This window comes from Marinomonas profundi (genome assembly GCF_020694005.1).
GTDB classification, from domain to species: domain Bacteria; phylum Pseudomonadota; class Gammaproteobacteria; order Pseudomonadales; family Marinomonadaceae; genus Marinomonas; species Marinomonas profundi.
Window position 1 is genome coordinate 2,018,501 of sequence record NZ_CP073013.1, and the last position, 55,823, is coordinate 2,074,323.

Below are 55,823 nucleotides of genomic sequence, written 5' to 3' on the forward strand. Positions count from 1 at the left end.
CACGGGATACTGCGAGGATGGGCAATTGCACATCAGCAATGTCTTGGCTGAGAACGCCATCCGCCCCTTCGCAATTGGACGTAAGAATTGGTTATTCGCCGACACCTCACAAGGGGCCAAAGCCAGCGCGGCTTGGTACAGTCTTGTCGAAACCGCCAAAGCCAACGGCCTAGAGCCTCATGCGTATATTTTGCATATCCTGCAGCACATCGCTAGCGCCGACACCGTTGAAAAATTAGAAGCCTTATTGCCTTGGCGTGTTAAAGCGGCGCTGTAAAGGCACACGCCCATCAAGCAAACGGACACAACAGCAAAAAGCACGGGATAAAAAAGAAACGGGTAGGCGTAAAATAAAAAAGTAAAATAAAAAAATAGAAATCGTAAAAGCAAAGAAGAGAAATCAAAGAAAGGCTTTACCGCCGCATCCCTGCAGCCACTGAATCTTCCTGAAAAGAGACAGAGCCTCCCTCCTGGAGGCGTAGGCAAATCCGTTCGCCCTCTGTCTATATTTACCCTAGCCTTTTTTGACACCTGATGCAACCTCACGTATCAATTTACATTATCGATGGATGATCACTACAAGGTCATTTACAACAACACAAAACAAATTAAACGACAAGAATGCTGATTTAAGGGCGCTTACGCTGAATGCGGCGTTAGCTTTCTTTGGAAATTACGTGCCTAATTTAAAAATGACACTTTTAGAAAACTCCATAAGTTTTTTCTTGGAGTCTGTGAGCAAGGCTATTCAGGCTGAATCAGACGAAGATAAATGGAAATTTGCGATATTACTTTTAGTGCAAGCAATCGAGACCAGCCTAAAAGAGCGTCTGAGAAGAACTAATGAAATATTTGTTTATTCGAATATAGACAAGCCAAGGCACACAGTTGATCTAGGCTTGGCGATTGAAAGGCTTGAGAAAATATCGAAAGTTAATTTGAATCAACCTGATGTTAAGTGCATTAGGACTGCATCTGAGCTTCGAAATCAAATTGTTCATTTTGAGTTTGATCTTTCGATCGAGCAGATTAAGTCCAACTTTGTAAGCCTTGTTGGTTTTTATACATCATTTTGCAGAGATCATTTGGATTCAGACATTGTTTCTCAGCTCCCTCCAAAACTGCACTCAGAGCTACTAAATCTCGATAGCTATATTGAGGAGCTAGAGAAGAGAGCCTCAGAGCGAATGGTCGCCGAAGAAATTCCAGATGATGAAGTATGGGAATGTCCAGCCTGTAAAAAAGATACATTTGTGATCTACGATGGCATAGATACTTGTTACCTATGTGGACATTCAGAGCCAGTTGTTGAATGTGAGGAATGTCAGGCTCTTGAATTTGAGGAAGATCTTGAGCAAGTAGATTTTGGCAATATGAAAGGCTGGGAAAACTATAAGGCTTTATGTAAGGATTGCTTTTACAAGCTAGAAAATGAAAACCCTTACGAAGAGTATTATTGAGCAAAAGCTAACAAACGCGTCAATTGGGACTGGTTTTCCGCTGGCGCTCCAAACCAGCCCATTACGCGGGCGTTAGCAGTACGCAACAAAACAAAATCTTGCCAATAGTGTAAAAAAGGTATATTTTTCACACATGAATAAATTTGAGTACGACCCAGAAAAAAGCAAATCGAACCTTGAAAAGCATGGCATTGATTTTGAGCAGGCTCAGGAACTTTGGCAAGATTCTGAGCTAATCGAGGTTTCGGTTAAAACTACTGATGAGCCTCGAGCTTTAGTAGTTGGTAAATTAAACAAAAAGCATTGGTCTGCAATCATTACTTATAGAAACTCAAATATTCGTATAATTTCAGTTAGACGGTCCAGAAAAACGGAGGTTGTACTTTATGAAAGCTAGAGATTTTGATCAAAAATTTGATGCAAACGATGACGATATTATCAACGACATTGATCTTACTTCAGTCAAACGTGTTAATCAGCAACAAAAAAGGGTTAATGTAGATTTCCCAGTTTGGATGATTGACTCATTAGACAAAGAAGCATCAAGACTTGGCGTAACTCGCCAATCAATTATTAAAGTTTGGCTTGCTGAGCGTCTTGAGCACCAAATAAACCATTAAAAACTGCTAACAAGGCGCTCTACCGGATTCCATAATTTGTCGCGGTTTTTGCAAAAAAACGCAAAAAGCCCCGCCAAATTATTCCACTGGTGAGCTTGGCGTTATGCATAGGGATAAACAATGAGCCTAGGGATAATGGAACAGCTCACTCATAGTACAGTGAGAAATGAGAGGCGATATAACCCGCACGCTCGGTTTTTTAATTTATTGGGCTGTGGGAAATAAGAAAATACCATAAAATCAGTGTGTTATAGAAACTCATATGGAAATTAAAAACAGTGTAGATGCGCATGCGCACTATTAAAATGTCAGCTCAGAAGGTATTTTTCACATCACGATAAAAATTTTCATGAGAACCTAGAGCCATAAGTTCGAGAGTAACGGTACCATCTTCGTAGCTATAACCAAGTAATGTGAGTTGTTTTACCATCTTAAATTTGTATACGCGAAGGAAGTATAAAACGCCTTTTTTCTGTTGCCCTAGAAGCGGATCTTCAATCAATTCTCTGATTGCCTTATCTAGATCCGTCTTTTGGTTTTTATGTAGCTTTTTGACTGCTTTTTGAAATGTAGGAGTTTGAAGAACCTGAGTAATTTTAGCCAAAATTATATGCCTCAAGCTTTCCGGCTTCTTTTTCTGCTTTGGCAATGATAGCTTGTTTAACGAACTCGTAAGGTAAATCAGGGTTATCTTCCATGATTTCACCAATTTTAGCCCAGTGTTCAATTTGTTTCGGCGTTGTACGGTTTAGAGCTTTAGCCATAATAGCGGCTTTATCAACTAAATCTTGGTCGAGACGAATACTTGCAGTAGACATAATAAAATCTCCTTAATGTAGTATAAAAAATTGTAGCGTATTGCCACATTTGTAGCAATGTGAATCATAGTAAAGCGCTGCAAGAGACCTCTCAATGTCACGCATTTTACAGAGAAAAATAACGGCCAGTGCTCTAGTCGGCTCCTAATTAGTCGACATCGTTGCTCAATGGGGCTTTTGGCTTTTGAGCCAGTTCTCAATTAAATGCCGTACCGCCGCAAATTATCTATTACAGCCATGTGAAGCGTGGTAAAAAAAGAGCATCGCTTCAGCCTTAGATAATTGTCATTGGGAGATAAAATGAGCATCCAAATTCGTCCCGCTGAGATTGATGACCTACCTGCGTTAACCGATCTTTATAATCACTACATAGTGAACACGGCCACGACCTTTGATATAGAGCCTTACACACTAGAAGGCCGAGCGGTTTGGTTTTCGCAATTTGCGACAACAGGTCGACATCGTTTATTGGTGGTGGAACAAGACGGCGAGATCCTTGGCTATGCTTGCAGCGGTCAATTTAAGCCCAAACGCGCCTACGAAACCTCAGTCGAAGTCAGTATTTACCTAAAACCCGAGACAAAAGGCCGAGGCTTGGGAACCGCTTTATACATCGAGTTGTTCGAGCAATTGGCAACAGAAGACGTGCATCGCGCTTATGCAGGCATCACCTTACCCAACGAAGCCTCCCGCATTATCCACGAAAAATTCGGCTTTGAATCCGTGGGTATCTATCTAGAAGTAGGCCGCAAATTTGGCCAATACTGGGACGTGGAATGGTTTGAGAAAGAAGTGGGGAGTGATTAGAAAATAATAATGACTTATTAACCTAGGTTAATTCCTTCTCGTCTGTGCTGCTGTAATCTTAACGGTATTCCGTATTGATTATTTAAGGGCGTCGGTTATGCCACTATCATCCAGCCTACAAAATTATCTATCTGACCTAGGTTTGGCTGTACCTGAGCCTTGGCGTTATGCTACTTGACAGGACCTGTTAACTGGTGCTATTAATAGCACCAAATCGTTGACTAGGTAATCACTATGCAAGTGAAATTTTCCGAGGATGTCATTCCTCTATCAGACCTGAAGATCAATCCCGGAAAGGTGGTTGGTCGAGCGCAAGATACGCATCGCCCAATCCTGCTCACCAGCCGTGGCCGCGGCATAGCTGTTGTTCAGGGACTGGAGGATTATGAGAGAGCCGCGGAGGAATTGCGGTTCGTAAAGGCGGTGGCGCAGGGGCTTATGGATGTTCGCGAGGGCAACACCATATCGTTGGAGGACGCCAGAAAAACGTTGGGCATCGAGTAAATGGAATTACGTATCGCACAGTCCGCGCTTGAGGACTTACAGGCTATTCAGGAGTATTACAAAGAGCAGGATGTGCCACATATCGGTGATGCTTTCGTGGCTGCTATCCTGGGGCATTGTGGAGTGCTTCAAATCCACCCTGATGCTGGCCGAGTTGTTCCTGAATTCAACATGGATCATATTCGCGAATTGATTCACGCGCCGTTTCGAGTTGTCTATCTCAGGCAGGCTAAAGAGGTTATGCTCATACGAGTCTGGCGGAGTGAGAGGCAGCTCGAATTACCAGCAAACGAAACATAACCAAGCCATGCACAAAAGACTAACAAGACACCCGCACAAACTTATACTGGGACGTGGAATGGTTTGAGAAAGAAGTGGGGAGTGCTTAGAAAATAACAATGACGAATTAACCTAGGTTAATTCCTTCTCACCTGTGCTGCTGTAATCTTAACGGTATTCCGTATTGATTATTTAAGGGAGTCGGTTATGTCTCTATCATCCAGTTTGCAGAACTATCTATCTGACCTAGGTTTGGCTGTACCTGAGCCATTGAATATTGAGTTTGTGCGTCAGTTGCAGTCGGCGCATGTGGCGCGTTATAGCTTTAATAGTTTGGCGGTGGTGTTGGGCGAAGAGATTTCGTTGGAGCTTGAGGCTATCAGTGAAAAAATAGTGACGCGAGGTTTGGGCGGTTATTGTTTCGAGCATAACAAGCTGACGTTTGAGCTATTAAAAGCCTTGGGTTATGACGTACAGCTTAAGTTGGCGAGAGTGCTGAATAATAATCTCGAACGAGAGGCGGGCCGAACGCATCGGGTGACCTTGTTAACGTTCGAAGGGGTGAGTTATTTGGTGGATACCGGCTTTGGTGGCAATGGGCCGATTGCGCCATTGAGGTTAGATATCAACACGCAACAAGTGGCTGGTTTAGATCGTTATCGTTTATTGGCTAAAAGCAATGGCGAGTACGATCTTCAAGTAATGAAGGGCGATGACTATTTCACCCTTTATCGTTTTGATAATGCGACTTATACGGATGCAGATTGTGAACTAGGGCATTTTTATTCTCATAAAAACTCCAATGCGGTGTTTCTAAAGAACCTGATGGTGACCTTGAAAAAGCAAGATCAGACAGTCGCTTTGGTGAATGCTGAATTGACGGTACGAGATCAACATAAAGAGCAAAAGTATGTGATTGAAACCCCAGAAACACTGGGGAATGTTTTAAAATCTGAGTTTGATATTACCCTTGAACCTGTTGTGGTCGAACACCTATTTGATCGTTTTGTGGCGCCAATCATAACCGACCATAAAGCAAGGGCGAGATCATGAGTGCGTTATTGACCTTACTTCTGTGGGCTTGGTTGATGGCATCGTCTTTTATCGTATCGGCTCATATGGTCAACTACGCCAGTCCGATTGCCACGTCTACGTTTCGATTTTTATTGGCGATGTTGATTATGTTACCTGCGTTATTGTTCAGTTGGCAGCGGGCTAAGTTGAATAAAACCGCGCAGTTTAAGGCGCTGTTTACTTCGCGTCAGCGGCTTTTTCATTATGTGGTGATAAGCGGTGCGCTGGTGGGATTTTTTATTGGGTTATTTGTGGCGTTGCAGTCGACCACGCCGTTGCATACATCGGTTTTGTATACGCTGGTTCCCTTAATTGGTGTGGTGATAGCGAGGGTGTGGCTCAAGGAAGTCGCGCCTTTATGGCGAGTAATGGGCTTTGTGCTGGGGTCTATCGGTGCGATGACGGTGTTGTTTGCCACACAAGGTTTTTCTACCCAAGGCTTTTCTGTACAAGATAACGACGGATTTCAGTGGCATTCGGGCGATTATATTTTTGTGGGTGCGTGTTTCTTATTGGCCTTGCATGTGGTGTCGGTACAAAAGTGGGGGCGTTCGTTAGGTGCCTTGTCTGGTGCTTTTATGATTATGCTGTTCGGCACGTTTTGGTTGTTGCCTATCGCTTTGATTTGGGGCGAGCTTGACCAGGTGCAATGGTCGATGTCGGGATTTTGGGTAAATGTTTTGTATTTAACGGTCTTTACCACCTTGTTTACCTTTGTGTTGCAGCAGCGTTTGGTGATGACGGTGGGGGCAAGTCGGCTGCTTGCCATCTCCTATACGATACCCGTTTGGGTGGCGTTATTTACGGCGCTGTCGCAATCTCGTTTAGCCAGTCTGGCGGATTGGCCTTTCATGACGGGTATTGTATGTTTAGGTCTCGCCCTTTTTCTTATTGATGGCAATGTAAGCAAGGTAAAGATCGCCGATGGATCGCATTCAACTGCAAACTAGTTTTGAATCTTATTTTAATGCATTAGGTTATGAGATTGATTGGCAACGGCTGACGGTGCCAATGGATGTTCATCTGGTCCGAAAAGGCGATTATCTGTTTCAGCAGGGGGATTTTGCGAATCGTTTGTACTTTTTGCATTCTGGCTTGGTACGTTACGTGAGTGTGTCCGACGAGGGGAAAGAGTTCACCCAAACCTTTGCTAAAAGCCCGAGAATCATTGGTTCGACTAAGGCGATGGTGATGGAAACGCGTGCTTTGTTTGGCATACAGGCCTTAGACGATTGCATGATCACGTCTTTTCCTTGGAACGCTTTTTATGCGCAAATGCGCCATGATACGGGCTTTTTAGAATGCTACGCTAAATTCCTAGAGCGTATTTTCATTACTAAAGAAGAGCGCGAAAATGCCTTTGTAAAACACTCCGCAGAGCGTCGTTATCTAGAGTTTTGTGCGACGTATCCAGAATTGAAAAACACCATCCCACAACAACAGATTGCCTCTTATATTGGTATTACCCCTGTGGCACTGAGTCGTATTCGGCAAAAACTCAAGTTGAATCGCGGAGGAGCTTTTCCTTAATGGTTAATGTCAGTTCTTCAATGAAGGTTTGAATTAGGGTGGATTGTCGTTCTCTATGTAAGGTGATGCCCAGTGTGCATTCTGGGTTGGGTAAGCGAATGGGAATTTGTTTCAAGCGCGGGTTGAGTTGTTTGATGTTCCAGTCGTCGTAGAAGAGTAGGGCGATGGCGTCGCTGTGAATAACCAGTTCTTCTGACGAGGCAAAGGTGAGCATTTCCAAAGCTTGAATGGGCGGTTTGTTGTCGATGCTATGGAATAAGCTTTCGAAGTAGTCTCGAATCGGGGTGCCATGGCGCGCGACAATCCAGCGTTCATTGGTTAAATCATTAAGCGTTTTCGCGTAGTCATGAACTGGGTGATCGGCTCGTGCGATCAAGGCATATTGCACGTCTAATAAGGGCAGTTCTATTAATTCTGGATGAATCGGGCCTTTTCGCATCAGTCCTAAAAAGCAATCTATTTCCCCTTGGCGTAGGGCGTTTGCCAGCATGTGATAGGGGCCTTGCATGGCTTGCAGGCGAATTCTTGGGTGTTGTTTGAATAAAGAGGCAAAGGCCACTGGCACTATGTCTTGGCAAGAAAAGGACAACATGCCGACCGATAATCGTCCCGTTAGCTCGTTGGGCAAGGATTGCAGGGTGTGTTGGAGGGATTGCGCCACGGGGGAAACTCTAAGGTACAAGGAAGCAAGTTGTTTGGCGGCTGTTTGTGGGATCAAGCCATGGCGAGCGCGTGCGAAGAGTGGCTGTTGCACCATGTTTTCGATTTCTTTCAAGGTTTTACTGACCGCGGGTTGGGTCATGCCAAGCGTCTGCGCGGCCACTGAGGCGCTGCCGACTCTTACCACGGCGTCAATCACCATTAGGTGTCGCCATTCCACATAGGCGTTTAATTTTAGTAAGGCGCTGACGTCATGTTGTAAATGACGCTCTGTGTCAGCAATGGCTTGTAAAACAGCGTTGCAGGAAGAAATCACCACTTCGCCTTCTGCGGTTGGTTCTGCGCCACTCCAGCCACGGGTAAAAAGACTAATTTGCAGGGCTTGTTCCGCCTGTGATAAGGCGCGCGAAATACTGGGTTGGCTCAAATTTAATGACAGGCTGGCGTCTTTTTCGGTGCCTTTTTTCATGATCTCGGTAATCACACGGCACTGTTTAAGCGTCAGTGGAAAGTTTGAATTAAGCTTGTTCATTCGGCGTTCCCCGTTTCCCTATAAAAGAGTGTGTCGCAAAACGACTTCCGTCGATCTTGTCACGATTTACCCTGAAAAATAGCATGCCGACAAAAAAACTCGCTACAAAATACGTCTCGTCGGGCTAAAGCCGCGACCTACAAAAACCAATATAAATCAAATAATTGTAGGCTAAATAGCCTCTCACGCCTGATCACGGTCGTACCTTCCTCATCAGGCCTACAAAACTTATCCAGCCTTCGCTGATTACTTTCTGCAATGCGCTGACAATTTAAGATATAACCAAATTTTAATCTATATTTTTAAATATGCATATGCCGAATTGATTTTTTCCATATACCTTTGAATGAACAAGATGCGCGCGGTTGTCCCGTTATCTTCTCGATTTTAAGGTAGGACATGAATGAAAAATAACAATAAGCCTTACAGCAATATTCCTGGCACGACCGTGTTTGACGGGGATATGGCGAGAATAGGTTTCCATCTCAATCAATTCTGTATGTCACTCATGCAGGCATCCAACCGCGATGCGTTTAAGCAGGATGAGCGCGCCTATTTAGACAAATGGCCAATGACAGAAGCGCAAAAAAAAGCCGTGTTGGCGCGGGATTTTACTCAGCTGATTGCCCTTGGCGGCAATATTTATTATCTCGTTAAAATCAGTTCAAACGATGGGCTTAGCGTCGCCGCGGCCGTTTCAACCATGACTAATTTATCCGTTGAAGACTATATGGAGATGATGCGCTGTGGCGGTCGTTCGTCAGAAGGTAATCGCTATGTGATGGATAACCACCCCGAGGAGAAGCAATAATGGCCAATATTACCTGTGGATTAGGCACCTCTCACATTCCGTTACTGGGACACATTATTGATAAGGGCGAGAGCGCTGACGAAAAATGGGCGCCGATATTTGACGGTTTCCAGTTCACCAAGCAATGGATCAAAGAGAAAAAACCAGACGTGGTGATCTTGGTGTACAACGACCATGCGACGGCGTTTGATATGAAGATCATTCCGACCTTTGCGATTGGCTGTGGCGAGGAATATCGCCCGGCTGATGAAGGGTATGGCGCTCGTCCTGTGCCTATTGTAAAAGGCGCGCCGAAACTGGCGTGGCATATTACCGAGTCGCTGATCAAGCAAGGTTTTGACATGACCATTGTGAATGAAATGGACGTGGATCATGGCCTCACTGTGCCCTTGTCTATGGTGTTTGGAGAAGTGGAGGAATGGCCTTGCCAAGTGATCCCTTTGGCGGTGAATACCGTGGTGTATCCCGCGCCAACCGGTGAGCGCTGCTTGGCGTTGGGCAAAGCCATTCGCACCGCCGTTGAGCAATTTCCTGAAGATGTCAATGTACAAGTGTGGGGAACCGGTGGCATGAGTCATCAATTGCTGGGCGAACGCGCTGGCTTGATCAACCGAGAATGGGATCTTGCTTTTATGGACGACTTGCAAAGCGACTACGACAAGTTGGCGGCGATATCCCAAGTCGAATACATCCGCGAGTCAGGTACGGAAGGCTGTGAAATGGTGATGTGGTTGATCATGCGCGGCGCACTGAATCATCAAGTGAACGAAATTCACCGTCACTATCATGTGCCGGTATCCAACACGGCGTTGGGGCATCTTATCTACGAAAATGCTGACATCGCTGTTGACCTTAAAGCAGCAGAGGATGTGGCGTAATGGCGGGTTTTACAGCGAAACCAAAACTGGTTTGCTTGGCGGGTTTGCTGTGTGATGACCGTATGTGGCAGGGTGTCGCCGCGCAATTAGAGCAGGATGCAGACGTCGAGATAATGAGCTTTGCCGGCTTTGATGACCTGACGGCTATGGCGCAGCATGTTTTATCAAGCGTAGAGGGCGATTTTGCCTTGGCGGGTCACTCAATGGGAGGACGCGTGGCGTTGGAGATTTATCGTCTTGCGCCACAACGTATTACCCATTTAGCGCTATTAAATACGGGTGTTCATCCTAAATCAGACCAAGAAATCCCCGGGCGTATGCGCTTAATTGACGCCGCAAAAAGCAAGGGTATGCCAGCGTTAGCAAGGCAATGGCTGGTTCCCATGATGTCGCCGAAAGGGCTACAAGATGCCGAGTTGATGGCGAACCTCACGCAAATGGTGGAATCTTATTCCGTTGACGACTTTGAAAAGCAAATTCATGCGCTGATCCAGCGTCCCAATGCTGAAGCGCAGCTTGCACAGATTTCGGTGCCGACTTTGTTGCTTTCTGGCACCCAAGACACCTGGAGCCCGGTTGAGCAGCATCGGCTGATTCAACACAAAATCGTCGGCAGTGAGTTGGTGGTTATTGAAGACGCTGGGCACATGGCGCCAGTGGAAGCGCCCATACCAGTCGCCAATGCCTTGAAAAGCTGGCTACAAAAAAGCCGCAAGAGGTTGAGTGAGCAAACGCTGGAATCTATGCTGATTGAGTGGCAATGTCAGAAACTGGTAACGCGCTCTATTAATCTGCTAGACCAAGGACGCTGGCAAGAGTTGGCGAGTTGTTATGCTGAAGACGGTGTGTTGTATCGCCCTAGTGCGCCGACGGTAAAAATTGCAGGACGTGATGCGATTCTAGACTCGTTTACGGCTCGGCCTGCGAAAGAAACGTGCCACGCATTGACGAATTTAGACGCCGATATTATTAATGAAACACATGTTGTTGTAACGTCGAGAGTGGTGTTGTTTGCAGGCGCTAAAAAAACCGACCCTATTGAAAAAATGGTCCAAGCCAATGCGGATGTTTATATCGGTCGTTTTGTGGATGAAATCAAAAAAATCGAGGGTGAATGGTTAATCATCAAGCGGCAAGGGTCGATAGAGCTAAATTACAAAGGTGTTGGTTAAAAGTGGCTTACAGTAGCGAAAAGTGAAGGAAAGTCGTAATGGCATTTTCTCTGCGTTAAAAAGACGCTATATCAAAATACAATACCCTTTTGGTTAAATTGAACTAGCCAAATTGATGGTGGAAAAACAATACTCTAATCAAGGATTGTGATGGAATGGCGGTGTTGGCGAATACCGCGATAAGCAAAAAGCACAGGTCGCTAAAGACCCTGCTTAAATCGTTAAATCAAGACAAAGTTTCCAAAAAAATAAGGACGCACCGATAATCCGGCCTGTCCCGCAATAAAAATAAAAAGCCTTCAAGAAAGGCACCACAGCAACATTGGGAGAACCTCCATGACATTGAATAAATTAATCGTCTCTACGTCAGTCGCTATCGCGTTATCGGGTCAAGTATTTGCCGAGGAGTTGAAATTCGCTAGCTTTACGCCACCCTTTCATACCATCAACGCATCGGTGATTGAAAAACTGAATGCCGATTTATCGGCGGCCACTAATGGTGATCTCACCGTACGCGGCTACCATGGCGGTGAACTAGGCGCGGGTCCTGCAGAGCAATACATTCGAGTTCTACAGGGGGCAGCGGATATGTCTTGGGGCTTGCCGGGTTATACCTCGTCGCAGTTTGGCAAGACGATGATTTCCGAGCTGCCCGGTGCGATTCCAGAAGACATGCCGGGTTATGAAGCGCTGTGGCGCGCCTACGACAAACATTTAAGCCAAGAGTTTCCGGGCACCAAACCACTGGCGCTGTGGACCTCTGAACCGAATATTTTCATCATGCGTAACAAGGTGATTCGTACGCCCGCCGATCTTGCTGGGCTTAAAATTCGTGTCGCTGGCACCACCGCGGCTGAGGTCGCAAAGGCGTTGGGCGCAACCCCAGTGCAAATGCCTGCTAGTCAGATTTACAACGCTATGCAAACTGGTCTGATTGATGGCGTTATCACGGGCGCGTCGACGCTGACCGATTTCAAGCTAGATGAAGTGGCCGATGCCTTAACGTTGGGTGCGCCATTAGGGCGTTTGGCTTTTTATACCGTACTCAATCGCGGCACTTATGACGGACTCAGCAAGGATCAAAAAGCGGCTCTTGATGCGGCCAGTGGGGCTGGGCTATCAAAAAGTGCCGAAGACGCTTGGCTAGAAACCGCCACAGCGGCATTGAAAATCGCTCGGGCTGACAGCGCAAACAAGGTAATAGAACTAACCGATGCCGAAAAAGCGTCGTTCGCGGAAGCGGTGTCAGGGGTGGTTGAAGCCTACGTTGACAGTGTTGATGGTGCAGCCACGCAAGCCGCGATGCAGGGTAAATAAGCCATGCTGAGCGTAATACGTAAACTGGCGGATGGGCTGATTGCCCTATCCGCCGCAATCGGTGCTTTGGGGCTGATTGTCGAAGTGATCATTCTTCTGGCGGATGTGATTGGCCGTGCGTTTGGCGCGCCAATCTATGGCTCGCAAGATATGATCACGATGACCATGGTGATTGTGGTGTTTGGGGCAATGGCGTTATGTGACCGCGAAGGTGGGCACATTTCCGTTGATCTTTTTGAGCGCAGTTATCCTGCGCTATTGAATCGCTTGATAGACATTTTTTCCGCTGTACTGGGTGCGGTGATCTTTGTCGGCATTGCTTATGCGGTTAATGAAAGCGCTAAACTGTCCGTCATGTTGAATTTGTCGACCAATCTTTTGCGTTTGCCTAAAGCGTGGTTTCAAAATGGCCTGTCTATTTTTGCCTTACTGACGGCAGCGGGTATGGCGTTGCGCGCGATTGAACTGACGTTGTCAGGCCGCGACATTCGTAAAGGAGACACGGCTAAAGGAGACACAGCATGAGCGCTTCAATGATAGGTTTTATTGGCATCTTGGTGATGTTTGCTCTATTGATACTGCGGGTGCCAGTGGCGTTGACCATGTTTTCGGTGGGTTTTGTGGGCATTACCATACTCGATAGCAGCCGTTCGGCGATGAGTTTGCTGGCATCGGAAACCTTTACCCTCGCGTCGTCTCCCGAGTTGGTGGTTATTCCGCTCTTCATACTAATGGGGAATGTCGCTTCCGCGACGGGGATGAGCCGCAAGCTCTATGACGCGGCTTATGCTGTCATTGGGCAACTTCGTGGCGGATTGGCGTCGGCGACGGTGATTGGTTGTGGTGGTTTTGCGGCACTGTCCGGTTCCTCGGTGGCGTCGGCATTGACCATGGGGAAGGTCGCGTTGGGGCAGATGGATCGCTTTAAATACAACACAAAGCTTTCTACTGGTGTGGTGGCCGCGGGTGGCACCTTGGGCATCTTGATCCCACCGTCAACGGGTTTTGTTATTTTTGCGATTCTGACTGAGCAAAGCATTGGGCGTTTGTTTTTGGCGGGTGTGTTGCCTGGCATTATGTTGTTGCTATTGTTCATTTTAGTTATCACGGTGATTTGTTGGTTTCGTCCTGAGTTTGGCCCGGCTGGCCCGGCAACAAGCTGGCGCAATAAAGGCAAGGCATTGCTCGGCGCAGGCCCTATTGTCTCGGTGATATTATTGACCATCGGGGGGATTTACAGCGGGCTGTTTTCACCGGTTGAGGCTTCCGCCGTCGGGGCTGGGGTGGTGATATTAGTGGGGTTCTTCACTCGTACTTTGTCGGTGAAGGCACTTTGGCTCGCGGCACGAGATTCTGTGGTGACAACCGCGACGGTCATGTTGATCTTGATCGCGGCGCATATGATCAACCCGTTTATGGCGTTGAGTCATATTCCTACCGCGGTGGGAGAGTTGTTGTCTGGTATGGGATTGGGCGTCACTGGAACCTTGATTCTTATCTTAGCCATCTATCTTGTGTTGGGGTGTTTCTTGGAAGGCTTCGCCATGCTGGTGCTGACCTTGCCAATATTCTTTCCCATCATTATGGCGTTGGGTATCGATCCGATTTGGTTTGGTGTGCTGACCGTATTGACGCTTGAAATGGGGTTAATTTCTCCGCCTGTTGGCATCAATGTGTTCATCGTTAAATCGGTTGCACCGAACGTCCCGCTGGGCGATATCTTCCGTGGCGTGTTGCCTTTCTGGTTGATGATGGTACTGGCGGTGGCGCTGTTGATGTTCTTCCCACAGATAGTACTTTTCCTACCGAATACGATGCTTGGTTAGTGGTATTGTTGTGATCCGCTCTCATTCATAAACCTTTGACCGGCCTAGGCTGGTCAAAGGCTTATGGCATTCTCCTATCTCAATTTTATGTTATTTTGAGACAAATTTAGTTCAGTTTGCTATTCTCATCTCAATATTTTCTATTTTTGAGATAGTCATGATTGTTCATCCGCCTAAAGAATTGATAACGAATCCAATAGAGTTTCTTTTTAAGCAATCAAATTACTCTTTTGGGGAATATAGGAGCTATCAGGTTGCTGTGGATCCTAAAGGGCGCTATTTCCATTTTGATGAAATCAAACATCGCTTGCCTAAGAAATTGGATGCATTGTTAGTTTGGTCATTGATAAAAGACGCTAGAAAGAGTCAGAGGCAAACCGCATTCTTTGATGGAAGCGTGGTTGTTCCTAGTTTATATCTCACACCAACTATCCACAAAGCCATCAGTGAAACAGATCGCAATACCACTACCGCCGCATTGGAGTGGATGTGTGACAAGATCGGCGAGCAGAAACATTTAGACTATTTATTAAATGATCTTATTGAAGATGAAGCCATTAGTAGCAGTCAGTTGGAAGGTGCCGCGACCACTACCAAAGTCGCAAAAGATATGCTGAAAAGGGCCAGAAAGCCCAGAAGTCTTGATGAAAAAATGATCCTTGGTAATTTCAATATGATGAAATTTGCGTGGGAGCATAGGAGCAAAAATCTCTCAGTTGAATTTATAGAAGAACTTCACCAGATCGGCGTTGAAGGCATAGAAGATGATAAATACAGACCGGGCGTGATTCGAACGTCTGATGATGTGGTGGTTGAAAGCAACGATGGTGAAGTCGTCCATACGCCACCGAAAGCCGAATTCTTAAGTAGTCGACTTGATATGTTGGTGAGATGGGTCAATCAGTCACACCATGATGCGGAAAGTTCGGGTTATATCCATCCTCTGGTAAAGGCCATTACGCTGCATTTTCGGATTGGTTACGAACATCCTTTCCATGATGGTAACGGTCGGGTCGCTAGGGCGCTGTTTTATTGGTACATGTTTAAAAACGAGTTTGCGGCGTTTCGTTATATTGCCATTAGTCTGTTATTGAAAGAAGCGCCTGTGCAATACGGTAAAAGCTATCTCTACACCGATACGGATGAGATGGATTTGACCTATTTTGTGGACTACCAATGCCGCATCATCATTAGAGCAATTAATAGGTTTAAAGCGTCTTATGCTGAGACGGTGCAGGCGTTAGACATGTTTGACAAATGGCTGTTGGACTCAGGTTTATATCGTCAGTTATCCGATAAGCAGAAAACCGTTTTTCAGGTAGCAAAAAATAGAAAGGCGGTTACGTTTACGATTAATCATGTGAAAGAGAATTTGGGATGTTCCTACAATACGGCGGCGACGGTGTTGAATGGACTTGTTGAGTTGACGTTATTTGAAAAAGTGAAAGATGGACGTGAATGGGTCTATAAAATGATCGACCAACAAGAGCTTATTAACTCCTGACAGCCAAGCAAAAAAAAAGACCGGCCTAGGCCGGTCAAAGGTTCAGAGTGCTGTGGACAATAACGAAAAGGCTTTTATTCCCAAGAACGAAGCAGGTCGTCGTAAGAGACCGTCACGCCTTGTGGTTTTTCGTTAGAGATTTTCGGTTTTGGTGATCCAGGTTGTGCTAACCAGTAAGCTTCGTCACGTGGTTCGTTCAGTTTTGGCCCACATAGAGGTTGCACGTTAGCGCGCTCTAAACGTGCCATGACTTTATCCTGCGCTTCCGCTAGGCCGTTTAAGGCTTCTTGTGGCGTTGCTTCACCGCTGGCCGCTTGAGAAATGTACTGCCACCAAAGCTGAGCTAGCTTAGGATAATCGGGAACGTTGATCCCTGTTGGCGACCATTCTTTACGCGCTGGCCCTTTGTAGAATTCCACCAAACCACCCAATTTAGGCGCTGCTGCGGCCATTTCTGGGGAGTTGATATCAGACTCACGAATGGGCGTTAAGCCGACCAATGTTTTCTGCAAAGAAACCGTTTTTGCGGTGGTGAACTGAGCGTACAACCAAGCCGCTAGACGACGGTCTTCTGGTGTTGAGGTCATGAAGGTCCAAGCGCCTACGTCTTGATAGCCTTTTTTCATGCCTTCTTCCCAGTATGGCCCAACCGGAGACGGTGCCATGCGCCATTTTGGTGTGCCATCTTCGTTAACCACGGCTAAACCGTCTTTGATCATATCGGCGGTAAAAGTGGTGTACCAGAAGATTTGCTGAGCCACGGCGCCTTGTGCTGGCACTGGGCCAGATTCAGAGAAGGTCATGCCTTGTGCTTCTGGTGGCGCATACTTACGCAACCATTCGACGTATTTGGTCGTTGCATATACGGCCGCTGGGCCGTTTGTTGCACCACCACGAGACACGCTAGAACCGACGGGGGAACAGGCGTCTTTGATACGAATGCCCCATTCATCTACGGGTAAACCGTTTGGTGTGCCTTTGTCGCCAGCACCCGCCATAGAGAACCAAGCATCGGTGAAACGCCAGCCTAATGAAGGGTCTTTTTTACCGTAATCCATATGACCATAAATGCGCTTGCCGTCGATGTTTTTCACTTTATCGGTAAAAAACTCGGCAATGTCTTCATAGGCAGACCAGTTAACCGGCACCCCTAGCTCGTAGCCGTAAATGGATTTGAATTTTTCTTTCAAGTCAGGGCGCGCAAACCAGTCAGCGCGGAACCAATAAAGGTTGGCGAACTGCTGAGTTGGTAATTGGTAAAGCTTACCATCTGGGCCTGTGGTGAAATCCAAACCGATAAAGTCGGCAAGATCGAGCGTCGGTGAAGTGAAGTCTTTACCGTCTCCCATCATCATGTCGGAAATTGGTACCACTTTACCGTAACGGAAATGGGTACCGATCAAGTCGGAGTCGTTGACATAGGCATCGTAAATATTACGGCCAGATTGCATTTGCGTTTGCAGTTTTTCAACCACGTCGCCTTCTTGGATCAAGTCATGGTTGACCTTGATGCCCGTGATCTCTTCGAAGGCTTTGGCCAAGACTTGCGATTCGTATTTGTGCGTTGTTAGGGTTTCAGACGCTACATTGATTTCCATGCCACGAAATTTTTTCGCGGCATCGGTGTACCATTGCAATTCATCTAACTGTTGCTGCTTGTTTAGCGTCGAAGCGGTGAACTCTGTGTCTACCCATTTTTTCGCTGCGTCAGAATACGCGTCGGCCCATAAGTTAGCCGAGTGCATCATGACAGCAAAGGGTAAGGCGGCGAGTGCAATTTTTTTCTTATTGTAGTGCATAATTTACCTCAACAAAGTTTAGTGTTTCTGTTTGGTTTTTTTATGTATGGCGTCCGTGCCAGATAATCCATCGTTCCTATCGATTAGGGTCGCTGGCTAGCCCCAGCGCATTAGGATAATCATCCAGAATGCGCATAGGACGGTTGCCACCGTAAGGTTCACATCCGTTAATGCAACGAATGCGAGGTGGATAAAAGCGCTGCTGAGCAGGCCGATGAATAAGCGATCACCGCGTGTCGTGGCGAGTGGCAAAAAGCCACGACGCTCGACAGAAGGTGAGACAATTTGCCAGGTGGTCATACCGACCAAGATCACCGCAATGCCGATAAAAAACAGGGCGGTAGGTAATGTCCAAGACATCCAAGCCATAATAATTCTCCTTACACTCGACCAAGGGCAAAGCCCTTCGCCACATGGTTACGAACGAAATAAATGACCAACATACCCGGTATAATCGTGAGTACACCGGCCGCCGCGAGCAGCCCCCAGTCCATCCCCGACGCCGAGACGGTTCGCGTCATAATGGCGCCGATAGGCTTGGCATCGACCGAGGTTAGGGTGCGTGCCAACAGTAGTTCTACCCAAGAGAACATGAAGCAGAAGAAAGCCGTTACACCAATCCCAGAGCGAATCAAAGGAATGAAGATGCGCACGAAAAATTTCGGAAACGAATAGCCGTCGATATACGCGGTTTCGTCTATTTCACGAGGCACACCGCTCATGAAGCCTTCCAAAATCCACACCGCTAATGGCACGTTGAACAAACAGTGCGCCAAGGCCACGGCAATATGCGTATCGAATAGACCGACTGACGAATACAGCTGGAAGAAAGGCAACAGAAATACCGCTGGTGGTGCCATCCGGTTGGACAACAGCCAGAAAAACATGTGCTTATCGCCAATGAACTTATAGCGACTAAAGGCATAAGCGGCAGGTAAGGCCACCAGTAAGCTGATCACCATGTTCATGGAGACGTAAAATATGGAATTGACGTAGCCCATGTACCAAGTGGCGTCGCTAAAGATCTTGGCGTAGTTCGCTAGCGTGAAGTTCTCGGGGAAGAAGGACAACCCACTCAGAATTTCGGTATTGGTTTTGAACGACATATTGACGAGCCAATAAATAGGCAATAACAGCAAGACAATATACAGGGCTAAACCCAGCCGTCCGCGCAAGTTGGCGTTGCGGATTTTGCGTTCTGCTCGGCTATACACAGGCGCTTGTTCTGTCGTCGCTTTATAAGCGTGTGCTATCGGTTTCGTTGATGATTGAGTCATGATCCGCTCCTACTTGTCTTTTTGCATGTTCATGATGGTGGTGTAGAACACCCAACACACGAGCAAGATGATTAAGAAGTACACCAGAGAGAACGCCGCGGCAGGACCAAGGTCAAACTGTCCAATTGACTGGGTTACTAGCGATTGGCTTAAAAAAGTCGTTGAGCTACCTGGGCCGCCACCGGTGAGTACAAAGGGCTCGGTGTAAATCATAAAAGAATCCATAAAGCGCAATAGCACACCAATAATCAGTACGTTGCTTAATTTAGGCAGTTGGATGTAGCGGAACACGGCCCAGCGAGAAGCTTGATCGATGCGCGCCGCTTGGTAATAGACTTCCGGAATGGCGCGTAAACCTGAATAACACAATAGGGCGATTAAAGGCGTCCAGTGCCAGACGTCCATCAAGACGACGGTTAACCAGGCGTCGGTCGGGTCTGAAGCGTAGTTGTAATCGACACCGATATAACTCATAAAGGCCCCAAACAAACCAATATCAGCACGACCAAAGATTTGCCAAATGGTGCCCACCACGTTCCATGGAATCAGTAGCGGAATGGCGACTAAAATCAAGGCCAACGACGCGCCTCGGCCTTTGGTTGGCATCATCAAGGCGACGCAAATGCCTAAGGGCACTTCAATCGCTAGAATCGTGAAGGAATAGAGAAATTGACGCAGCAAGGCTTCGTGCAAGCGGCTGTCTAGCATGACTTGTTTGAACCATTCTGTGCCAACAAAGTAACGCGTATACGGGTCAAAAATATCCTGCACCGAATAGTTCACTACCGTCATCAAAGGAATGATGGCAGAGAAGGCGACGATGATGAACACCGGTAAAACAAGGAACCACGCCTTGTTGTTTTCGACTTTAGTTTGCATGGTCAATCTCCTTAGCTGTGTCGCCCTCAACAGTGTGATCGGTTAGGTCAACGAGATATTCGTCTACATAAACCTTGGTCCACTGTTCCGGAAAACTCACATAGATTTGCCCAGAGGGGACTTTTTGATCTTCGCTTAGGCGGGCCTTCATCAGTTGGCCGTTAAATATGAAAGATAAAATTTTATAAGTCCCTAAATCTTCGACGTAATCTACGGCGACTGAGAAGGCGTCGTTGTTTTTACCTTCCCAAACATGAACAAATTCAGGGCGAATACCTAGGGTAATCTTCTTTGCGTCCATGGCTTTTAAGCGCGCCAACATGGCGTCGCTGACGGAAATCTCATGCTCACCAAACATCAGCGCGTCTTTTTCGCCTTTCGCTGTTAGTTTGGCGTCAAAAAAGTTCATCCCCGGGCTACCGATAAAGTAACCAACGAAGGTGTGCGCTGGGTTTTCGAATAATTCCCGTGGCGTGCCAAACTGGACGATTTGTCCGTTGTACATGACGGCGATTTTGTCGGCAAAAGTCGAGGCTTCGAGCTGGTCGTGGGTCACATACACCATGGTGATGTTGAATTGCTCATGAATTTGCTTGAGCTTACGACGCAGTTTCCACTTTAATTGTGGGTCGATTACGGTGAGCGGCTCATCAAACAAGATGGCGGACACATTGTCACGGACTAGACCGCGCCCCATGGAGACTTTTTGTTTCTGATCCGCGGATAAGCCTTTGGCTTTGCGTTTCAATTGGTCAGACAGTTCTAGAATTTCGGCGACTTCATAGACTTTCGACTTTACCTTGTATTCTGGTACGCCAATATTGCGCAGTGGAAAAGCCAAATTATCAAACACCGTCATGGTGTCGTAGACCACAGGGAACTGAAAAACCTGCGCGATGTTGCGCTCTTCTGGTTTCAGCTCGTTGACGCGTTTGCCATCGAACAAAACCTCGCCATTGGAGGGTTTTAGTAACCCTGAAATGATATTAAGTAGGGTGGATTTACCACAACCAGATGGGCCCAGTAGAGCAAAGGCGCCGCCTTGTTCCCAAACGTGGGTCATTTCACGAATGGCGTAGTCTTCAGGCTTGGTTGGGTTGTCTGTGTAAGTATGCGCTAAGGCATTTAACGTAATAGCGGCCATGATTATTGATCCCTCATTCGAGCTGGGGAATGCACCATCTTGCCTTGTGCGTCAAAGGCGTAAAGCTTGTGCGTTGGGAAGTAGACCTTAATTTCTTGATCGACTTGGTAGGCGTGAACCCCAGATAAATGCAGCACCAAATCAAAATGCGGATTGTGAACATGCAAGAAGGTTTCAGAGCCACTGATTTCGGCTAGGTCAACGCGTACGGGCAACTCTAAATCATCGTCCGAATGGGGGACTAAGCCGATGTGTGAGGCGCGCACGCCAAACTGATAGTCACCCGGCGCTAGGCTTCGTAAGTCGCTGTTTAAACGAAAATGCACCGTGTCGTCGAAGGTGACTTCTTCTTCACTGACTTTACCGGGCACCACATTAATCGGCGGCTCAGAAAACATTTCAGCGGTGATAATGTCTTTTGGCTGATGGTACACCTCAGCGGTGGGGCCCATTTGCAACAAACGACCTTCGTTTAGCACGGCGGTATTGCCGCCTAGGGCGAGGGCTTCGTTGGGTTCTGTGGTGGCGTAAACCGCGATGCAGTTACGGGCTTTGAACAAGGCGCGTAATTCTTGGCGAAGTTCTTCGCGTAATTTGTAATCGAGGTTAACCAGCGGCTCATCAAACAAAATAATTTGTGAGTCTTTTACCAGCGCTCGCGCCATCGCGGTACGTTGTTGTTGTCCGCCGGACAACTGTAAGGGCAAGCGATCAAGAAAAGGATCGATACGCAGCATTTCGGCGGTTTCGCGGACACGGCGATCGACTTCCTTTGCATCCATCTTTGCTAAACGCAAAGGCGAGGCAATGTTTTCGTAAACAGTAAGGTTGGGGTAATTGATGAACTGTTGGTATACCATGGAAATGTTGCGTTCGCGCACTGGCACACCAGTGACGTCCACCCCATTCATGAGGATTTTTCCTTTGGTTGGACGGTCAAGACCGGCCATGAGGCGCATCAGCGTGGTTTTACCGGACAGCGTGCGCCCAAGTAAAACGTTGAAAGAGCCGGGTTCGAGGGACAAATTGACCTCATCGATCCAGGTTTCACCTTCAACAACGCGCGATACATTCTGCAGCGTTAGAGACATTGTGAGTACCTTTTTTGTTATTGTTTTTTTTTGGTGTCATCGCCTTGATCGATCTTAAAGCTCAAAAACGAACACACCTTGATGATTAAATACAATACAAAAGCTATGCCAGAAATATTTTATAGGCGATTTTTTAATTTAAGGTATTGATAAATATTGTGTTTTTTAAGTTTCGAGTAACGTCGTGGCAATTTTCGTTTTTGAAAAGAGACTGTTCACGAGTGTTCAAAGTGTTTACAGTTATCTAAAACAATGAACATTTCATACACAGTATTGACGTTTGTCATGCCGTGTTGGAGTTGAAAATGCAAGATGAAGAACAACAACAAAAACCAGAAGCGCTTACTGGAACAGAAGCACTCACCGGGTCAGAAGCACTGGCCGGACAGACACACAAAGAGCGAATCCAAGCGTCTTGGTATCGTTGCGAGCAATTTGGCTTAGAGCACGGCAGTCGCCCCGACTTTGCAACTTTGCCCAAGGGGACGTTGGGCGATCTGATCGATCAGCATCGTAGCTTGTTGGAAACCACAGAGAACGAAGTACTGCCGTACTACCAAAATATTCTGAGTAATTCGGCCTGTATGATTGTACTGGCTGACCGCCAAGGTCATGTCTTGAATACGTGGGGGCAGCCGCGCTTTGGCAGTGCGGCGGAGCATGGTTTGATTGGTGGTAATCAATGGAGCGAGATGGGCGCGGGCACCAATGCCATCGGCACAGCATTGATTACCGGCCAAGCCATTCAAGTGGGCCGTGATGAGCATTTTTTACGCGCCAACCGCTTTATGGTGGGTTCGGCGTCGCCTATTTACAACGCGAAAAATGATTTGGTCGGCGTGTTGGACATTTCTTCAGACGCGTATCTGCCGCAGGATCATACTTTTGGTATGGTCAAACTGATGTCGTTGAGCGTGGAAAATAGACTGATATTTTCCGCCTTTCAAAAAGAACATTTCATCCTCAGTTTTAATACCAATGTGTCCAGTTTGGACAGTCATTGGTCGGGTATTCTGGTGCTCGATGAAAACGGCACCATCGTATCGGCGAATCGTCGTGCCGAGGTGGTGTTAGCGCGGGATTTGGCCTTGCTCAATATCAATCAGGTGTTTGATATCGAAATGCGTGAGATCAAGCACCACCCTTTTAGTTTGCCACTGAAACTGATCGCCATGGGACGTTACCAGTTTTATGTCAAAGTGATTCCGCCCGTCCAGCAAATTATGCGTGTGCCTGACTTCCGCCAGCGTGCTGATTATGTCGCGCCTTCCCAACCAGAAGCGATTGTTATGACTGAAAAAAAACCGCCGACAGAAAAAACAACAAAAGCGGAAAATCCACCGTCAATTACCATTCCTGATAACGTCATTCCAATGGCCGAATTGCAGCACGGTGATGAGCGTGTTGAACGCTTAGTACGCCAAGCGCACAAGATCATGGAGAAAGACATTCCTATCCTGATTCATGGCGAAACCGGCGCGGGTAAAGAGATTTTTGTGCGCAGTTTGCACTATCACAGCTCTCGTGCCAAAGAGATGTTAGTGGCGGTAAATTGCGCGGCCATTCCGGCGGAACTGGTTGAGTCTGAACTTTTTGGTTATGAAAAAGGCGCCTTTACGGGAGCGCAAAACCGAGGCTCAATAGGATTGATTCGTCGTGCGCATCGTGGCACCTTATTTTTGGATGAAATCGGTGAAATGCCGATGATGGTGCAATCGCGTTTATTGCGAGTTTTACAAGAAAGAGTGGTGACACCATTGGGTTCGACAGAAGCCTTTCCGGTCGATATCAAACTGATTTCAGCCACCAACCGAATTTTAAAAGACGAAGTAAAAGAAGGGCGTTTTCGCCAAGATTTGTACTATCGAATTTCCGGTTTGAACATCGAATTACCCGCTCTGCGAGAACGAACGGACAAGGCGGCATTGATTCAATATCTCCACGAACGTTTACGCAAAGAAGAGCCGGGGCCGGCCTTATCACCAGACATGCTTGAATTATTAGTGCGACACCCTTGGCCGGGTAACATGCGCCAACTCGTTCATGTATTAAAAGTCGGCATGGCCATGGCCGATGAAGAAACCCTTGAAGAATGGCACTTGCCTGATGACTTCTTTGATGATCTTGATGCGATGGCGGCGCAGACAGAAGAAGCGTCACAAAATCCAAATAGCGAGCAAGATGAGCCGTTGGAAAAACTGATTCCTCGACTCTTAAATGAGTTCAAAGGCAATGTATCGCAGACCGCGAAAACCGCTGGCGTGAGCCGGAATACGGTTTATAAATACGCTAGAGCGAAAGGAAATGATGTCTAAGCTGACAATGTCGTCCCTGTTTTAACCTCTGTGGTTAAAACAGGGATCGGTATACTATCGAACGACTTTTGCCACAGCTTCAATTTCAATTAAAGTCTCTGGTGTTGCCAAAGAGGCGACGCCAATTCCCGTTAATGCTGGGCGTGATGTGCCTAATGTGCTGGCGATAATTGGGACAATATCTGCCATATGGTCAGCCACTTCACCGCGAACATAAACCCGTAGCTGCAAGATATTCTCGACTGAAGAATTTGCTGCTTCGAGCACCGTGATCAAATGTTTTGCCGCATTGGCAGTTTGTGTTTTTATGTCGTGATTATGAGTTTGAAAATCGGTGTCCCAGTCGACTTGCCCTGAAATAAAAACCAATCCCGTATCGGTATCTACCGTGGCTTGTGACATGCCTGTTGCCGTACCATCATACAAAGATGGTGGGTTAATGCGTTTAATGGACATAATGACCTCTACATAGTGTTTAAAGTGACGCTAGGGTAGAGGTGCGTGGGGCGTTTGGCGATAAAGTTAAGCTTGTGACTCATACAAGCTTAACTCTCTTTAATTAGTAAACTTATTTTGGATGCTATCCAGTAACCAGCGAATTAATGGGTCATGTTTTGCGCCTGGGTGATAGGCCGCTACGACTTGATAACCCGGTGGGTATTTTTCTAGCGGAAGTTCAAATAGTCCATCGTACGGTAGTAGTCTCGAAGGAATGAATCCCACCATGTTTGACTGTTTTAAGGTTTCTTTAGCCATATGAAAGGACGGGGCGGATACGGCAACATGACGTGGAAAACCTTGTTGTTCAAACCAAGTATCAGCAGAGCCTATAAAACTTCCAACGCCTGGAGAAACGATGACGAAGTCGTGTTTGGTTAATTGTTCTAGCGATAGGTTATGAGTACGTTCAATGGCTTTATTCGTTGTTACACATAAGTATTTCTCTGTAAATAACGGAGTAGAAATCAATCCTTCGGGAGCATAAACGCTGGTGGTAAAAACAATGTCTATTGAGCCTTGGTGAATTTTTTTGGTTAGGTTGACGTGTTCGATATTGGTAACGATCACTTTAACTTTAGGTGCGTACTGTCTAAGTTCTCTAATTAGCTCGGTGACGATCACTTCTTGCGTGTAGTCTGTTGCACAGATGACCAGTGTTCTTGCTATTTCCTGTGGTGAAAAGGTATTGGCCAAAGGAATGTTATGTATTTGGATCAGTATTTGTTGAATGTGTGGCTCAATCTCCTTGGCGTAGGTCGTTGGCATCATCCCGTGGCCCGTTCGTACAAAGAGTGGGTCTTCAAGAATGGCTCTTATCTTTTTTAATTGAAGACTGATCGCCTGTTGAGAAACGCTAAGATGCTCCGCCGCCGCTGAAATATTGCCGAACTGATAAAGAGCGCTTAATGTTCTAAGGTGATGTATTTCAAGTTTATCTATCATGCATGTCTCGTTGACTATTAGTGGTCTAGATAGGTATAGATGTTATTAATAGCCGTTAAATGGTAGTTTTCAAGACTCTTTCTATTTAAAACACTCTGGAGTGAATGGCATGTTGCGTCAATGTTTCTTAGGAATTGTCTGTGTTTTATCATTGGCTTCTTGCAGCCTTCATTCTATTCAAGATGAACAAACTCGGCAGGCTAGTGTTAGTTTGCCGTTACTACATGGCTGGCATGATGACAAAGAAGTTCTCTACATTACTACAGATGTGTCAGATCAAGCTGTAGCAAAAGCCAAAAATGCCAATTATGCTCCTCGTTTGCGTGATGCTGTGCCTCAGTATCCGAAACCGCCCCAAGTCAAAACCGTACTAGAGCGTGTGTATGCTTTCCCCAATAAAGAGCAAGCGCGCAGTGTGTTTGCGTCTGTCCCCGAGCCACTGGGGTTTAAAAGTCAAAATACCCATTATTCGCCGCTTTGGCTGATGTACGTCGTGGTGTGGAAAGACCCAAGCAAGGCAAAAGAGCTGAGGTCTGAAGAAGCGATTTTGACTGCAGAAGATCAAGGTTTGGTTACCATTGAACGAACCGATATTGTGCTCAATTGCCCTGTCATTCCGTTTCCTCTTGTTGATTAGCGCCCGATAAAATAACGCTCTACTTAGGGCGTTATTGTCTGCCAACAGCCTCTCTTGCTCTTGATTGAGAACTCCTACCCCAGAGGTGTGTCTATTTTCTTTGTATGAATAATATTCACAATAATTAAATTTAATTCATTTTTGTTCATGATTGTGATTGCGTATAACTGTACTCACATAGTCACTAGGCTGATCGCCATCAATCAAAAACTGGCAAGTGAGAACAAGGAATAGATCCCTATTTCACTTCAGAAAATAGGATACCAGATCATCATGAATAACGATTTTACCTTTACCATTAAGCGCATTGGCTTCGATGAAAATTATCATCCATCAGACAATACGCGCATAACTACTAACTTTGCCAATTTGGCTAGGGGAGAGAGACGACAGGAGAATTTACGCGACGCGCTAAGGATGATTAACAATCGTTTTAATGCCTTGGCGCATTGGGATAACACAAAGGGAGATCGTTATTCTGTTGAACTTGAAATCGTTTCGGTCGATGTCGATATTGAAGGAAAGGGTCAGACCTTCCCAACCATTGAAATCCTGAAGACGAATATTTTTGATCACCAAGCTGAACAGCGTATCGAGGGCATTGTCGGAAACAATTTCTCTTCTTATGTACGCGACTATGACTTCAGCGTCCTCCTACCAAACCATAACAAAGACCAAACGGAATTTAGCATTCCTGATAATTTTGGCGACCTGCATGGCAAACTCTTTAAAAGCTTCGTGAAGTCAGACAGTTTCAAAAAGAACTTTTCTAAGCCACCTGTTATTTGTCTGAGTGTGTCAGACAACAAAACGTATCAGCGAACAGGAAATCAGCATCCAGTATTGGGCGTTGAATATCAGCCAAATAGTACTTCTTTGACCGAGCAATACTTTCAAAAGATGGGCTTACAGGTTCGATACTTCATGCCAGCCAACAGCGCTGCACCGTTAGCGTTTTATTTTGTAGGAGATTTGCTGAACGATTACAGCAATCTTGAGCTGATTGGCACCATCAGCACAATGGAAACCTTCCAGAAAATCTACCGACCAGAAATTTACAATGCTAACGCGGTTGCAGGAAAGCGTTATCAACCGAACTTAAAAAACCTCGATCACTCTATCACGCAAATTGTTTATGACCGTGAAGAGCGCAATCAATTGGCGAGTGAACAAGGCAGATTTGCTGAGCAGCATTTCATAAAGCCATACCAAAGGGTACTTGAGCAGTGGTCTGCTCATTGCGCATAAACGCGATTTTTGATGATTATTTTCCAACATGAAATTGAATAGACGGTCCTCTTTATTATGAAAACAGACAGTGAAAAAACAGTGACTAAAAACACACTCCTGCCCACGTCAACGGCAGGCAGCTTGCCTAAACCTTCTTGGCTTGCAGAGCCAGAAACCCTTTGGTCTCCTTGGAAATTGCAAGGTGATCAACTCATTGATGGCAAACAGGATGCCTTGCGTATCTCACTGCAAGAGCAACAGCAAGCGGGTATTGATATTGTTAGTGACGGTGAGCAAACGCGCCAACATTTCGTTACCACCTTTATTGAGCACCTCAGCGGCGTTGATTTTGAGAATCGTAAGACGGTGAGAATTCGTGACCGCTATGATGCGAGCGTTCCTACGGTGGTCGGCCCTGTTAGTCGTATTAAGCCTGTTTTTCTTGAAGAGGCTAAGTTTTTACGTCAGCAAACCAAGCAACCGATTAAATGGGCGTTGCCAGGCCCAATGACCATGATCGACACGCTCTATGATGACCATTACAAAAGTCGTGAAAAACTCGCCTGGGAATTCGCCAAAATTCTCAACCAAGAAGCCAAAGAGTTAGAAGCGGCGGGTGTGGATATCATCCAATTTGATGAACCGGCCTTTAACGTATTTTTTGATGATGTGAATGAGTGGGGCATTGCCTGTTTGGAAAGAGCTATTGAAGGGCTTAAATGCGAAACTGCGGTGCATATTTGCTATGGCTATGGCATCAAGGCCAATACCGATTGGAAAAAGACACTTGGATCTGAATGGCGACAATATGAAGAAGCCTTTCCTAAGCTGCAAAAATCCAGCATCGATATTATTTCGCTTGAATGCCATAACTCTCATGTACCCATGGAGCTGCTTGAGCTGATTCGCGGAAAAAAAGTCATGGTCGGCGCGATTGACGTGGCAACCGATACCATAGAGACACCAGAGGAAGTCGCCAACACCTTACGCAAAGCCCTGCAGTTTGTTGATGCTGACAAGCTCTATCCTTGCACTAACTGTGGCATGGCGCCGCTGCCTCGTGCAGTGGCAAGAGGTAAACTAAATGCCTTAACGGCAGGTGCAGACATCATTCGAAAAGAGTTGGCTTTGTCGTTGAATTAATTGGCCTCAAGCGTAAAAAGTCCCGTTTCAAATTTATAGATCGAGACGGGTTTTTTCTAGCTTTCTGAATTTGCTGTGTTAGTAATAAAGCGATTAAAGTTGGCCTTGCTTTATTTAAACTTCCTGCGACTATCCATCAACAAAACTGTCTTCAGCCAAAAATTTTGACGGAGCTTGCCCTGTATGTTTGCTAAAAGCAGAGCTAAATGCACTGGCAGATTGATAACCTATCTTTTCTGCAATGGTGGCCATGCTAAACGTTTGACGCCTTAAGAGATCTTTTGCGATTGCCATGCGCCATGCAATGACATACTCCATTGGCGTATAGCCCACGGCTTTACTAAAGCGTTGAAAAAAGGCGGAGCGGGACAAGGAGGCGGCTTTTGCTAATTGATCAATCGTCCATGATTGACTGACATCTTGATGGATTTTTCGGATCGCAATGGCAAGGCGTTCATCGGCTAAACCGACTAATAAGCCGGGCACATCCGGCGTATCCATCTTCGTTCTAAAAGCTTCAATAAGTAGAATTTCTAATAATCGAGCCAGTACGGAATCACGTCCGGGGCGCTGTGCCAACGATTCCTCAATAACCAGCTCGACCAAAGTCGTTAGCCTTGTTGCGGCGCGAATATGAACCAGTTTGGGAAGCAGCGATACCAATATTTTTGAATCAGGTGCCTCAAATTGACAATGGCCAATGAGTAAATGCGCATTCAACTCATTGCCCTTTTCACCTACAAAATAAGTGCTGGTTGCGGTTTTTGTGGGCACCGTATCGGCTTCGTCCAACGCCGGAGGATGGCTACTGGCGACAGTAAAAGCGTGCGCTTCTGGAACAAGCACAAAATCGCCAGCGGTTAAATAAATCGGCTCATCGCCTTTTAATGTGAACTCACAACTTCCTTCTAACACAACACAATAAAAAGGATTGCCGATCTCTTCGCGCCTAATTCGCCATGTGCCAGCGGCATGCACCACCTTAGAAAAAGCGGCTTTTGGCTGCAGTAGGGTCACAATACTCGAAAGAGGATCCATTAATTAAATACCATTGATAATGTAATATGGACTTTTCATTATATATTGTACAAGCACCTTTAGATAGAGTTAGCAGCTCAACCACTTAAAGGAGCTTGTATGAATAATCTCGTTACCGAATCTAAGAACATCCCAGAGTCTAATCGACAACTTACCCTGTCTATTAGCCCAATTACCCTGCCAATTGCAGGCCGTGAAACACCACTTGAACTGCGCATTACCCTGCCATTAAGTGGTAATAACATTCCAATTATCTTGCTTTCACATGGTCATGGTCCATCGTCGTACCTGCCCTCTAAAGACGGATACGCCCCGCTGGTAAACTATTACGCTGAGCAAGGATTTGCTGTTATTCAACCTACCCATGCAAGCTCAAGAGTGGGTGGTCTAGGCAATAGTCATGCAGATGCGCCGCTTTTTCTCAACCAAAGAGTGCTTGAAATGAAAACCATTTTGGACAATTTGGCACAAATTGAGCGTGACACAGCCTGCCTTTCTGGTCGATTAGATAAAGAACGCATCGCGATAGTGGGGCACTCTGCAGGATCTATGACGGCGGCCATGTTAATGGGCATGACGTTACCGCATATCAAAAACGTATTAGATCAGCGCATCAAAGTCGGAGTCCTATTAGCGGCTGTGGGCAAAGGGGGAGATGATTTAATTGAATCAGCAAGAGAAAGGTTCCCTGAAATTAATCCAGACTATTCATCCATGACCACCAGAAATTTAGTAGTGTATGGCGATGAGGATCTTAGCCCCCACTTTACAACTCGAGATGCAGATTGGCATGCCGATGCCTACCACATCTCATCAGGTAGTGATTTTTTACTAACACTAATTGGCGGTAAACATGGGCTGGGTGGCATTGCTGGTTATGATGCAAAAGAAACCGATGACGAAGACCCGGATCGTCTTGCCATTACACAAAAAATGACCTCAGCTTATTTAAAATCGGCTTTATACGAGCATGACTATTCATGGGAAGAGGCTTGTAAAGCACTAGCTACTTTTGCCAGTAACCACGCTTACATAGCAAGTAAGTAGGAGGCTTGAGGTCTATTAGCCTAGACGCTGGTATTAGGCTAGATAAAAAATCCCGTTCGAGTTCATGTATCGAAACGGGACTTTTTATGTGTTGCTTGTAATAGAAATAAATAGCGTCTGGTGAATCGCTAAATATCAGCAATATTCGACACGACTTTTAGCATATCAATAAAGGCATCGACCGATTCCACCGCTGCGGATTCGTGCATGGTGTGATAGCCAATGGTGGGGATTTGAATGGTGGTGCCGTCCACTAAACCATTGGACGCGGCGATAATACGACCAAGCTCGGTACTACCAAGAGAACTTGGCGGTAGTCCTTGTTCAGCCCGTTTGGCGTTTTCATTTTCTACGTAACGGTTTTTATACAAGTAACTGATGTTGTTTTTCACACACAGTGCTTCGAGTAGCTGGGTACTGTCTTGGTTAAAGGTGGCGTTGGCGTCTTTTTCTCGCAGTACAAGCAGCTGCTCATTAGCCGCTTCCACATTCGGAAATGGACTGGTATCAACCACAAATAAACGGTTGGTGGAGCCACCAAAGCGCCGGAACCATTCCAGTAAATAGCGCCAGCTTTTGCCGGCTTCTTCTTGGGCAGTGAAAAAGGCCGTGCCTTTAAAACCATGATCAAAAAGATGCACCAAGGCCGCTGCTGAGATCACATTATCGAGCTGGCCTTCTAAGCGATTGTCGACAACTTGCAGCTGATCTTTAAAGGCGATTGGCGTGCCGGCAACAACGCCTTCTAGGCCTTCGGTTTCGAAAATTAAGTTGTTACGGAATTCGCACACGTAAGAGCTTTTAATGGTGCCTTTACCGCGATAAACGCCAGACCAAGGCTCGTATGCGTAGACTTCTTCACGGTTGAAACGCTCTGTGACCTTGGTCATCAATTCTTCAGACACCGAGTTGTTCAATAAATCGGTGCGGTTTGCCGACACAAACGCCGCGTATTGGAATTCATTTGGACCGGTGCACACCAAACCATGGCGATCAATATGCGCCGAAAACATGGTGCTAAATGGATCGCTGCCTTGAGCAACCAACAAACCTTCGTACCAAGTAACATGTGCCCCTCGTTCTTCCAATTCACGTTGTAACACGCGAAAAAATGAATGCTCTGCACCAACCACACTGGGCGCGCGAATAAGCAGTTTTAACAGGTCGATAAAGTCATCACTAGGCATGCAGATAGATTCCAAAAATAGGGGGATGTCGGAACCTTGTTTATAAACCGAATTAAATGATTTACATACTGTTTTTAGCGATTAATTACGTATTTATTTAGTCGGAAGTGAGTAAAATATGATCCATCTAATAGGTGGCTTTCGTAATATAGGCCCATGAGTGATTAATTGTTAGGGGAAACCTAGATGTTTTTTCGTAATAGTAAACGGCTAGCTCGTATTGTTGAGTTGGAAAAAGAGTTGTCTTCTTTTCAGCAAACGCAAGCGGATATCCGTGAGGAAATGTTGTTTTTTTCGATGACGCCAGAAGGAAGAATCATCGAAGTTAATACGTTGTTTTTGACATCATGTGGTTATGAAAAAAACGTCGTGGTTGGAAAAAATATCAGGGATTTAATGCCATCAAAATTCCAACAAAGAGTAGAAGGGCAGCGCATATTGTCTTGCATCAGTGAAAAAGCTCACTGGCATGGGGCATTGTCGTTAGAAACGAAAAATACTAAAGAGGCTTGGTTTCGTACCATTATTCAGCCAAAAATAAGAGCTGAAAGCGGCGAGATTACACTAGAGGCATACTCTATTGAGCTGACGCGTACCATCTCGAAATCTAAAGAGCTAAAAGATATTTTGTCTGCCCTTAATCGATCTTCGGCGATGATTGAGTTTAGTTTGGATGGCCTTATTTTGGACGCCAATGATAACTTTTTAAAAGGTATGGGTTATTCAAAAAGCCAAGTTATCGGTAAGCATCACAAGATTTTTTGTGAGCCAGAAGAAGCAGAATCCCAAGAATATCGGACCTTCTGGCAACGCCTTCGTTCTGGTGAGTTTGTATCGCAGCGGTTTAAGCGGTTGGATAGTCGTGGTGGGATTGTGTGGTTGGAAGCATCATACAATCCAGTGTATGACGAAAGTGGCGAGCTGTATAAGGTTATCAAGCTTGCTACGGTGATTACGGAGCAGATGAACCGAGAATTAGCCATTGCAGAAACGTCGAAAATTGCCCATGAAGTGTCCAAAAAAAGTGACGCAGATGCATTAGCGGGTAAAAAAGTTATAGAGTCTACGATTCAGACCATGAACGAATTGTCTGCACAGATGAACAGTGCGAATACGGGTATTGCGGAGTTGAACACTCAATCGGCAAAGGTTTCTGCGCTGGTAGAAAGCATTCGAGGTATTGCAGATCAAACGAACCTTCTTGCGCTTAATGCGGCGATAGAAGCCGCGCGGGCAGGCGAGCAGGGGCGAGGTTTTGCGGTGGTTGCCGATGAAGTAAGGCAGCTTGCTTCACGAACCAGTTCTGCGACAGAAGAAATTATAAAAGTGGTGAGTGATAATCGTAAATTGACCGAGCAAGCGGTACTGCTGATCGAAAAAAGCTTAGAAAAAGCGCAAACAGCGCTGGACCTTTCTACTGAAGCAGGCCAGGTAATGAACAACATTCAAACAGGATCGAGACAAGTGGTTGATGCGGTGAGCCAATTTAACAATAGGTTATAGTGGTCGCGTTGTTCAAAAAATGTGTGACTGCCTCGCTGTGAATCCCAAGGGTTGATTACCTGGTGGATTCACAGCGAGACGTTGCGTTTTTTCCGCATCAAAAAGACAAAGGCAACACCGCCGACAAGGCCGGTAATAATGCCAATGGGCATGTCTTCGGGGGGAATCAGAACCCTAGAGGCGATGTCTGCTGCGACGAGAAACAGCGCGCCGAATAGCGCCGACAAGGGCAAGACTTTGCGATAATCCCCGCCAACTAACAAGCGCACAATATGCGGCACCATGAGGCCAACAAAGCCGATGACGCCGGAAAAAGCCACGGCTGCGCCAGTCAGCAGCGCGCACACCACGATGACCATCAGGCGAAAGCGTTCGACGGGAACGCCCAAGGTGCTGGCGCTTTCATCGCCTAATGTCATGGCGTTTAGGTAACGAGCATTGTAAATCAGATAGCCAGAGCCTAGCGCCAATGTCACCAGCGGAAACCAGAGCTGTCCCCATTGAGCCAACCCTAAGCCGCCCAACATCCAGAAAATCACCGTATGGGACGATCGATGATCGCCCATAAAGATGAATAAGTTTCCCAACGCTGTCAGCACAAAGGCTACCGCCACACCCGCTAGAATCAAACGTCCCGCGCTGTGCGCTGAAGAAAAATTGGCCACTGCTAAGACTAAGAACATAGCGAGCAAGGCTCCCAAAAAAGCAAACACCGGCACGGTCACCACGCCTAGAATCATGCCCGTGTGCAGCAAGGCGATGATGGCGCCAAGGGCGGCGCCAGAAGACACGCCCAATAAATGTGGATCAGCCAAAGGGTTGCGCGTCACCGATTGCAGCGCCGCGCCCACTATTGCCAAGGCCGCACCGACCATGGCCGCCAGTAGGGTGCGTGGTAAGCGCACGGCCCAGATAATATTCTCACGTCCAAGTGACCAGTTAGGCGGCGTATGGGTGATTGATAATTTGTGGCCTATCACACTCCACACGGTGGATTGGCTGATTGACACAGAACCCACACCAATCGCCACGCCCATTAATAACAGCAGTAAGATGCTCAGCATAATTAATAGCGCTGGTAAGGGAACACGTCCCATGATGGTTAGCTTTTTGATGTCTGCTTTCATGACGCGGTTCTAAAAGCCTCGGCTAAGCGTTTAATGGCCTTAATATTGCGTGGCCCTGGAGTCGCCTCGACATATTCCAATACTACGAAATGGTTGTTTTTCACCGCTGGAATATTTTCGAAAGCGGGATTACTGCGTAAGAAATTAATTTTTTGTTCTGCCGTCACATCGCCATAGTTGACGATAATAATCACCTCTGGTGCTCGATCAATAACGGCTTCCCAACCAATTTGAGTCCAGCTTTTCTGCACATCATCGACGATGTTTTTACCGCCTGCTGCTTCGATTAGTGCGGTTGGCATGCCGAAGCGACCGGAGGTGAAGGGTTGTTCTTCGCCAGAGTCGTACACGAAGACTTTAGGCACGCTTGTTTGTGACGTCAGATTGGCTTGGAGCTTGGCAAGGTCTTGTTGGTAGCCATCGACTAAGCTTTGTGCTTGTTCTGCTTTGCCAAAAATACGCCCTAGATTTAATAGGTCGTTGTACATGTCATGCATGGAGACTTTGGGTTTGTCCATAACGTGGATGCAGCTTTCGGTTAGCTCGTAAACCTTGATGCCAAGCGGTGCCAAGGTGTCTGGTGTGACGCCACCACCGACGCGCATGCCGTAGTTCCAACCAGCAAAATAAAAGTCCGCATCGGCGCCCAGTAATACTTCTTTGTTCGGGTATTTGGGTGAGAGTTCTTTCAGTTCGCCAATGCCATTGCGCAGGCTTGGATCAAGGGTTTTCCAGCCAGAAACGCCAGTGAATCCAGCCATGTGATCTTGCAGGCCAAGGGCCAATATCATCTCAGTTAAGTTCACATCGTTTGAGACCGCCGCTTTGGGAGCATGATCAAAAGTGACCTGACGGTCGCAGCTTTGTACCGTTACAGGATAGCCAGAAGCGTTGGCTAAACCTGCGTGTAAAAGGCCAAGTAATGCGCCGCTGATAAGTAATGAAGTGTGTTTGATGGCTATGTTGACGTTCGCTGTCATGTGTCTGTCCTATTAATCATTGATATAGAAAGAAAATCTGGGTCTTTGTGTGATGGGATGCTCATCAATGATGGTTTCCACATCAAACACTTGTTTTATGCGTTGTTCGGTAAACACATGGCTAGGTGGCGCGCAGGCTTGCATTTCACCGTTTTGCATCACTAAAACCCGGTCGGCGTAGGCGGAAGCCAGAGCCAAATCATGTAAAGAGACAATAATGGTGCAAGGCAGCTTGGATAATAAAGCCAACACATCAAGCTGGTGGCGAATGTCCAAATGATTAGTAGGCTCATCCAGAATCAATACGTCGGGGCCTTGTGCCAAGGCTCTGGCTATCATCACCCGTTGGCGTTCGCCGCCAGACAAAGAGTCAAAAGATCGCTTGGACAGATGGGCCACATCCAGCAAGGCTAAGGTGCTTTCTATAATGTGTGTGTCTTCTTCGGAACGTCCCCAAGCAAGGGATCTTGGTGTCAGGCCGATTTCTACCATTTCAAAAACGCTCAAGCCAAATTCACCGCCAGTATCTTGTAACACTGTTGCGATGCGTTGCGCGCATTGGCGTGGCGACAACGACCAAAGGTCTTTGCCGTCCAGTAAGACAGTGCCGCTGGTGGGTTTATTAATGCGATAAAGACAGCGCAATAAACTGGTTTTGCCTGAACCGTTTGGCCCAACAATCGCCAGAAACTCACCAGAATGGACACTGACCGAGATGGGTTTGAGTAAGGCTTTATCTCGATAAGGCGACCAAGCAACCTCGTTCAGTTGCATACTGGCGGGTGTGCAGCTGGAAAAAAACGAGTAAGGCGAATCGTCTCGTTGTTGATCGTTTGGTGAGGTTAAAGCGGTTTTACGAATCAAGGTGAATTAATGTCCGTTGTTTGTTTTGTTATAATATAACATCAATATCCAGTTGCACAACTGAATCTCTCTTGATAGCACGACAGAATCCCTCTGGATAGCGACCGTAAGCCATGTATAAAGGGCTGATAGGATAGAGCACAGACTATACGGAAGCGGGTTTGACGGAACAAGCCGTGTGGGTTGGAGAATTTTCATCTTCACATGTGTTAATTCAATACAGGCGTGCAACGAGCGCTGTAACACGTTAGATTGGCTGGAGAACATGACACTCTTTAGGGGGTGTCATAAGTGTCAAAGGAGGCATTACGTAGAAATATTTTGCTACGTTTAAATAGAAATGAGGTTCACTGTTATTTTCGGATAAAAAATACAGTTGAACTCATGAAGGGCAAAATGAATGGACAAGGAAAAACAGTAAAGTTATCATTTATGATAATAAGGGAATGATTAAATATGACTTGGAAGATAGACATTTATGATGGTGTGGAAGATCAAATTCTTCAAATGCCACCCAAAATCCAATCGAGGATGATTAAACTATTAGAGCTGATGGAGAAGCATGGCGCTAATTTAGGGCCGCCTCATACAGATTCTATGGGTAACGGATTATTCGAGATTAGGGCGAAAGCTCAAGAAGGCATTGGCCGTAGTTTGTTTTGTTACTTAAAAGGGAAGCATATTTATATCTTGCATGCCTTTGTTAAAAAGTCACAAAAAACGCCTAAAAATGAGCTGGAGCTTGCACGTCAACGCCAGAAAGAGGTTCAAAAAAGATGAGTTTACAAAAACTGAAGCAGCGCGCTCTTGAGAATTCTGACGTCAAAGCAGAATACGATAAGCTGGAAGCCGAGTTTAATTTCATTGATCAATTGCTCTCTATGCGAACGAAAGCTGGGTTAACGCAAGAGCAAGTGGCAGAAAAGATGAATACTCAAAAAAGCAACATTAGTCGCTTAGAGCGAGGCAATGCTAATCCAAGCTGGGCGACGCTGCTTAAATATGCTCATGCGTGTGGTTTTGAGTTGTCACTGAAAGCGCAAAAGGTGCCTTAGCAAATCACATCGCAAGCGCCCGATGCATTCAGCAGCGGGCGCTTTATATGAGTCACCTTTGGATAATGGGAATAAACCAATCCATTGCTTCAATCGCTTTAATCCAACGTTGGATATTGGGGTACGCAGACAGCTGATAAGCGCCGCCTTCCTCTGCTACGTGGGTGTAAGGAAACAAGCAAATATCCGCCAGCGTCATGGTATTTCCCACTAAAAACACGTGTGTTGCTAAGGTCTCTTCCATTTGTATTAACGCTGCGTGACCTTGCTGAATACGATCCGGCAGCATTTGTTTTTTTAGCTCTGTCATGGCGTTGTGAGTCAGCCAAAAACGTGGCGAGGCAATGTTAGGCTCGTGGCTGTATTGCTCCCAAAATAACCATTTATAGACCTTGGCTCTGAGAATCGGATCGCTTGGCAATAAAGAAGACGGATACTGCTCGGCCAAGTATAAAAGGACGGCGTTACTTTCGCTCAAGCATTGTCCATCATCCAATTCCAACACAGGAATCTTGCCGTTCGGATTCATCGCCAAGAAGGATTCTGTGTGTGTTTCTCCTTTGGTAATATCGTATTGTTTTAGCGTCACTTTTAGACCTAGGCAAGCGCATAACAAACGAATTTTATAACCGTTTCCCGAGGGCAAAAAATCGTGCAGAATCATCAGTCTTTCCTTCTTGGTTGATGGCTTTCATTTTTGTTTGGCATTACTTAAGTTAACAATCTAGCCACTTTTTCCCACATTATCTCCTTATTTTTTCAATGTCATGTGGTTTCGGGGCAGCGCATTTTATTGTAATAATATAAATACAAATGAATGAAATACGGCTGTTTTTTTTGCCCACTTGGCTTTTTGCGAAAAAATGCGCGGGAAGCACGGGTGGGAAAAAGCGTTATCACAAATCTAACTATGAGGTAATAACATGACAGACATTGATATTGGTATCAGTAAAAAAAATCGATCTGAAATTTCAGAAGGGTTAAAACATCTTTTAGCTGACACCTATACCCTGTATTTACAGACACACAATTTTCATTGGAATGTTACTGGCCCTCAATTTCGTGAATTGCATTTAATGTTTGAGGAGCAGTATCAAGAATTAGCGCTTGCTGTAGACGATATTGCAGAACGTATTCGTACTTTGGACGTTGCCGCGCCAGGTACTTACAAAGCCTTCGCAGAACTGAGTTCGGTGAAAGAAGTAGATGGTGTGCCAAGCTCGACGGACATGGTTAAGTACTTAACCAAAGGCCATGAGCAGGTTGTCAAAACCGCACGTAAAGTATTGAAAGTAGCGCAAGAAGCCGATGATGAATCTTCTGCGTCTCTGGTATCTGATCGTATGCGAGTGCATGAGAAAACCGCGTGGATGCTAAGAGCCACCCAAGCTTAGTCGCGTATGAGTGATTGAATGGTACGTTTCAACGTGCTTGATGAATGTTTCATCAGTAAAACCAGCCACCGTCATTGGTCGCTGGTTTTTTTACGCCTTGCGTTTTATCGCCCAATTAAATTTTACCGCGCTCACTGCCAGTAATATCAGTATCACGCCAACTATTTGCGTTAGGCTGATGTGTGTTGAAAAGGCAAAATGGTCGACAAACAAAGCGGTGATCGGGTAAATAAAAGACAGCAGAGCAATCAGGCTGGTGGGCAGTTTTTGAAAACTATCGTATAGGATGATGTACATAAATCCGGTTAGCACGGCACCGAGTATCAATAGATCGATCCATTGGCCAGTTTGCGTGGGTAAAGTGTCGAAATCGGCAAAGGGCAAGAGCATAAAAATGCCAACGATCACCTGTACCAAAGCCACAAAGGTGGAAGGCACTTGGCTGACTTTTTTGGTGACCAATGTGGTTACGGTGTAGAGCAGCGCGGCGCCTAAAGCGAGTAATAAGCCGAATAACCCAGACGAACCGTCGCGGCTTGCCTGACCGGAGAAGAGCGCGCTTATCTCAGTCAGGTCTAATTCCACGATCAAAAACAAGCCAACAAACGCCAAGGCGAGCCAAAACAGTAAGCTGGCCGATAACTTTTCTTTGGTGATTAACGCGCCTACTAGCACTAAAAATAATGGCTGCATGTGATAGGCCACGGTGGCGATAGAGAAGGGAATATAGTTGAACGAGGCAAACAGAAAGATCCAGTTCCCGACTAAGGTGACGCCACCTAAAATAATCATCAGCAGTACGCTGCGCTGGAAAAATTCACGACGAATCAGCCCCGCATAATAAGCGTAGCCTCCCAGAACGGCGGCCCCAATGACGCAGCGGAAAAACACCACATTCCAAAATGCTTGCCCTGAGCTGATAACAAAATAGCCAATGGTGCCAGATAGCATCATGGCTAAGATGAGCTCAATGCTGCCGATTGTGTTGTTTGAACGATGCATTCTTAACTTAACTCCCGATTAGGTTTTGTCGTATAGCTTGCACGACGCGCTGTTTTTTCGAAGCCATGGTCTATGAGGAATAGGATAAAGGAGAACGTCGAACTTTGGCATACACAGAAAAAGATAGATATGGTCAAGTACTGTATTTGTTGGAGGCAAAAATGCGGTAGAATTCGACATTATTATCGTTATAACTGTTACTGTGAGACTATGAAACCTAATCCATTATTACTTGATAACCAGCTTTGTTTTGCTTTGTACTCAACGTCGTTGGCAATGACGCAGTTTTACAAAGAGCCGCTTTCGGCGATTGGTCTGACGTACCCACAATACACGGTAATGTTGATTCTGTGGGAGCAAGACGGTGTCAGTTTGAAACACATCAGCGATGCGCTTGGGCAAAAGTCTGGGGCGTTGACGCCGGTGATCAAACGTATGGAGGCGGATGGTTTAGTGCAGCGTTTACGTGGTGTGGACGATGATCGTAGCTTGAGCATCGCCTTGACAGAAAAAGGTAAAAAATTGCGTGAGCAAGGGTTAGATGTGAACCGTTGTGTGGCTGAAGCCTGTGGGCTTGAGATGAGTGAGGTGGTGGCTTTGCGCGAGCAGCTTATGGCGTTAAGGGCGAAATTAATAAAATAGTACTTGCGCAATAATAGTTATTGCAATAACATAAATTCAACAGCTCAGGTCACTGAGCTTTTATTTAACTTTTTATTTGATTGTACTTATTTGATTATATAGTTATCGCGATAATTATTATCCAAATAACTTAATTTAATAGTGTCATTCTAGGAGCAATATTATGCAAGCCGTATACAGTGCAACAGCAACCTCTACTGGTGGCCGCGATGGCCGTTCTATTTCATCTGATAACAAGTTGGATCTGGCGCTAAGCACACCTAAAGAACTAGGCGGCGCAGGTGGTGAAGGGACGAACCCAGAGCAACTTTTCGCCGCAGGTTATTCGGCTTGTTTTATTGGCGCGTTGAAGTTAGTGGCGTCACAACAGAAAGTAAAAGTGCCTAATGATGTTAACGTCACTGCCACTATTGGTATCGGTGCCAACACTAAAGGTGAAGGTTTTACCATCTGCGCGGATTTGGAAGTGAATATTCCTGGTGTGGAAAAAGACGTGGTAGAGCAGTTGGTTGAAGCCGCTCACAAGGTTTGCCTGTACTCAAACGCAACTCGTGGCAACATTGAGGTGAACTTCACTATCAAATAATGGTTTTCCATTAAATCGTTAACGCTAAAAATCCCTTTTGCACTAGATTGCGAAAGGGATTTTTTGTTGCGTTTTAATCCCAGTCTTAAGCGACTACACTGGTGCTTGGTACAATAAATTTTCTGATTTAAATAGAGGTGAAAAAGCATGACACATCGAAAGCTTGAACCACACGAGATAGAAGACGCACTTAATCAGCTAAATACAGAAACCTCACAAGACTGGACAATAGAAAACGACAAACTCAGTAAAACTTTCAAATTTAAAGACTTTCAACACGCTTTTGGTTTTATGACCCTTTGTGCACTCTATGCTGAAAAGCAAGACCATCACCCAGAATGGTTCAATGTTTACAACAAAGTAAAGGTTCAACTGACGACTCATGATGTGTCGGGGATTTCACCTAAAGACTTTGACCTTGCCAAGAAAATGGAAGCCTTTGCAAATTAATGAGTCAGCATAGCGGACAATAGTTGGCTGGAAGTCGGCACTAGACCCACTTTTATATCAAAAGGCTTGAACACTTTATTAAGGATTTCAGCGGTGTAATTGCCTTTGTCGTTTTCGATCTCAGATAAGGTCTTACGAGAAACGCCCGACAGTTTTGTATAGGAATCTTGTCTAATGCCCAATACGCCAACGCGTAATTCCCGCAAAGCCTCACCTTGTGACAGATCATCCAACAATAAGCGCTTGATGATCTGGTGAATGGCGATCAACTGCTCTTCTTTCGTCATGGGTTCTACGTTTTTAGACACGCGTTGACGAGGTACATTGCTTGTTGAGTTGACCGTTTCGACTTCTGCTTCAACAGCAGCATTCGAAATAGCCGCCGTCTTTTTGATTGCTGTCACCGGTTCCGTCGCGATGTTGACTTTGCCTGTCTTAGTCTGTATTTCTTCTAACTTGCCCTGCTGCTGCTGCTTCTTTTTTAACCCATTTTTCTTAGATTTAGCTTTATGCTTCTTCATTGGCAAAGCACTGTCTAACTGGCCTTTCATCTTCATTTGTCGTCTCCGTAGGCTTAACAGCAGCCTTAAAAAAGCGAGGTTGAATACCGCGAATGAAATGAGAGTACAGAATTAATATGACAGATAAGTAACAAAAGACCTTTATTGATACTATTGCACCGTACTGAGTTGGCACTTGCCGAGCCCGTTTAAAAAAGGGGTTTTACTGGTTCCGATTCCGCTTTATTGTATTGGTAGGGAAAGTAAGAAAAATAAAAGGTCTCTCACCATAGGATTAGATAATGTCTCAGAATAACAAGGCGCGTCAGTATGTGTATGTGTCCAATGCCAAAGACGGCACGATTGCTCGATATTTATTAGACGACAATTACCTAGACGACAATCACAGTAAACTGGTGTTTCTTGGGCGCACGCCCGCGGGCGATAATGTGATGCCTTTGGCAGTGAGTCCTGATAAATCGCATGTGTATGCCGCTGTTCGTTCAGAATCCTTTAGAGTGATTTCGTATCGTATTGATTCAACATCGGGGGATTTGTTGGCAGAAGGTGAAGCCAGTTTGCCAGTGAGTATGGCCAATATTGATACCGATAAATCGGGACGCTTTCTGTTTGCTGCCTCTTATGGTGGTAATTTGATTAGTGTTAGTCCGATTAATGAGCAAGGCGTAATCACTGCCGATGCGCAACAAGTGATACCCAGTAGCCGCAATGCGCACGCTATTCATGCTAGCCCAGATAATCGTTTTGTCTTCTCCACCAGCTTGGGGGATGACGAGATCAGGCAGTATCGGTTTGATGAGCAAAATGGACAACTGACACCGAATACCCCCGCGGCTGTGAAAACCGAACATTATGCTGGCCCTCGGCATTTTGTCTTTTCTAATGATGGTCAATACGTCTACGTTTTAGGCGAGTTGTCAGGTACGGTAACCACGTATGCTTTTGATTCTACGAGCGGATTATTGACGCTAAAAGGAGTGAGTGAAGGCGTTCCCGCGAAGATATTAGGGCTTGAAAATGGCGTTCCGCCTTCAGTTAACGCAGATAACGATCACCCTAAAGTGTGGGCGGCTGATATGCAGTTAGCGGCTGATGGTCGTTTTTTGTATCTGTCGGAAAGAACCACAAACACCATTGTCACCTTATCGATTGATCACAGCACAGGGCTTCCAAGCTATCAAGATATAACGCAAGTTGAACAACAGCCGCGAGGTTTCGCGCTCAGCAAAGATGGCCGTTTTATGGTGGTATCAGGTGAGAAAGACACGAATGTCGGCTTATATTCGGTGGATACCCAATCTGGCGAGTTGACGAAAGTTGACTCAGCGCCAGTCGGTATCGGGGCAAACTGGGTAGAGATTGTCGCGTTTTGATGGTTGGTGAAGCGATCAGAAGCCCCTTTGATACGCCTCTGTTTTTTGCAGAGTGTGAAGGGGCTGCTTTTTATCAGAGGGATCAGACAATCCCAGCATCTACGATAAAGTTTTGTCCCGCACAGGCGCGGCTGTCCTGAGAGGCAAGGAATAACGCCATGGCAACAATGTCGTCTGGTTGAATGCGGAATTTAAGGGATTGCACATCGATAAATTCTTGGTCCAATTCAGGGGTTAGCCAGAGTGCTTTTTGGCGTCCTGTGACCACGGCGCCAGGAACAATCGAGTTAACGCGAATGCCGCGTGGCCCCAGCTCCCGTGCCATGGTGCGCGTCATGGTGTGAATCGCGCCTTTTGATGTGGTGTAGCCCACCATGCCAGCACGACCACGCATCCAGCTGATCGACCCCATATTGATTATGCTCGAACCTTCCTTCATCCATTTAGCGGCGGCTTGCATGCCAAAGAAATGCGGGCGCATATTGATGTTTAGGCAGTTGTCCCAGTATTCCGGTGTGACGTCTTCAATCTTGTGGCGATCGTCTTTACCGGCGTTATTTATCAATACGTCTAAGCGGCCCAGTTCTTGTGCGGCGTCGTCTACAGCGGATTGCAAGGCGGCAATATCGCGTACGTCGACTTTTCTAAACCAAGGTGTGACGTTGAATTCGTCGCTCAGTTTTTGATTTAATACGGCAGAGCTCGCCTCATCGATATCGATATAAGCGACGCGTGCGCCTTGTTTTATAAAGTGATGAACAAGGTATTCGCCAATCCCTGAGCCACCACCAGTGATAAAAATAACCTTGTCTTTTAAAGAAGGGTATTGGTTGGTTAATGTCGGCATGTATTTTCTCCGATCGACAAAAAGATGGGTGTGCTCGTGCGCATGAACACACCCTACAAGTTTTGATTTATCTGTTATTTATCTAAGCCAGCAAGACAGACGTATTTGGTGTTGATGTAGTCTTCAATGCCGTATTTAGAACCTTCACGGCCAAGACCGGATTCTTTATAACCACCAAATGGCGCCACTTCCGTGGCGATGACGCCAGCATTCACGCCAACTAAACCTGTCTCTAAGGCTTCTGCCACGCGGAAAATACGACCAATGTCACGAGAGTAGAAATAAGACGCTAGACCGTATTCGGTGTCGTTTGCCATGGCGATCACATCGTCTTCTGTTTCAAACTTGAAGATTGGTGCTAAAGGACCAAAGGTTTCTTCTTTGGCAAACAACATGTCTTGTGTGGCATTGGCGATAACCGTTGGGTGATAGAAGTTGTCGCCCAATTCATGACGTTTTCCGCCAGTAACGACTTTGCCGCCTTTGCTAATCGCATCTTGTACATGCTCGTCCACTTTATCGACCGCTGCACGGTTAATCAGTGGGCCTTGTTCCACGCCATTTTCAGTACCGTGGCCGATTTTCATCGCCGACACTTGCGCGGCAAACTTTTCAACAAAGGTATCGTATACGCCAGCCTGAACATAGATACGGTTGGCACAAACGCAGGTTTGTCCAGCATTTCGGTATTTTGACATCATGGCGCCAGCAACGGCGTCATCGATATTGGCATCATCAAAGACAACGAATGGCGCATTACCGCCGAGTTCAAGAGAGACTTTTTTCATCGTATCGGCGCAGTCTTTCATCAGCAATTTGCCAATCGGTGTGGAACCTGTGAAGGTGAGTTTACGTACAACAGAAGAGTCTGTTAGGGTTTTGGCAATTGGACTCGCTTTACCTACGACGATATTAATTACGCCAGCTGGAATGCCTGCTTCAATGGCAAGAACGCCCATGGCTAATGCACTTAATGGTGTTTCGGAAGCGGGCTTGATGATCATAGTACAACCAGCTGCAAGAGCTGGACCCGCTTTACGAGTGATCATGGCGGCAGGGAAATTCCAAGGCGTAATAGCCGCACAGACGCCAACCGGTTCTTTCATTACTAGGATGCGACGATCTGGCGCGTACGTTGGAATCATGTCGCCATAGATGCGTTTGCCTTCTTCAGCGAACCACTCAATGAAAGACGCCGCGTAGCCGATCTCGCCACGAGATTCGGCCAATGGTTTACCTTGCTCAGCGGTCATCAGTTTCGCTAAGTCTTCTTGGTTGGCCATTAATAGGTCATGCCAGCGGCGTAATAATGTCGCGCGTTCTTTGGCTGTTTTCTTCTTCCAAATTTTTTGGGCTGCTTCGGCCGCTATGATGGCTTGTTGCGTTTCTGCTGGCCCAACACTCGCAATGGTTGCGACTAATTCACCTGTGGCTGGATTGAATACATCGAGCGTGTTGCCTTCTGCAGATTCGACCCACTCTCCATTGATTAAGCATTTGGTTTGCAGGAGTGCTTTGTTATTTAGTTCAAGCATTGCGGTACCTCTAATGAGTTGGTGTGTTTTATTTTTAGTGACTATTTTCATTCACTATTTTTAATGGGTAAGGGGATAGTTCTTGACTTCTCTTATGTCTTATATAAGAGTTATATCACAAGTTTTAAGAAGTCGTAAACAAGCATTCTTGGTTAAGCGATCGAATGATAAAAATAAACAAGGTAAAAACAGGACGGCATCATGGTAAAACGTATCGAAGACCTACGCAGTCAGCGTTGGTTTGCTCCTGACAATATGCGAGCGTTTGCGCATCGACAACGCACGCAGCAGACGGGATATAAGCGCAGCGATTTTATGAATCGCCCTGTCATTGGCATTATTAATACGTGGAGTGACATCAGTACTTGTCATACTCATCTTAGAGAACGTGCTCAGTTTGTCAAAGAGGGTATTATTCGTGCTGGCGGCTATCCATTAGAAATGCCCGCTATGTCGCTGGGTGAAGTGATGGTGAAACCCACCACCATGATGTATCGAAACTTTCTAGCGATGGAAACCGAAGAACTACTGCGTAGCCATCCCATTGATGGCGCGATTTTGATGGGCGGTTGTGATAAAACCACGCCGGGTCTATTAATGGGTGCCATCAGTATGAATATTCCCGCTATTTATATTCCGGCTGGTGCGAGCCTAAATGGTAACTTTAAAGGTCAAAAAATTGGTACGGGCACTCATACTCGAAAGTTTTGGGATGAAAAGCGTGCTGGTAATTTGAGTGATGAAGATTGGCTTGAATTGGAAGCCAAAATGACGCGTTCGGTGGGCACCTGCAACACCATGGGCACGGCGTCTTCACTAACTTCTATGGCGGAAGTGTTGGGCTTTTGTTTACCCGGCTCTGCGACCATTCCGGCGGCGGACTCGGCGCATCAACGTTTGTGTTCTCTCGCTGGAGAACGTATTACCAAAATGGTGTTTGAAGATCTGACCCCCAAATCCCTCGCCACCAAAGAAGCCTTTGAAAACGCCATTGTGACCTATGTTGCGCTGGGTGGCTCTACCAACGGCATTATCCATTTGATCGCCATGGCGGGACGTGCAGGTATTGATTTACCTATGTCTTTGTTTGATGAGTGGGCGCGTAAAGTGCCGGTTATTGCCAATCTCATGCCTGCGGGCGAATACCTGATGGAGGACTTGTTTTACGCGGGCGGTTTACCAGCGTTATTAACGCGTCTAAAAGATTTTCTGCATCTTGATCAAGGCAATGTGAATGGTCGTACCTTGGGTGAGAACTTGGAAGGCGTGGAAATTTACAACGAGGATGTGATTCGTTCCTTAGACAATCCGGTAAATGACCGCGGTACGATTGGTGTGATTACTGGAAATCTCTGTCCAGATGGCGCGGTGTGTAAACCGTCTGCGGCGTCTCCGCATTTATTAAATCATCGTGGTAAGGCTTTGGTATTTGAAAACCACGCACAAATGAATGCGCAGATCGACGACCCTGATTTGGATGTCGATGAAAACACTATTTTGGTACTGAAAAATGCCGGCCCTATTGGTGGGCCGGGCATGCCTGAGTGGGGCGGTTTGCCGATTCCGAAAAAGCTGCTGCAGAAAGGCGTACGCGATATGGTGCGTATTTCGGATGCGCGCATGAGTGGCACACATTACGGCACCTGCATTTTACACGTGGCGCCTGAATCTTACGTTGGCGGACCCTTGGCCTTTGTGCAAACCGGCGACTGGATCGCCTTGGATGTAGAAAAACGCACGCTGAACTTAGAGATAAGTGACGAAGAAATGGCGGCTCGAAAAGCGGCTTGGACACCACCACCGCCAAAATTTTCCCGTGGCTATGGCGCTATGTTTTCAACCCATGTCACCCAAGCAAATGAAGGGTGCGACTTTGACTTTTTACAAGGTGACGCTGTCATCGATGAACCGGAGATATTCTAAATGAGCAAGACGATTAACCCATTTAAACAGCGTTTACTGGATGGTCAGAAGTTGATTGGAGGCTGGACTTTGTCTGGTAGCCCAACGGTGGCAGAAGCGATGGCGTTTTTGAACTATGACTATTTGGTGGTGGACTTAGAACACAGTCCCGCCAGCATTCACGATACTACGCCGATTTTGCGTGCCATTGAGCAAACGCCAACGGCTGCGGTAGTTCGTATGCCAAGCCATGATCCGATAGCGATTAAACAAGTATTGGATCAAGGCGGTATGACCTTGTATTTCCCATTTGTGGAATCGGTGGAAGACGCGAAAGCCATTGTCCAAGCCAGTCTGTATCCGCCATTGGGCAAACGTGGTTTTGCCAAAATGCATCGTGCGGCGCGTTATACCACGCGTGACGATTATCCGACGGCAGCCAACGAGCAAGTGTGTTTGATTCCTCAGCTAGAGACGGTTGAAGCGTTAGCGCTTGCGGTCGAAATCGGCCAGCTTGATGGTGTCAGTGCGGTGTTCATCGGCCCAGGAGATTTATCGATGACCATGGGCTTGCCGGGTCAGGTGAATCACCCTGATGTACGCGCAAAAATTGTTGCCTGTGTGACAGCCTGTAACCAAGCGGGGATTCCTGTGGGAACCGTGATGCCAACGCCTGATGATGCAAAATGGGCACTAGAAGTCGGCTTTAGTTTTGTGTCGATTGCCAATGATTTGGCCAATATGCTGGGACAGTGTAAAGCGCATTTGGCGCAAATGAAAAACTCATAAAGGTGTCTCTATGCTTTTATTAACAAGAATAATAACGTTTCTGGGGCAGATAAACTCTGCCTTTGTGTTCGTTTTCAAATATCTGGCGATTACCGCAGTGGCTGTGATGACGACGACCATTTTAGTGCAGGTATTTTGCCGTTATGTATTAAACGACTCATTACCTTGGTCCGAAGAGCTGGCGCGTTATCTGATGGTATGGATGACGTTTCTAACACTGCCTGTGGTGTCTCGTACTAAGCAACATGCGGCACTCGATATTATTTTAGGGTCTCTGCCAAGACGCTTGAGCTTGTTGCTGGAGCTGGTGCTGTATCTGTTGGTCGGGATTGTGCTGTATTACGCCTTTAATAGAAGCTTAGATTTCGCTCTAAAAGGCACGCGCATGTTAGCAACGGCGCTGCCTATTACCAAAGCGTGGTCTTACATGGCGATGCCAGTTGGTTTTGGCGTGATGATGTTGGTCTATATCGAGCTTTTCTTGATTGGTATTGCGCGTCTTTTTAATGAATCTAATGACGACAAGTTTGTGTTGTCTGATAGCGAAAGCGAGGCATAGCCCATGGGTATTTCATTTTTCTGGATTTTGCTTTCTGTGATGTTTTTGGGCATGCCTGTGGCGTTCGCTTTACTGTTTGCGCCGGGTTTGAGTCTATTTTTAGAAGGCAAGGAGATGTTTTATCTCTTGCTCACGCAGCGTTTGTACAACGGTATTGATAGCTTCCCTTTGATGGCGATTCCGTTTTTTATGTTGGCGGGCGAGGTAATGAACCGCAGCGGTATTACCTTGTCACTTGTTCAGGTAAGCCAAGCCTTTATTGGCCATTTGCGTGGCGGTTTGGCACAGATCAATATTTTATCTTCCATGTTGTTTGCCGGTCTTAGTGGTTCGGCGGTGGCGGATTGTTCGGCGCTGGGGAAAATGCTGATTCCCGCAATGGAAAAGAACGGTTATTCGCGTCGTTTTGCGGCGGCGGTGACAGCGGCGTCTTCGGTGATTGGGCCGATTATTCCACCCAGTGGCATCATGATTTTGTATGCGTTTGTGATGAACGTGTCGGTTGGTGGCTTGTTTGCTGCCGGTATTGTTCCGGGCATTTTGGTCGGTGTTAGTTTGATGGTGATGACGTGGTTCTTGGCGCGTCGTCGTGGCTATAAAGTGGCCTCTGAAAAAGCCACATGGAAAGAGCGTGGCACGGCAGTTAAACACGCGTTTTGGCCTTTGCTAACGCCGGTTATTTTGCTTGGGGGAATTTTGTCTGGGGTGTTTACGCCAACCGAAGCGGCGGCGGTTGCAGCAGCGTATGCCTTGGTTGTTAGTTTGATGTCGAAAACCATGACAGTAAGCAACTTGCCTAGTTTGTTTTATGCCACAGCGAAATCGTCCGCGGTGATTTTGTTTCTTGTCGGTAGTGCGGTGGCTTTTTCATCGGTGATCAGTTTGTCCGGTGCGCCACAAAAAATAGCCAATATTATGGTGACATTAACGGAGAATCCGTTGTTATTGCTGTTGATTATTAACCTGCTGCTGTTGTTTGTCGGCATGTTCTTAGACGCAGGTCCTGCGATTTTGATTCTTGGCCCTATTCTTGGTCCGATAGTCACGCAATTTGGTATTGATCCACTGCATTTTGCCATCGTGATGTGTGTGAACTTAACCATAGGTTTGACGACGCCGCCCATGGGCTTGGTGCTGTTTGTTGCCTCGAGTGTGAGTGGGGAGCGAGTGGAGACCATTAGCCGAGAAATGCTGCCGTATTTGGCGGTGCATATCTTTGTTATTTTATTGATTACCTATATCCCAGCATTGACGATGACCTTGCCTCGTTTACTGGGTTTTGCTTCCTGATGGACGGCAAAAAAATAGTTTTCGATAGAGTTAAGTGCACAAAAAATGAGGGAGGCTTTTATGCTTATGGATAGTTCAAGCCTGCTTTTATTATTGTTTTTTGCTCTCGGCAGTTACATTCAAGCGACCACAGGTTTCGCCTTTGGGTTGATTGTCGTGAGCAGTGTGTCGGCATTAGGTTTAGCGCCTATTGAAGTCACGGCCTTTGCAGTGAGTGTGTTAAGCCTTATTAATGCTGGTATTGGGCTTTATGGCGGACATTGGCGAAAGATAAATCGACGTGCGTTTTGGGGTTTTATCTTGCCTTGTCTGCCAGCCATTTTTCTTGGCGTATGGTTGCTTGGTTACCTTGGCGAGAACGCGTTAGGCTGGCTAAAATTTAGCTTAGGTTTGTGTATCGTGGTCAGTAGTTTGCTGATGATGCTGCAGGCTCATAGGGTGAGAAAAGAATCCTCAGCTGGCGCCTTTGCAGTCAGTGGTGTAATAGGTGGGGTAATGGGGGGGATGTTTGCAACCTTTGGTCCGCCTATTACCTTCATGATGTACCGCCAGCCAGATGATCAGGCCAGGATACGTGCAACGCTATTAGGGATATTTTGTTGCACAGCCGCCCTGCGCGTGGGATCGGTCAGCATGACGCAAGGCGTTGATGTCGAGACTTGGTTGTTATGTGCGCTTGGTTTTCCTGTGGTTGTTGTAGCGACGTTAGTGGCGAGAAAGTTTCCATTGCCTATTTCGGGCCGAGCGATGCGGTTTGTGGCGTTTAGCTTGTTGCTACTGTCTGGCGTTAGCTTGATGTGGCAGGGATTTTAGATAGAAGCTCTCAGTAAACAGAAAAGGGAGCGCGTTGACCTTGTTGTCAGGCGCTCTTTTTTTGTTCGTTAATTTAGAAAGTCCGTTAATTCAGTTCGACAAGATAATGTAGGTCTTGGCTGTTGGCGCGGCTGATTCGATGTTCGACGGTACGGCCATCTAATGATCGAGCGGTGCGGCTGACTTCTAGCAAGGGCTGTCCTGAAGCAATGTTTAATATCGCCTGATCTTGTTCGTTGGCCAATACGGCTTTTAATCTGTCCGTGGCCTTGTGAACGGTAATGTTAAAGCGTTGTTGATAGTAGTGATAAAGGGAGTGAGGCAGTTTTTCTTCTTTTTCTAAGTCAACAAAATAACCTTGAGGGAGGTAGATAAGTTCCCGTATACAAGCCGTGTTGTTGATGGAACGAACACGATGAATTTCAATGACTTTCTCGTTGCTTGAGTTGCCGAAGAGCGCACGCAGGTGGGTGTCTGGTGTGATTAATCGTATTTCGAGTAATTGAGCATTAGGCAGCTCAGGGATGTCGCCGTTATCACTTTTGAAATGGAAAAAGTGGAACAGCATTTTTTGCAATGTATGCTCTGATACAAAAGTGCCAACGCCTTGGCGACGAAATAACACGTTGTCTTCGGTGAGGGCGTTGAGTGCTTTTCGAACGGTTCCTTGGCTAACACCCAGTAAATCCGCCAGTTGGAACTCACTTGGCAACATTTCACCGGGCTTCCAAATACCTTCAATAATTCTCTCGGTAATCAGCTCTTGAACTTGTTTATACAGAGGTTTGAAGATAGGTGATGGCTGCGGTGCTTTGTCTGTCATGGCTTGACCTGCTTTGAGTTTGTTGCTCTTAGAATAAGTAAATGAGATTTTTTGCACGACTACTGTGCTTGCCAATACTTTGTTAAAAATAGACTCGAAATACTCATTTATAACCCATAAACTCTGCTTTTTCGTCTATTTTTGCCTCGTCTTGGCTTCGCTCGTGACGTCGTGTAAATATCTCTTACTGTAATAAAAAAATCTGTTCTTTTCTTGCACTTTATGTCTTATATAAGATATAAAACAAGTTATAACAAGATAATGACTTATTTACTATCAGCAATCCGTTAATAAGATGGCGACCAGTGAATAAATAGTCTGTTGGCTTGTTTACCGCTTACGTGATGCAAGAATAAAAATACGAGATCCAAAAATAAAAAACGGAGCCTTCGAAATGAAAAGAAACGATTTACTAAAAAAAACCACTGCTGCTTTTGTGCCAACACTCATGGCGGCGAGTTTGTCGCTTGCTGCTATGCCAGCATTGGCTGCCGATTATGAGTTCAATATTGTGCATCTTTCCAATACCAGTGATGAAGATTACGACGGTGCAGTGGTGCTGAAAGACTATGTTGAAGCGCAGTCCAATGGACGTATTCAGGTAAATATTTATTCTGGCGGTCAGTTATGTGGTAACCCAACAGAATGCATTGAAGCTCTGCAAGCCAATTTGATTCAGGTGTTTAATACCACGACGGGTGGTTTGGCCAATGTGTTTCCAGAAATTCAAGCGTTAGACATTCCGTATATTTTTCCCACCGACCGTGTTGCAGAGTGTGCGCTAGATAATGAAATGCTGGTTGGTCCCATCCGTAAAGAGCTGTTAGATCGCACTGGTTCTATGCGTCTGATGACCATTGGTAATACGGGCGGTTGGCGTAATTTCGCGACAACGGATAAATTGATTAAAACCCCTGCTGATGTGAAAGGTTTGAAAATCCGTACCATTAATTCCCCTATCCAAATGGAACTGGTAAAAGCCATGGGTGGCAGCCCAACCGCCGTGCCTTGGCCAGAAGTCTATACCTCATTGGCAACCGGTTTGGTGGAAGGCACGAAAAACGGTATTACCGATATTATGGGGATGAAGTTTAACGAACACATTAAATATATGACGTTGGATGGTCACGGTTATATGGCGTCTATGTGGTGGATGAATAATGATTCACTGAAAGGCATGCCAGACGATCTTCAACACATTATGATGGATGGTTTTGATGCGCTACGTGAAGTGACAACCGTGATGCCTAAACGTCGTCAGATCGACGCGTATAACGAATTTAAAGCCTCTGGTGGCACCGTTTATGCGCCAACCGCCGATGAGAAAGCTCAGTTCCAAGAAGCCGCGAAACCGGTTCGTGACTGGTTCGTAAATGAATATGGCGCGAAATGGGTAGAAGTGACAGAAAGTGCGGTGAAGTCCTGCGAAGCGTCAATCAACAACTCTTATACTGCGCAAAATTAATGTATTGCTAATCCTCCTTCTGAACGGCGATTTTCCGTTGGGCCAGTGCTTGCACTGGCTTTTTTTTGCCTGTTAGATATATGCCAAGCCTTATTGATTCGGCACTTGCGCTTGTAGGTGGGCGATCAGCCTTTCCATCAATGGCGTTAAGTTGTTTTTACGCCAGACAAAATGAATCGCAAGCTCTGGTAAAGCCCCATCAATAGGGCGATAGGTTAAGCCTTCTCGTTGATCAAATTGCGTAGATTCAGGAACCAGGGCAATACCCACACCCGCCGCCACTAGGGTTCGAGTTGTTTGCGTTAATCGAGCGACTTGTACAATGTTGGGTTCGACGCCCGCCACGTGTAGGTGATGCATGATCTGATCGTATAAAGACGGATGGGCTTGCCGAGCAAACGAAATAAACGGCAGCTGGTGTAAATCACTTAAAGGCACACTGTCTTTTTGTGCGAGTGGATGATTTTCAGGCAAAGCGAGAAGGTGTTTTTGTGTCTCATAGTCTTGGTGCTCTAAGTCTGTGACGTCTATTAAGGGATTGAGAAAGATCATTGCTAAGTCGATTTTCTCTGTTCTTAAGGCATCCAACGCATGGGTTGTGGTCATTTCTTCCAGATTGAGTGTCACGCCATGATTGTCTTGTTTAAACTGCGCGATGCCTTTGGAAAAATGCGGTGTACCCGCCGCCCAAACAAAACCGAGTGACATAGTGCCTGCGGTGCCATTGGCAACACTGCGAACTTGCTCTTGGATCTTTTCCCAGTTCTGTAAAAGCGCCCTTGCTTGAGGCAAAAGCGCTTCTCCTGCAGGCGTCAAAGACACCTTTTGGCTGCTGCGCTCAAAAAGTACGGCCCCCAGTTCATCTTCAATGGCTTTGATTTGTTGCGACAGTGGCGGCTGGGCAATATGTAATCGAGCTGCCGCACGCCCAAAATGCAGCTCTTCCGCCACGGTAATAAAATAATTCAATTTTCGAAAGCGCATGATATCTTTTTCATATTAAGTATGTGATTAACATATATTAGACATAACGATGCGCTTTTCCTATCTTAGTCCTACAAAATAATTCTAAATGAGTTTAGGTGAGACATCATGAGCAGAGAAAAAATCGACGGACAACTATTTAGCTACACAGGCCCCGCGTTTCATTACATCAATGAAGAAGAGCGTCACTTCTTCGCTAAAGAGCCAGCGCAGTTTCGTGTCAACTTAATTGGTTGCGGCATGATAGGTATGGAGCACATGCGCGTGGCTACTCGTGTGGGTCGCTCTGCTATTCATGGTGTGTTCGATCTCAACGAGCGCAGCGTTAAAGTCGCGAAAGAAGAATTTGCTAAAATTACCGATGAAGATTTTAAAGTCTACGACACTTTAGAAGCAGCCTGTAATGATCCAGAAGTGGACGGTATTTTAATTTGCACACCTAACTTCACTCATCTCGATGTACTAAAAGTGGCGATCAAATCGGGCAAGCATATCTTCATGGAAAAGCCGATGGCGACCAAGCTGGAAGATGCCTACGAAATTACCAAAATGGCGAAAGAGTACGGCGCTGTTTTGCAGATCGGTTTGCAATATCGCTATAAATCCATCTATTCCGAAGCGATTCATGAAGTACTAGAGCGCAAAGCGGTCGGTGAGGTGAAAATGATTAATATCATGGAGCACCGCATTCCGTTCCTTGATAAGGTCAATCAGTGGAATAAATTCTCTAAATTCTCTGGCGGTACGCTGGTGGAAAAATGTTGTCACTACTTTGATTTGATGAACTTGTTTGCGCAGTCTCGTCCTGTGCGTGTTTATGCCAACGGCTCTCAATCTACCAACTTCCGTGATTTCGAATTCAAAGGTGAAAAATCCGATATTCTGGATAGCGCTTTTGTGACGGTTGAATATGAAAACGGCGTTCGCGCGGGTTTCAACCTTTGCATGTTTGCGCCTATGTTCCATGAAGAACTCTTGGTGTGCGGTGACGAAGGCCGCGTGAAAGCCGCTGAAATCGAAGACTTTAGTGAAAATGCGCGTCTGCGTACCGAGATGGAGGTCTTCTGCGGTCAGAATCGTCCATCTAAAACCTCGCAACCAAGCTACCCAAAATTGATTGAGGCCTCTGGTCACAACGGTGCAACCTGGTTCGAACACATTGCCTTTGCGGATCAAATGGCGGGTAAGCAAACTAACAGCGCAACAGTCGAAGAAGGTTTCTGGTCTGTTGTAGTAGGTTGTGCTGCTGAGGAATCGGTAAAAACCGGAAAAATTATCGAAGTCGCTGAACTGCTTA

Annotated in this window: 58 protein-coding genes and 3 pseudogenes (2 of these 61 running past the window's edge); 38 read left to right on the plus strand and 23 right to left on the minus strand. The window is 46.2% G+C overall.

What is annotated here, in order from left to right:
* From tnpC to brnA, 4 genes and pseudogenes are all read left to right on the plus strand, one after another.
* Nucleotides 1-277: pseudogene (tnpC, locus tag J8N69_RS09395) on the plus strand (IS66 family transposase); its annotated part reaches 1,205 nt to the left of the window's first position; the annotation flags it as partial.
* A 400-nt stretch (nt 278-677) separates the two neighbouring features.
* Nucleotides 678-1,460 (plus strand): hypothetical protein, encoded by a 783-nt coding sequence (locus tag J8N69_RS09400; protein WP_168824436.1) that lies wholly within the window; start codon nt 678-680, stop codon nt 1,458-1,460.
* 133 nt (nt 1,461-1,593) lie between these two features.
* Complete coding sequence (locus tag J8N69_RS09405; protein ID WP_168824016.1) at nt 1,594-1,857, plus strand: BrnT family toxin; 264 nt, start codon at nt 1,594-1,596, stop codon at nt 1,855-1,857.
* Nucleotides 1,847-2,080, plus strand: coding sequence for a type II toxin-antitoxin system BrnA family antitoxin (brnA, locus tag J8N69_RS09410; protein WP_168824018.1), 234 nt, complete (start codon nt 1,847-1,849; stop codon nt 2,078-2,080). Before J8N69_RS09405 ends, brnA begins: the two co-directional genes overlap by 11 nt.
* 313 nt (nt 2,081-2,393) lie before the next feature.
* Here the strand turns inward: brnA and J8N69_RS09415 are convergent, their stop codons facing one another.
* Nucleotides 2,394-2,684, minus strand: coding sequence for a type II toxin-antitoxin system RelE/ParE family toxin (locus J8N69_RS09415; RefSeq protein ID WP_168824020.1), 291 nt, complete (start codon nt 2,682-2,684; stop codon nt 2,394-2,396).
* Complete coding sequence (locus tag J8N69_RS09420; protein ID WP_168824021.1) at nt 2,677-2,898, minus strand: TA system antitoxin ParD family protein; 222 nt, start codon at nt 2,896-2,898, stop codon at nt 2,677-2,679. Before J8N69_RS09420 ends, J8N69_RS09415 begins: the two co-directional genes overlap by 8 nt.
* A 300-nt stretch (nt 2,899-3,198) precedes the next feature.
* Between J8N69_RS09420 and J8N69_RS09425 the strand changes: the two genes are divergently transcribed.
* From J8N69_RS09425 to J8N69_RS09450, 6 genes are all read left to right on the plus strand, one after another.
* Nucleotides 3,199-3,705 (plus strand): GNAT family N-acetyltransferase, encoded by a 507-nt coding sequence (locus tag J8N69_RS09425; protein ID WP_168824023.1) that lies wholly within the window; start codon nt 3,199-3,201, stop codon nt 3,703-3,705.
* Nucleotides 3,706-3,939: 234 nt separating this feature from the next.
* Nucleotides 3,940-4,209 carry a type II toxin-antitoxin system Phd/YefM family antitoxin gene (locus J8N69_RS09430; RefSeq protein ID WP_168824025.1) on the plus strand — a complete coding sequence of 90 codons (270 nt, stop codon included), beginning with the start codon at nt 3,940-3,942 and terminating at the stop codon, nt 4,207-4,209.
* Nucleotides 4,210-4,509, plus strand: coding sequence for a type II toxin-antitoxin system RelE/ParE family toxin (locus tag J8N69_RS09435; protein ID WP_168824027.1), 300 nt, complete (start codon nt 4,210-4,212; stop codon nt 4,507-4,509).
* A 186-nt stretch (nt 4,510-4,695) separates the two neighbouring features.
* Nucleotides 4,696-5,541 carry an arylamine N-acetyltransferase family protein gene (locus J8N69_RS09440; RefSeq protein ID WP_168824029.1) on the plus strand — a complete coding sequence of 282 codons (846 nt, stop codon included), beginning with the start codon at nt 4,696-4,698 and terminating at the stop codon, nt 5,539-5,541.
* Nucleotides 5,538-6,512 carry a DMT family transporter gene (locus tag J8N69_RS09445; RefSeq protein ID WP_168824031.1) on the plus strand — a complete coding sequence of 325 codons (975 nt, stop codon included), beginning with the start codon at nt 5,538-5,540 and terminating at the stop codon, nt 6,510-6,512. Before J8N69_RS09440 ends, J8N69_RS09445 begins: the two co-directional genes overlap by 4 nt.
* Nucleotides 6,487-7,092, plus strand: a complete 606-nt coding sequence (locus tag J8N69_RS09450; RefSeq protein WP_168824033.1) for a Crp/Fnr family transcriptional regulator — start codon at nt 6,487-6,489, stop codon at nt 7,090-7,092. The genes J8N69_RS09445 and J8N69_RS09450 overlap by 26 nt, the downstream gene beginning before the upstream one ends.
* Here J8N69_RS09450 and J8N69_RS09455 read toward each other — a convergent pair.
* Complete coding sequence (locus tag J8N69_RS09455) at nt 7,061-8,284, minus strand: LysR substrate-binding domain-containing protein (protein ID WP_168824035.1); 1,224 nt, start codon at nt 8,282-8,284, stop codon at nt 7,061-7,063. The two genes, J8N69_RS09450 and J8N69_RS09455, sit on opposite strands and share 32 nt — an antisense overlap.
* 403 nt (nt 8,285-8,687) lie before the next feature.
* Here J8N69_RS09455 and ligA point away from each other — a divergent pair, with 403 nt between their 5' ends.
* The 7 genes from ligA (at nt 8,688) to J8N69_RS09490 (ending at nt 15,792) form a co-directional block, all read left to right on the plus strand.
* Nucleotides 8,688-9,095 carry a protocatechuate 4,5-dioxygenase subunit alpha gene (gene ligA / locus J8N69_RS09460; RefSeq protein WP_168824037.1) on the plus strand — a complete coding sequence of 136 codons (408 nt, stop codon included), beginning with the start codon at nt 8,688-8,690 and terminating at the stop codon, nt 9,093-9,095.
* Nucleotides 9,095-9,973: a class III extradiol dioxygenase subunit beta gene (locus tag J8N69_RS09465; RefSeq protein WP_168824039.1), complete on the plus strand. Its 879-nt coding sequence runs from the start codon at nt 9,095-9,097 to the stop codon at nt 9,971-9,973. Before ligA ends, J8N69_RS09465 begins: the two co-directional genes overlap by 1 nt.
* Nucleotides 9,973-11,145: an alpha/beta fold hydrolase gene (locus J8N69_RS09470; RefSeq protein ID WP_168824041.1), complete on the plus strand. Its 1,173-nt coding sequence runs from the start codon at nt 9,973-9,975 to the stop codon at nt 11,143-11,145. The genes J8N69_RS09465 and J8N69_RS09470 overlap by 1 nt, the downstream gene beginning before the upstream one ends.
* A gap of 336 nt (nt 11,146-11,481) precedes the next feature.
* Nucleotides 11,482-12,462, plus strand: coding sequence for a TRAP transporter substrate-binding protein (locus tag J8N69_RS09475; protein ID WP_168824043.1), 981 nt, complete (start codon nt 11,482-11,484; stop codon nt 12,460-12,462).
* Nucleotides 12,463-12,465: 3 nt separating this feature from the next.
* Nucleotides 12,466-12,987 (plus strand): TRAP transporter small permease, encoded by a 522-nt coding sequence (locus J8N69_RS09480; protein ID WP_168824045.1) that lies wholly within the window; start codon nt 12,466-12,468, stop codon nt 12,985-12,987.
* Nucleotides 12,984-14,288: a TRAP transporter large permease gene (locus J8N69_RS09485; RefSeq protein ID WP_168824047.1), complete on the plus strand. Its 1,305-nt coding sequence runs from the start codon at nt 12,984-12,986 to the stop codon at nt 14,286-14,288. Before J8N69_RS09480 ends, J8N69_RS09485 begins: the two co-directional genes overlap by 4 nt.
* A 259-nt stretch (nt 14,289-14,547) precedes the next feature.
* Complete coding sequence (locus tag J8N69_RS09490) at nt 14,548-15,792, plus strand: Fic family protein (RefSeq protein ID WP_211084948.1); 1,245 nt, start codon at nt 14,548-14,550, stop codon at nt 15,790-15,792.
* Between the two features lie 74 nt (nt 15,793-15,866).
* Here the strand turns inward: J8N69_RS09490 and J8N69_RS09495 are convergent, their stop codons facing one another.
* The 6 genes from J8N69_RS09495 to J8N69_RS09520 all read right to left on the minus strand — a co-directional run bounded on the left by J8N69_RS09495 (nt 15,867) and on the right by J8N69_RS09520 (nt 21,982).
* A complete protein-coding gene (locus tag J8N69_RS09495; RefSeq protein ID WP_168824051.1) occupies nt 15,867-17,591 on the minus strand; it encodes an ABC transporter substrate-binding protein in 1,725 nt (574 codons plus the stop codon).
* A gap of 96 nt (nt 17,592-17,687) precedes the next feature.
* Nucleotides 17,688-17,960: a DUF2160 domain-containing protein gene (locus tag J8N69_RS09500; protein ID WP_168824053.1), complete on the minus strand. Its 273-nt coding sequence runs from the start codon at nt 17,958-17,960 to the stop codon at nt 17,688-17,690.
* A gap of 11 nt (nt 17,961-17,971) precedes the next feature.
* Complete coding sequence (locus J8N69_RS09505) at nt 17,972-18,868, minus strand: carbohydrate ABC transporter permease (protein ID WP_227803859.1); 897 nt, start codon at nt 18,866-18,868, stop codon at nt 17,972-17,974.
* 9 nt (nt 18,869-18,877) lie between these two features.
* Nucleotides 18,878-19,747, minus strand: a complete 870-nt coding sequence (locus tag J8N69_RS09510; RefSeq protein ID WP_168824055.1) for a carbohydrate ABC transporter permease — start codon at nt 19,745-19,747, stop codon at nt 18,878-18,880.
* The gene (locus J8N69_RS09515) at nt 19,737-20,891 is read right to left on the minus strand and encodes an ABC transporter ATP-binding protein (RefSeq protein ID WP_168824056.1); all 1,155 of its coding nucleotides are present in this window, start codon (nt 20,889-20,891) and stop codon (nt 19,737-19,739) included. Before J8N69_RS09515 ends, J8N69_RS09510 begins: the two co-directional genes overlap by 11 nt.
* Nucleotides 20,892-20,893: 2 nt before the next feature.
* Nucleotides 20,894-21,982, minus strand: coding sequence for an ABC transporter ATP-binding protein (locus J8N69_RS09520; protein ID WP_168824058.1), 1,089 nt, complete (start codon nt 21,980-21,982; stop codon nt 20,894-20,896).
* 305 nt (nt 21,983-22,287) lie between these two features.
* Here J8N69_RS09520 and J8N69_RS09525 point away from each other — a divergent pair, with 305 nt between their 5' ends.
* Nucleotides 22,288-24,297: a sigma-54-dependent Fis family transcriptional regulator gene (locus J8N69_RS09525; protein WP_168824060.1), complete on the plus strand. Its 2,010-nt coding sequence runs from the start codon at nt 22,288-22,290 to the stop codon at nt 24,295-24,297.
* Between the two features lie 54 nt (nt 24,298-24,351).
* On the opposite strand, the gene J8N69_RS09530 is transcribed toward J8N69_RS09525, so the two are convergent.
* Nucleotides 24,352-24,753, minus strand: a complete 402-nt coding sequence (locus tag J8N69_RS09530; RefSeq protein ID WP_168824062.1) for a RidA family protein — start codon at nt 24,751-24,753, stop codon at nt 24,352-24,354.
* A 99-nt stretch (nt 24,754-24,852) separates the two neighbouring features.
* Complete coding sequence (locus tag J8N69_RS09535) at nt 24,853-25,740, minus strand: LysR family transcriptional regulator (RefSeq protein WP_168824063.1); 888 nt, start codon at nt 25,738-25,740, stop codon at nt 24,853-24,855.
* 109 nt (nt 25,741-25,849) lie between these two features.
* Here J8N69_RS09535 and J8N69_RS09540 point away from each other — a divergent pair, with 109 nt between their 5' ends.
* The 3 genes from J8N69_RS09540 to J8N69_RS09550 all read left to right on the plus strand — a co-directional run bounded on the left by J8N69_RS09540 (nt 25,850) and on the right by J8N69_RS09550 (nt 28,750).
* Nucleotides 25,850-26,377, plus strand: a complete 528-nt coding sequence (locus tag J8N69_RS09540; RefSeq protein WP_168824065.1) for a DUF7482 domain-containing protein — start codon at nt 25,850-25,852, stop codon at nt 26,375-26,377.
* A gap of 273 nt (nt 26,378-26,650) precedes the next feature.
* Nucleotides 26,651-27,625, plus strand: coding sequence for a DUF1852 domain-containing protein (locus J8N69_RS09545; RefSeq protein ID WP_168824067.1), 975 nt, complete (start codon nt 26,651-26,653; stop codon nt 27,623-27,625).
* A gap of 57 nt (nt 27,626-27,682) precedes the next feature.
* The gene (locus tag J8N69_RS09550) at nt 27,683-28,750 is read left to right on the plus strand and encodes a methionine synthase (protein WP_168824069.1); all 1,068 of its coding nucleotides are present in this window, start codon (nt 27,683-27,685) and stop codon (nt 28,748-28,750) included.
* Between the two features lie 129 nt (nt 28,751-28,879).
* Here the strand turns inward: J8N69_RS09550 and J8N69_RS09555 are convergent, their stop codons facing one another.
* Nucleotides 28,880-29,788, minus strand: coding sequence for an AraC family transcriptional regulator (locus J8N69_RS09555; RefSeq protein ID WP_168824071.1), 909 nt, complete (start codon nt 29,786-29,788; stop codon nt 28,880-28,882).
* 99 nt (nt 29,789-29,887) lie between these two features.
* Here J8N69_RS09555 and J8N69_RS09560 point away from each other — a divergent pair, with 99 nt between their 5' ends.
* Complete coding sequence (locus tag J8N69_RS09560) at nt 29,888-30,835, plus strand: alpha/beta hydrolase family protein (RefSeq protein ID WP_168824073.1); 948 nt, start codon at nt 29,888-29,890, stop codon at nt 30,833-30,835.
* Between the two features lie 128 nt (nt 30,836-30,963).
* On the opposite strand, the gene J8N69_RS09565 is transcribed toward J8N69_RS09560, so the two are convergent.
* Complete coding sequence (locus tag J8N69_RS09565; RefSeq protein WP_168824075.1) at nt 30,964-32,022, minus strand: peptidase M42; 1,059 nt, start codon at nt 32,020-32,022, stop codon at nt 30,964-30,966.
* 297 nt (nt 32,023-32,319) lie between these two features.
* On the opposite strand from J8N69_RS09565, the pseudogene J8N69_RS17190 reads away from it, so the two are divergent.
* Together J8N69_RS17190 and J8N69_RS17195 are read left to right on the plus strand one after the other, a co-directional pair.
* Nucleotides 32,320-32,985: pseudogene (locus J8N69_RS17190) on the plus strand (PAS domain-containing protein); the annotation flags it as partial.
* A 105-nt stretch (nt 32,986-33,090) separates the two neighbouring features.
* Nucleotides 33,091-33,525 (plus strand): annotated as a pseudogene (locus J8N69_RS17195) (methyl-accepting chemotaxis protein); the annotation flags it as partial.
* A gap of 68 nt (nt 33,526-33,593) precedes the next feature.
* Here J8N69_RS17195 and J8N69_RS09575 read toward each other — a convergent pair.
* The 3 genes from J8N69_RS09575 to J8N69_RS09585 are packed head-to-tail and all read right to left on the minus strand — an operon-like array spanning nt 33,594 to nt 36,496.
* Nucleotides 33,594-34,652, minus strand: a complete 1,059-nt coding sequence (locus J8N69_RS09575; protein ID WP_168824079.1) for a FecCD family ABC transporter permease — start codon at nt 34,650-34,652, stop codon at nt 33,594-33,596.
* Complete coding sequence (locus tag J8N69_RS09580) at nt 34,649-35,632, minus strand: ABC transporter substrate-binding protein (protein ID WP_168824081.1); 984 nt, start codon at nt 35,630-35,632, stop codon at nt 34,649-34,651. The genes J8N69_RS09575 and J8N69_RS09580 overlap by 4 nt, the downstream gene beginning before the upstream one ends.
* 12 nt (nt 35,633-35,644) lie before the next feature.
* Nucleotides 35,645-36,496, minus strand: a complete 852-nt coding sequence (locus tag J8N69_RS09585) for an ABC transporter ATP-binding protein (protein ID WP_168824083.1) — start codon at nt 36,494-36,496, stop codon at nt 35,645-35,647.
* A 456-nt stretch (nt 36,497-36,952) separates the two neighbouring features.
* On the opposite strand from J8N69_RS09585, the gene J8N69_RS09590 reads away from it, so the two are divergent.
* A complete protein-coding gene (locus J8N69_RS09590; protein WP_168824085.1) occupies nt 36,953-37,276 on the plus strand; it encodes a type II toxin-antitoxin system RelE/ParE family toxin in 324 nt (107 codons plus the stop codon).
* Nucleotides 37,273-37,551 (plus strand): helix-turn-helix domain-containing protein, encoded by a 279-nt coding sequence (locus tag J8N69_RS09595; protein WP_168824087.1) that lies wholly within the window; start codon nt 37,273-37,275, stop codon nt 37,549-37,551. Before J8N69_RS09590 ends, J8N69_RS09595 begins: the two co-directional genes overlap by 4 nt.
* Before the next feature lie 52 nt (nt 37,552-37,603).
* Here the strand turns inward: J8N69_RS09595 and J8N69_RS09600 are convergent, their stop codons facing one another.
* Nucleotides 37,604-38,215, minus strand: coding sequence for a glutathione S-transferase family protein (locus J8N69_RS09600; RefSeq protein WP_168824089.1), 612 nt, complete (start codon nt 38,213-38,215; stop codon nt 37,604-37,606).
* 259 nt (nt 38,216-38,474) lie between these two features.
* On the opposite strand from J8N69_RS09600, the gene J8N69_RS09605 reads away from it, so the two are divergent.
* Complete coding sequence (locus tag J8N69_RS09605; protein ID WP_168824091.1) at nt 38,475-38,945, plus strand: Dps family protein; 471 nt, start codon at nt 38,475-38,477, stop codon at nt 38,943-38,945.
* Nucleotides 38,946-39,035: 90 nt separating this feature from the next.
* On the opposite strand, the gene J8N69_RS09610 is transcribed toward J8N69_RS09605, so the two are convergent.
* Nucleotides 39,036-39,947: a DMT family transporter gene (locus J8N69_RS09610; RefSeq protein ID WP_168824093.1), complete on the minus strand. Its 912-nt coding sequence runs from the start codon at nt 39,945-39,947 to the stop codon at nt 39,036-39,038.
* A gap of 210 nt (nt 39,948-40,157) precedes the next feature.
* Between J8N69_RS09610 and J8N69_RS09615 the strand changes: the two genes are divergently transcribed.
* The 3 genes from J8N69_RS09615 to J8N69_RS09625 all read left to right on the plus strand — a co-directional run bounded on the left by J8N69_RS09615 (nt 40,158) and on the right by J8N69_RS09625 (nt 41,625).
* A complete protein-coding gene (locus J8N69_RS09615) occupies nt 40,158-40,589 on the plus strand; it encodes a MarR family winged helix-turn-helix transcriptional regulator (protein ID WP_168824095.1) in 432 nt (143 codons plus the stop codon).
* Between the two features lie 163 nt (nt 40,590-40,752).
* Nucleotides 40,753-41,175: an organic hydroperoxide resistance protein gene (locus J8N69_RS09620; RefSeq protein WP_168824097.1), complete on the plus strand. Its 423-nt coding sequence runs from the start codon at nt 40,753-40,755 to the stop codon at nt 41,173-41,175.
* Nucleotides 41,176-41,322: 147 nt separating this feature from the next.
* Nucleotides 41,323-41,625, plus strand: coding sequence for a 4a-hydroxytetrahydrobiopterin dehydratase (locus J8N69_RS09625; protein WP_168824099.1), 303 nt, complete (start codon nt 41,323-41,325; stop codon nt 41,623-41,625).
* Here J8N69_RS09625 and J8N69_RS09630 read toward each other — a convergent pair.
* Nucleotides 41,622-42,182 (minus strand): helix-turn-helix transcriptional regulator, encoded by a 561-nt coding sequence (locus J8N69_RS09630; protein ID WP_168824101.1) that lies wholly within the window; start codon nt 42,180-42,182, stop codon nt 41,622-41,624. The two genes, J8N69_RS09625 and J8N69_RS09630, sit on opposite strands and share 4 nt — an antisense overlap.
* Before the next feature lie 245 nt (nt 42,183-42,427).
* On the opposite strand from J8N69_RS09630, the gene J8N69_RS09635 reads away from it, so the two are divergent.
* Entirely contained in the window at nt 42,428-43,519 is a 1,092-nt protein-coding gene (locus tag J8N69_RS09635; protein ID WP_168824103.1) for a lactonase family protein, read from the plus strand.
* An 82-nt stretch (nt 43,520-43,601) separates the two neighbouring features.
* On the opposite strand, the gene J8N69_RS09640 is transcribed toward J8N69_RS09635, so the two are convergent.
* Both J8N69_RS09640 and J8N69_RS09645 read right to left on the minus strand, forming a co-directional pair.
* Nucleotides 43,602-44,366 carry an SDR family NAD(P)-dependent oxidoreductase gene (locus tag J8N69_RS09640; protein ID WP_168824105.1) on the minus strand — a complete coding sequence of 255 codons (765 nt, stop codon included), beginning with the start codon at nt 44,364-44,366 and terminating at the stop codon, nt 43,602-43,604.
* Between the two features lie 74 nt (nt 44,367-44,440).
* Entirely contained in the window at nt 44,441-45,901 is a 1,461-nt protein-coding gene (locus J8N69_RS09645) for an NAD-dependent succinate-semialdehyde dehydrogenase (protein WP_168824107.1), read from the minus strand.
* Between the two features lie 201 nt (nt 45,902-46,102).
* Here J8N69_RS09645 and araD point away from each other — a divergent pair, with 201 nt between their 5' ends.
* Genes araD through J8N69_RS09670 form a run of 5 tightly spaced genes read left to right on the plus strand, consistent with a single transcriptional unit; the run spans nt 46,103 to nt 51,254 of the window.
* Complete coding sequence (gene araD / locus J8N69_RS09650; RefSeq protein ID WP_168824109.1) at nt 46,103-47,824, plus strand: L-arabinonate dehydratase; 1,722 nt, start codon at nt 46,103-46,105, stop codon at nt 47,822-47,824.
* Nucleotides 47,825-48,592: an HpcH/HpaI aldolase family protein gene (locus J8N69_RS09655; RefSeq protein ID WP_168824111.1), complete on the plus strand. Its 768-nt coding sequence runs from the start codon at nt 47,825-47,827 to the stop codon at nt 48,590-48,592.
* A gap of 10 nt (nt 48,593-48,602) precedes the next feature.
* On the plus strand, nt 48,603-49,151 hold the full coding sequence (locus tag J8N69_RS09660) for a TRAP transporter small permease (RefSeq protein ID WP_168824113.1): 549 nt from the start codon (nt 48,603-48,605) through the stop codon (nt 49,149-49,151).
* A gap of 3 nt (nt 49,152-49,154) precedes the next feature.
* Nucleotides 49,155-50,441: a TRAP transporter large permease gene (locus tag J8N69_RS09665; RefSeq protein WP_168824115.1), complete on the plus strand. Its 1,287-nt coding sequence runs from the start codon at nt 49,155-49,157 to the stop codon at nt 50,439-50,441.
* 60 nt (nt 50,442-50,501) lie between these two features.
* On the plus strand, nt 50,502-51,254 hold the full coding sequence (locus J8N69_RS09670; RefSeq protein ID WP_168824118.1) for a TSUP family transporter: 753 nt from the start codon (nt 50,502-50,504) through the stop codon (nt 51,252-51,254).
* 85 nt (nt 51,255-51,339) lie between these two features.
* On the opposite strand, the gene J8N69_RS09675 is transcribed toward J8N69_RS09670, so the two are convergent.
* Nucleotides 51,340-52,077: a GntR family transcriptional regulator gene (locus J8N69_RS09675; RefSeq protein ID WP_168824120.1), complete on the minus strand. Its 738-nt coding sequence runs from the start codon at nt 52,075-52,077 to the stop codon at nt 51,340-51,342.
* A gap of 394 nt (nt 52,078-52,471) precedes the next feature.
* Here J8N69_RS09675 and J8N69_RS09680 point away from each other — a divergent pair, with 394 nt between their 5' ends.
* On the plus strand, nt 52,472-53,542 hold the full coding sequence (locus J8N69_RS09680) for a TRAP transporter substrate-binding protein (protein ID WP_168824122.1): 1,071 nt from the start codon (nt 52,472-52,474) through the stop codon (nt 53,540-53,542).
* Nucleotides 53,543-53,632: 90 nt separating this feature from the next.
* Here J8N69_RS09680 and J8N69_RS09685 read toward each other — a convergent pair whose 3' ends face one another.
* On the minus strand, nt 53,633-54,526 hold the full coding sequence (locus tag J8N69_RS09685) for a LysR family transcriptional regulator (protein ID WP_168824124.1): 894 nt from the start codon (nt 54,524-54,526) through the stop codon (nt 53,633-53,635).
* 108 nt (nt 54,527-54,634) lie between these two features.
* On the opposite strand from J8N69_RS09685, the gene J8N69_RS09690 reads away from it, so the two are divergent.
* A protein-coding gene (locus J8N69_RS09690; protein WP_168824125.1) for a Gfo/Idh/MocA family protein crosses the window boundary here: on the plus strand, nt 54,635-55,823 show its 5' portion. 23 nt of this gene lie beyond the right edge of the window; 1,189 of the gene's 1,212 nt are visible here — the first part of the coding sequence; the start codon lies at nt 54,635-54,637; the stop codon falls past the right edge of the window.

Coding starts and splice junctions, on each gene's coding strand:
- J8N69_RS09405 (WP_168824016.1), top strand. CDS start 1,594: ATGAATAAATTTGAGTACGACCCAGAAAAAAGCAAATCGAACCTTGAA.
- brnA (WP_168824018.1), top strand. CDS start 1,847: ATGAAAGCTAGAGATTTTGATCAAAAATTTGATGCAAACGATGACGAT.
- J8N69_RS09420 (WP_168824021.1), bottom strand. CDS start 2,898: ATGTCTACTGCAAGTATTCGTCTCGACCAAGATTTAGTTGATAAAGCC.
- J8N69_RS09425 (WP_168824023.1), top strand. CDS start 3,199: ATGAGCATCCAAATTCGTCCCGCTGAGATTGATGACCTACCTGCGTTA.
- J8N69_RS09430 (WP_168824025.1), top strand. CDS start 3,940: ATGCAAGTGAAATTTTCCGAGGATGTCATTCCTCTATCAGACCTGAAG.
- J8N69_RS09435 (WP_168824027.1), top strand. CDS start 4,210: ATGGAATTACGTATCGCACAGTCCGCGCTTGAGGACTTACAGGCTATT.
- J8N69_RS09440 (WP_168824029.1), top strand. CDS start 4,696: ATGTCTCTATCATCCAGTTTGCAGAACTATCTATCTGACCTAGGTTTG.
- J8N69_RS09445 (WP_168824031.1), top strand. CDS start 5,538: ATGAGTGCGTTATTGACCTTACTTCTGTGGGCTTGGTTGATGGCATCG.
- J8N69_RS09450 (WP_168824033.1), top strand. CDS start 6,487: ATGGATCGCATTCAACTGCAAACTAGTTTTGAATCTTATTTTAATGCA.
- J8N69_RS09455 (WP_168824035.1), bottom strand. CDS start 8,284: ATGAACAAGCTTAATTCAAACTTTCCACTGACGCTTAAACAGTGCCGT.
- ligA (WP_168824037.1), top strand. CDS start 8,688: ATGAAAAATAACAATAAGCCTTACAGCAATATTCCTGGCACGACCGTG.
- J8N69_RS09465 (WP_168824039.1), top strand. CDS start 9,095: ATGGCCAATATTACCTGTGGATTAGGCACCTCTCACATTCCGTTACTG.
- J8N69_RS09470 (WP_168824041.1), top strand. CDS start 9,973: ATGGCGGGTTTTACAGCGAAACCAAAACTGGTTTGCTTGGCGGGTTTG.
- J8N69_RS09475 (WP_168824043.1), top strand. CDS start 11,482: ATGACATTGAATAAATTAATCGTCTCTACGTCAGTCGCTATCGCGTTA.
- J8N69_RS09480 (WP_168824045.1), top strand. CDS start 12,466: ATGCTGAGCGTAATACGTAAACTGGCGGATGGGCTGATTGCCCTATCC.
- J8N69_RS09485 (WP_168824047.1), top strand. CDS start 12,984: ATGAGCGCTTCAATGATAGGTTTTATTGGCATCTTGGTGATGTTTGCT.
- J8N69_RS09495 (WP_168824051.1), bottom strand. CDS start 17,591: ATGCACTACAATAAGAAAAAAATTGCACTCGCCGCCTTACCCTTTGCT.
- J8N69_RS09500 (WP_168824053.1), bottom strand. CDS start 17,960: ATGGCTTGGATGTCTTGGACATTACCTACCGCCCTGTTTTTTATCGGC.
- J8N69_RS09505 (WP_227803859.1), bottom strand. CDS start 18,868: ATGACTCAATCATCAACGAAACCGATAGCACACGCTTATAAAGCGACG.
- J8N69_RS09510 (WP_168824055.1), bottom strand. CDS start 19,747: ATGCAAACTAAAGTCGAAAACAACAAGGCGTGGTTCCTTGTTTTACCG.
- J8N69_RS09515 (WP_168824056.1), bottom strand. CDS start 20,891: ATGGCCGCTATTACGTTAAATGCCTTAGCGCATACTTACACAGACAAC.
- J8N69_RS09520 (WP_168824058.1), bottom strand. CDS start 21,982: ATGTCTCTAACGCTGCAGAATGTATCGCGCGTTGTTGAAGGTGAAACC.
- J8N69_RS09525 (WP_168824060.1), top strand. CDS start 22,288: ATGCAAGATGAAGAACAACAACAAAAACCAGAAGCGCTTACTGGAACA.
- J8N69_RS09530 (WP_168824062.1), bottom strand. CDS start 24,753: ATGTCCATTAAACGCATTAACCCACCATCTTTGTATGATGGTACGGCA.
- J8N69_RS09535 (WP_168824063.1), bottom strand. CDS start 25,740: ATGATAGATAAACTTGAAATACATCACCTTAGAACATTAAGCGCTCTT.
- J8N69_RS09540 (WP_168824065.1), top strand. CDS start 25,850: ATGTTGCGTCAATGTTTCTTAGGAATTGTCTGTGTTTTATCATTGGCT.
- J8N69_RS09545 (WP_168824067.1), top strand. CDS start 26,651: ATGAATAACGATTTTACCTTTACCATTAAGCGCATTGGCTTCGATGAA.
- J8N69_RS09550 (WP_168824069.1), top strand. CDS start 27,683: ATGAAAACAGACAGTGAAAAAACAGTGACTAAAAACACACTCCTGCCC.
- J8N69_RS09555 (WP_168824071.1), bottom strand. CDS start 29,788: ATGGATCCTCTTTCGAGTATTGTGACCCTACTGCAGCCAAAAGCCGCT.
- J8N69_RS09560 (WP_168824073.1), top strand. CDS start 29,888: ATGAATAATCTCGTTACCGAATCTAAGAACATCCCAGAGTCTAATCGA.
- J8N69_RS09565 (WP_168824075.1), bottom strand. CDS start 32,022: ATGCCTAGTGATGACTTTATCGACCTGTTAAAACTGCTTATTCGCGCG.
- J8N69_RS09575 (WP_168824079.1), bottom strand. CDS start 34,652: ATGAAAGCAGACATCAAAAAGCTAACCATCATGGGACGTGTTCCCTTA.
- J8N69_RS09580 (WP_168824081.1), bottom strand. CDS start 35,632: ATGACAGCGAACGTCAACATAGCCATCAAACACACTTCATTACTTATC.
- J8N69_RS09590 (WP_168824085.1), top strand. CDS start 36,953: ATGACTTGGAAGATAGACATTTATGATGGTGTGGAAGATCAAATTCTT.
- J8N69_RS09595 (WP_168824087.1), top strand. CDS start 37,273: ATGAGTTTACAAAAACTGAAGCAGCGCGCTCTTGAGAATTCTGACGTC.
- J8N69_RS09600 (WP_168824089.1), bottom strand. CDS start 38,215: ATGATTCTGCACGATTTTTTGCCCTCGGGAAACGGTTATAAAATTCGT.
- J8N69_RS09605 (WP_168824091.1), top strand. CDS start 38,475: ATGACAGACATTGATATTGGTATCAGTAAAAAAAATCGATCTGAAATT.
- J8N69_RS09610 (WP_168824093.1), bottom strand. CDS start 39,947: ATGCATCGTTCAAACAACACAATCGGCAGCATTGAGCTCATCTTAGCC.
- J8N69_RS09615 (WP_168824095.1), top strand. CDS start 40,158: ATGAAACCTAATCCATTATTACTTGATAACCAGCTTTGTTTTGCTTTG.
- J8N69_RS09620 (WP_168824097.1), top strand. CDS start 40,753: ATGCAAGCCGTATACAGTGCAACAGCAACCTCTACTGGTGGCCGCGAT.
- J8N69_RS09625 (WP_168824099.1), top strand. CDS start 41,323: ATGACACATCGAAAGCTTGAACCACACGAGATAGAAGACGCACTTAAT.
- J8N69_RS09630 (WP_168824101.1), bottom strand. CDS start 42,182: ATGAAGATGAAAGGCCAGTTAGACAGTGCTTTGCCAATGAAGAAGCAT.
- J8N69_RS09635 (WP_168824103.1), top strand. CDS start 42,428: ATGTCTCAGAATAACAAGGCGCGTCAGTATGTGTATGTGTCCAATGCC.
- J8N69_RS09640 (WP_168824105.1), bottom strand. CDS start 44,366: ATGCCGACATTAACCAACCAATACCCTTCTTTAAAAGACAAGGTTATT.
- J8N69_RS09645 (WP_168824107.1), bottom strand. CDS start 45,901: ATGCTTGAACTAAATAACAAAGCACTCCTGCAAACCAAATGCTTAATC.
- araD (WP_168824109.1), top strand. CDS start 46,103: ATGGTAAAACGTATCGAAGACCTACGCAGTCAGCGTTGGTTTGCTCCT.
- J8N69_RS09655 (WP_168824111.1), top strand. CDS start 47,825: ATGAGCAAGACGATTAACCCATTTAAACAGCGTTTACTGGATGGTCAG.
- J8N69_RS09660 (WP_168824113.1), top strand. CDS start 48,603: ATGCTTTTATTAACAAGAATAATAACGTTTCTGGGGCAGATAAACTCT.
- J8N69_RS09665 (WP_168824115.1), top strand. CDS start 49,155: ATGGGTATTTCATTTTTCTGGATTTTGCTTTCTGTGATGTTTTTGGGC.
- J8N69_RS09670 (WP_168824118.1), top strand. CDS start 50,502: ATGCTTATGGATAGTTCAAGCCTGCTTTTATTATTGTTTTTTGCTCTC.
- J8N69_RS09675 (WP_168824120.1), bottom strand. CDS start 52,077: ATGACAGACAAAGCACCGCAGCCATCACCTATCTTCAAACCTCTGTAT.
- J8N69_RS09680 (WP_168824122.1), top strand. CDS start 52,472: ATGAAAAGAAACGATTTACTAAAAAAAACCACTGCTGCTTTTGTGCCA.
- J8N69_RS09685 (WP_168824124.1), bottom strand. CDS start 54,526: ATGCGCTTTCGAAAATTGAATTATTTTATTACCGTGGCGGAAGAGCTG.